Annotated in this window: 57 protein-coding genes (1 of these 57 running past the window's edge); 23 read left to right on the forward strand and 34 right to left on the reverse strand. The window is 60.7% G+C overall.

Annotated features, from left to right (window positions below; translation table 11 throughout):
• The first annotated feature begins 88 nt into the window (after positions 1-88).
• On the forward strand, positions 89-769 hold the full coding sequence (locus tag NVB75_RS05890; protein ID WP_258346416.1) for a class I SAM-dependent methyltransferase: 681 nt from the start codon (positions 89-91) through the stop codon (positions 767-769).
• 14 nt (positions 770-783) lie between these two features.
• On the opposite strand, the gene NVB75_RS05895 is transcribed toward NVB75_RS05890, so the two are convergent.
• On the reverse strand, positions 784-1,989 hold the full coding sequence (locus NVB75_RS05895) for a YgcG family protein (protein ID WP_258346417.1): 1,206 nt from the start codon (positions 1,987-1,989) through the stop codon (positions 784-786).
• A gap of 127 nt (positions 1,990-2,116) precedes the next feature.
• On the opposite strand from NVB75_RS05895, the gene NVB75_RS05900 reads away from it, so the two are divergent.
• Positions 2,117-2,935, forward strand: coding sequence for an alpha/beta fold hydrolase (locus NVB75_RS05900; protein ID WP_258346418.1), 819 nt, complete (start codon positions 2,117-2,119; stop codon positions 2,933-2,935).
• Positions 2,922-4,097, forward strand: coding sequence for a PAS domain-containing sensor histidine kinase (locus NVB75_RS05905; protein ID WP_258346419.1), 1,176 nt, complete (start codon positions 2,922-2,924; stop codon positions 4,095-4,097). The genes NVB75_RS05900 and NVB75_RS05905 overlap by 14 nt, the downstream gene beginning before the upstream one ends.
• Here the strand turns inward: NVB75_RS05905 and dapF are convergent.
• Entirely contained in the window at positions 4,066-4,899 is an 834-nt protein-coding gene (dapF, locus tag NVB75_RS05910; RefSeq protein WP_258346420.1) for a diaminopimelate epimerase, read from the reverse strand. The two genes, NVB75_RS05905 and dapF, sit on opposite strands and share 32 nt — an antisense overlap.
• A gap of 130 nt (positions 4,900-5,029) precedes the next feature.
• Between dapF and NVB75_RS05915 the strand changes: the two genes are divergently transcribed.
• The gene (locus NVB75_RS05915) at positions 5,030-6,088 is read left to right on the forward strand and encodes an alginate lyase family protein (RefSeq protein ID WP_258346422.1); all 1,059 of its coding nucleotides are present in this window, start codon (positions 5,030-5,032) and stop codon (positions 6,086-6,088) included.
• Positions 6,089-6,131: 43 nt separating this feature from the next.
• A complete protein-coding gene (locus NVB75_RS05920) occupies positions 6,132-6,632 on the forward strand; it encodes an AAA family ATPase (protein ID WP_258346423.1) in 501 nt (166 codons plus the stop codon).
• Here NVB75_RS05920 and NVB75_RS05925 read toward each other — a convergent pair.
• The gene (locus NVB75_RS05925) at positions 6,629-8,194 is read right to left on the reverse strand and encodes a murein L,D-transpeptidase (RefSeq protein WP_258346424.1); all 1,566 of its coding nucleotides are present in this window, start codon (positions 8,192-8,194) and stop codon (positions 6,629-6,631) included. The genes NVB75_RS05920 and NVB75_RS05925 overlap by 4 nt on opposite strands.
• A gap of 37 nt (positions 8,195-8,231) precedes the next feature.
• Between NVB75_RS05925 and NVB75_RS05930 the strand changes: the two genes are divergently transcribed.
• Both NVB75_RS05930 and NVB75_RS05935 read left to right on the forward strand, forming a co-directional pair.
• Entirely contained in the window at positions 8,232-8,945 is a 714-nt protein-coding gene (locus tag NVB75_RS05930) for a murein L,D-transpeptidase catalytic domain family protein (protein ID WP_023658766.1), read from the forward strand.
• 86 nt (positions 8,946-9,031) lie between these two features.
• Entirely contained in the window at positions 9,032-9,781 is a 750-nt protein-coding gene (locus NVB75_RS05935; protein ID WP_258346425.1) for a creatininase family protein, read from the forward strand.
• 90 nt (positions 9,782-9,871) lie between these two features.
• Here NVB75_RS05935 and NVB75_RS05940 read toward each other — a convergent pair whose 3' ends face one another.
• Positions 9,872-10,213: a hypothetical protein gene (locus NVB75_RS05940; RefSeq protein ID WP_258346426.1), complete on the reverse strand. Its 342-nt coding sequence runs from the start codon at positions 10,211-10,213 to the stop codon at positions 9,872-9,874.
• A gap of 31 nt (positions 10,214-10,244) precedes the next feature.
• Positions 10,245-10,883, reverse strand: coding sequence for an ATPase (locus NVB75_RS05945; RefSeq protein ID WP_258346427.1), 639 nt, complete (start codon positions 10,881-10,883; stop codon positions 10,245-10,247).
• A gap of 143 nt (positions 10,884-11,026) precedes the next feature.
• Between NVB75_RS05945 and NVB75_RS05950 the strand changes: the two genes are divergently transcribed.
• Entirely contained in the window at positions 11,027-11,290 is a 264-nt protein-coding gene (locus NVB75_RS05950) for a hypothetical protein (RefSeq protein WP_258346428.1), read from the forward strand.
• 15 nt (positions 11,291-11,305) lie between these two features.
• Here NVB75_RS05950 and NVB75_RS05955 read toward each other — a convergent pair whose 3' ends face one another.
• Together NVB75_RS05955 and yfcF are read right to left on the reverse strand one after the other, a co-directional pair.
• Positions 11,306-12,037: a GntR family transcriptional regulator gene (locus NVB75_RS05955; protein ID WP_076017067.1), complete on the reverse strand. Its 732-nt coding sequence runs from the start codon at positions 12,035-12,037 to the stop codon at positions 11,306-11,308.
• 33 nt (positions 12,038-12,070) lie between these two features.
• On the reverse strand, positions 12,071-12,703 hold the full coding sequence (gene yfcF, locus NVB75_RS05960) for a glutathione transferase (protein ID WP_258346429.1): 633 nt from the start codon (positions 12,701-12,703) through the stop codon (positions 12,071-12,073).
• Between the two features lie 171 nt (positions 12,704-12,874).
• Between yfcF and NVB75_RS05965 the strand changes: the two genes are divergently transcribed.
• On the forward strand, positions 12,875-14,305 hold the full coding sequence (locus NVB75_RS05965; protein ID WP_258346430.1) for a lipase family protein: 1,431 nt from the start codon (positions 12,875-12,877) through the stop codon (positions 14,303-14,305).
• Here the strand turns inward: NVB75_RS05965 and NVB75_RS05970 are convergent.
• The 5 genes from NVB75_RS05970 to metE all read right to left on the reverse strand — a co-directional run bounded on the left by NVB75_RS05970 (position 14,302) and on the right by metE (position 21,744).
• Entirely contained in the window at positions 14,302-14,850 is a 549-nt protein-coding gene (locus NVB75_RS05970; protein ID WP_258346431.1) for a DUF924 family protein, read from the reverse strand. The genes NVB75_RS05965 and NVB75_RS05970 overlap by 4 nt on opposite strands.
• 384 nt (positions 14,851-15,234) lie before the next feature.
• On the reverse strand, positions 15,235-17,676 hold the full coding sequence (locus tag NVB75_RS05975; protein WP_258346432.1) for a TonB-dependent receptor: 2,442 nt from the start codon (positions 17,674-17,676) through the stop codon (positions 15,235-15,237).
• A gap of 89 nt (positions 17,677-17,765) precedes the next feature.
• Positions 17,766-18,713 (reverse strand): FecR domain-containing protein, encoded by a 948-nt coding sequence (locus tag NVB75_RS05980; protein WP_258346433.1) that lies wholly within the window; start codon positions 18,711-18,713, stop codon positions 17,766-17,768.
• Positions 18,710-19,207, reverse strand: a complete 498-nt coding sequence (locus NVB75_RS05985; protein WP_258346434.1) for a sigma-70 family RNA polymerase sigma factor — start codon at positions 19,205-19,207, stop codon at positions 18,710-18,712. Before NVB75_RS05985 ends, NVB75_RS05980 begins: the two co-directional genes overlap by 4 nt.
• A gap of 248 nt (positions 19,208-19,455) precedes the next feature.
• Positions 19,456-21,744 carry a 5-methyltetrahydropteroyltriglutamate--homocysteine S-methyltransferase gene (metE, locus tag NVB75_RS05990; protein ID WP_258346436.1) on the reverse strand — a complete coding sequence of 763 codons (2,289 nt, stop codon included), beginning with the start codon at positions 21,742-21,744 and terminating at the stop codon, positions 19,456-19,458.
• 494 nt (positions 21,745-22,238) lie between these two features.
• Here metE and NVB75_RS05995 point away from each other — a divergent pair, with 494 nt between their 5' ends.
• The gene (locus tag NVB75_RS05995) at positions 22,239-22,631 is read left to right on the forward strand and encodes a GFA family protein (RefSeq protein WP_258346437.1); all 393 of its coding nucleotides are present in this window, start codon (positions 22,239-22,241) and stop codon (positions 22,629-22,631) included.
• Complete coding sequence (locus NVB75_RS06000) at positions 22,624-23,073, forward strand: GNAT family N-acetyltransferase (RefSeq protein WP_258346438.1); 450 nt, start codon at positions 22,624-22,626, stop codon at positions 23,071-23,073. The genes NVB75_RS05995 and NVB75_RS06000 overlap by 8 nt, the downstream gene beginning before the upstream one ends.
• A gap of 45 nt (positions 23,074-23,118) precedes the next feature.
• On the opposite strand, the gene NVB75_RS06005 is transcribed toward NVB75_RS06000, so the two are convergent.
• From NVB75_RS06005 to NVB75_RS06040, 8 genes are all read right to left on the reverse strand, one after another.
• On the reverse strand, positions 23,119-24,438 hold the full coding sequence (locus tag NVB75_RS06005) for an OprD family porin (RefSeq protein ID WP_258346439.1): 1,320 nt from the start codon (positions 24,436-24,438) through the stop codon (positions 23,119-23,121).
• Positions 24,439-24,586: 148 nt separating this feature from the next.
• Positions 24,587-25,420: a phosphodiesterase gene (locus NVB75_RS06010; RefSeq protein WP_258346440.1), complete on the reverse strand. Its 834-nt coding sequence runs from the start codon at positions 25,418-25,420 to the stop codon at positions 24,587-24,589.
• Positions 25,421-25,436: 16 nt separating this feature from the next.
• Positions 25,437-26,468 (reverse strand): ABC transporter ATP-binding protein, encoded by a 1,032-nt coding sequence (locus NVB75_RS06015; RefSeq protein WP_258346441.1) that lies wholly within the window; start codon positions 26,466-26,468, stop codon positions 25,437-25,439.
• Positions 26,465-27,259, reverse strand: coding sequence for an ABC transporter permease (locus NVB75_RS06020; RefSeq protein ID WP_258346442.1), 795 nt, complete (start codon positions 27,257-27,259; stop codon positions 26,465-26,467). The genes NVB75_RS06015 and NVB75_RS06020 overlap by 4 nt, the downstream gene beginning before the upstream one ends.
• Positions 27,256-28,077: an iron ABC transporter permease gene (locus tag NVB75_RS06025; RefSeq protein ID WP_258346443.1), complete on the reverse strand. Its 822-nt coding sequence runs from the start codon at positions 28,075-28,077 to the stop codon at positions 27,256-27,258. The genes NVB75_RS06020 and NVB75_RS06025 overlap by 4 nt, the downstream gene beginning before the upstream one ends.
• Positions 28,078-29,082, reverse strand: coding sequence for an ABC transporter substrate-binding protein (locus tag NVB75_RS06030; protein ID WP_258346444.1), 1,005 nt, complete (start codon positions 29,080-29,082; stop codon positions 28,078-28,080).
• Positions 29,082-30,086: a LacI family DNA-binding transcriptional regulator gene (locus NVB75_RS06035; protein WP_258346445.1), complete on the reverse strand. Its 1,005-nt coding sequence runs from the start codon at positions 30,084-30,086 to the stop codon at positions 29,082-29,084. Before NVB75_RS06035 ends, NVB75_RS06030 begins: the two co-directional genes overlap by 1 nt.
• 386 nt (positions 30,087-30,472) lie before the next feature.
• A complete protein-coding gene (locus NVB75_RS06040) occupies positions 30,473-31,135 on the reverse strand; it encodes a DUF2268 domain-containing protein (RefSeq protein WP_258346446.1) in 663 nt (220 codons plus the stop codon).
• Between the two features lie 184 nt (positions 31,136-31,319).
• On the opposite strand from NVB75_RS06040, the gene NVB75_RS06045 reads away from it, so the two are divergent.
• Both NVB75_RS06045 and NVB75_RS06050 read left to right on the forward strand, forming a co-directional pair.
• Positions 31,320-32,417, forward strand: coding sequence for a carboxynorspermidine decarboxylase (locus NVB75_RS06045; protein ID WP_003211413.1), 1,098 nt, complete (start codon positions 31,320-31,322; stop codon positions 32,415-32,417).
• A 29-nt stretch (positions 32,418-32,446) separates the two neighbouring features.
• Positions 32,447-33,691 (forward strand): saccharopine dehydrogenase family protein, encoded by a 1,245-nt coding sequence (locus NVB75_RS06050; RefSeq protein ID WP_258346448.1) that lies wholly within the window; start codon positions 32,447-32,449, stop codon positions 33,689-33,691.
• A 211-nt stretch (positions 33,692-33,902) separates the two neighbouring features.
• Here the strand turns inward: NVB75_RS06050 and NVB75_RS06055 are convergent, their stop codons facing one another.
• The gene (locus tag NVB75_RS06055; RefSeq protein WP_076017050.1) at positions 33,903-34,682 is read right to left on the reverse strand and encodes an IclR family transcriptional regulator; all 780 of its coding nucleotides are present in this window, start codon (positions 34,680-34,682) and stop codon (positions 33,903-33,905) included.
• A gap of 215 nt (positions 34,683-34,897) precedes the next feature.
• Between NVB75_RS06055 and NVB75_RS06060 the strand changes: the two genes are divergently transcribed.
• From NVB75_RS06060 to NVB75_RS06075, 4 genes are read left to right on the forward strand one after another with little or no spacing between them, the layout of a single operon-like run.
• Positions 34,898-35,680 (forward strand): ABC transporter substrate-binding protein, encoded by a 783-nt coding sequence (locus NVB75_RS06060; protein WP_258346449.1) that lies wholly within the window; start codon positions 34,898-34,900, stop codon positions 35,678-35,680.
• A complete protein-coding gene (gene ehuD / locus NVB75_RS06065; protein WP_017475082.1) occupies positions 35,677-36,345 on the forward strand; it encodes an ectoine/hydroxyectoine ABC transporter permease subunit EhuD in 669 nt (222 codons plus the stop codon). The genes NVB75_RS06060 and ehuD overlap by 4 nt, the downstream gene beginning before the upstream one ends.
• Positions 36,342-37,094, forward strand: a complete 753-nt coding sequence (locus NVB75_RS06070) for an amino acid ABC transporter ATP-binding protein (protein ID WP_063030951.1) — start codon at positions 36,342-36,344, stop codon at positions 37,092-37,094. Before ehuD ends, NVB75_RS06070 begins: the two co-directional genes overlap by 4 nt.
• The gene (locus tag NVB75_RS06075; RefSeq protein ID WP_258346450.1) at positions 37,091-38,356 is read left to right on the forward strand and encodes an FAD-binding oxidoreductase; all 1,266 of its coding nucleotides are present in this window, start codon (positions 37,091-37,093) and stop codon (positions 38,354-38,356) included. Before NVB75_RS06070 ends, NVB75_RS06075 begins: the two co-directional genes overlap by 4 nt.
• 62 nt (positions 38,357-38,418) lie before the next feature.
• Here NVB75_RS06075 and NVB75_RS06080 read toward each other — a convergent pair whose 3' ends face one another.
• Together NVB75_RS06080 and glsB are read right to left on the reverse strand one after the other, a co-directional pair.
• Positions 38,419-39,105: a M24 family metallopeptidase gene (locus NVB75_RS06080; RefSeq protein WP_258346451.1), complete on the reverse strand. Its 687-nt coding sequence runs from the start codon at positions 39,103-39,105 to the stop codon at positions 38,419-38,421.
• An 816-nt stretch (positions 39,106-39,921) separates the two neighbouring features.
• Positions 39,922-40,830: a glutaminase B gene (gene glsB, locus NVB75_RS06085; RefSeq protein WP_258346452.1), complete on the reverse strand. Its 909-nt coding sequence runs from the start codon at positions 40,828-40,830 to the stop codon at positions 39,922-39,924.
• Between the two features lie 171 nt (positions 40,831-41,001).
• Between glsB and NVB75_RS06090 the strand changes: the two genes are divergently transcribed.
• The gene (locus NVB75_RS06090; RefSeq protein ID WP_063033995.1) at positions 41,002-41,499 is read left to right on the forward strand and encodes a signal peptidase II; all 498 of its coding nucleotides are present in this window, start codon (positions 41,002-41,004) and stop codon (positions 41,497-41,499) included.
• Positions 41,500-41,733: 234 nt separating this feature from the next.
• Here NVB75_RS06090 and NVB75_RS06095 read toward each other — a convergent pair whose 3' ends face one another.
• Positions 41,734-42,144: a hypothetical protein gene (locus NVB75_RS06095; RefSeq protein ID WP_258346453.1), complete on the reverse strand. Its 411-nt coding sequence runs from the start codon at positions 42,142-42,144 to the stop codon at positions 41,734-41,736.
• A gap of 108 nt (positions 42,145-42,252) precedes the next feature.
• On the opposite strand from NVB75_RS06095, the gene NVB75_RS06100 reads away from it, so the two are divergent.
• From NVB75_RS06100 to NVB75_RS06120, 5 genes are all read left to right on the forward strand, one after another.
• The gene (locus NVB75_RS06100; protein WP_258346454.1) at positions 42,253-43,104 is read left to right on the forward strand and encodes a helix-turn-helix domain-containing protein; all 852 of its coding nucleotides are present in this window, start codon (positions 42,253-42,255) and stop codon (positions 43,102-43,104) included.
• 291 nt (positions 43,105-43,395) lie between these two features.
• Positions 43,396-44,124 (forward strand): winged helix-turn-helix domain-containing protein, encoded by a 729-nt coding sequence (locus NVB75_RS06105; protein WP_258346455.1) that lies wholly within the window; start codon positions 43,396-43,398, stop codon positions 44,122-44,124.
• Positions 44,117-44,872, forward strand: a complete 756-nt coding sequence (locus NVB75_RS06110) for an EAL domain-containing protein (RefSeq protein WP_258346456.1) — start codon at positions 44,117-44,119, stop codon at positions 44,870-44,872. Before NVB75_RS06105 ends, NVB75_RS06110 begins: the two co-directional genes overlap by 8 nt.
• A gap of 32 nt (positions 44,873-44,904) precedes the next feature.
• The gene (locus NVB75_RS06115; RefSeq protein ID WP_258346457.1) at positions 44,905-45,594 is read left to right on the forward strand and encodes a winged helix-turn-helix domain-containing protein; all 690 of its coding nucleotides are present in this window, start codon (positions 44,905-44,907) and stop codon (positions 45,592-45,594) included.
• 220 nt (positions 45,595-45,814) lie between these two features.
• Entirely contained in the window at positions 45,815-47,209 is a 1,395-nt protein-coding gene (locus NVB75_RS06120) for an undecaprenyl-phosphate glucose phosphotransferase (RefSeq protein WP_063030963.1), read from the forward strand.
• Between the two features lie 282 nt (positions 47,210-47,491).
• Here NVB75_RS06120 and NVB75_RS06125 read toward each other — a convergent pair whose 3' ends face one another.
• The 10 genes from NVB75_RS06125 to NVB75_RS06170 all read right to left on the reverse strand — a co-directional run.
• A complete protein-coding gene (locus NVB75_RS06125; protein ID WP_258346459.1) occupies positions 47,492-49,582 on the reverse strand; it encodes a YjbH domain-containing protein in 2,091 nt (696 codons plus the stop codon).
• Positions 49,579-50,346, reverse strand: coding sequence for a capsule biosynthesis GfcC family protein (locus NVB75_RS06130; protein ID WP_258346460.1), 768 nt, complete (start codon positions 50,344-50,346; stop codon positions 49,579-49,581). The genes NVB75_RS06125 and NVB75_RS06130 overlap by 4 nt, the downstream gene beginning before the upstream one ends.
• Entirely contained in the window at positions 50,343-51,002 is a 660-nt protein-coding gene (locus tag NVB75_RS06135; RefSeq protein ID WP_275712193.1) for a YjbF family lipoprotein, read from the reverse strand. The genes NVB75_RS06130 and NVB75_RS06135 overlap by 4 nt, the downstream gene beginning before the upstream one ends.
• A 14-nt stretch (positions 51,003-51,016) precedes the next feature.
• Positions 51,017-52,129, reverse strand: coding sequence for a polysaccharide export protein (locus tag NVB75_RS06140; protein ID WP_258346462.1), 1,113 nt, complete (start codon positions 52,127-52,129; stop codon positions 51,017-51,019).
• An 86-nt stretch (positions 52,130-52,215) separates the two neighbouring features.
• A complete protein-coding gene (locus NVB75_RS06145) occupies positions 52,216-52,500 on the reverse strand; it encodes a hypothetical protein (protein ID WP_063030974.1) in 285 nt (94 codons plus the stop codon).
• A gap of 180 nt (positions 52,501-52,680) precedes the next feature.
• On the reverse strand, positions 52,681-54,024 hold the full coding sequence (locus NVB75_RS06150) for a UDP-glucose/GDP-mannose dehydrogenase family protein (RefSeq protein ID WP_017475064.1): 1,344 nt from the start codon (positions 54,022-54,024) through the stop codon (positions 52,681-52,683).
• Between the two features lie 12 nt (positions 54,025-54,036).
• Entirely contained in the window at positions 54,037-55,464 is a 1,428-nt protein-coding gene (locus tag NVB75_RS06155) for a mannose-1-phosphate guanylyltransferase/mannose-6-phosphate isomerase (RefSeq protein ID WP_258346464.1), read from the reverse strand.
• 54 nt (positions 55,465-55,518) lie between these two features.
• Positions 55,519-55,893 carry a glycosyltransferase gene (locus tag NVB75_RS06160; RefSeq protein ID WP_258346465.1) on the reverse strand — a complete coding sequence of 125 codons (375 nt, stop codon included), beginning with the start codon at positions 55,891-55,893 and terminating at the stop codon, positions 55,519-55,521.
• Positions 55,894-55,995: 102 nt separating this feature from the next.
• Entirely contained in the window at positions 55,996-56,451 is a 456-nt protein-coding gene (locus NVB75_RS06165) for a polysaccharide biosynthesis protein (RefSeq protein ID WP_235616430.1), read from the reverse strand.
• Positions 56,452-56,486: 35 nt separating this feature from the next.
• Positions 56,487-56,898, reverse strand: partial view of a glycosyltransferase family 1 protein gene (locus NVB75_RS06170; protein WP_309149019.1) — the final stretch only. 551 nt of this gene lie beyond the right edge of the window; only the last 412 of its 963 coding nucleotides appear in the window; its start codon lies off the right edge, out of view; the stop codon is at positions 56,487-56,489.

Raw genomic sequence — 56,898 nt, forward strand, 5'->3', positions numbered from 1 at the left:
CGTTTTAACACAACTGCACATCTCTGCAATTGCCAGCCTGAATTCGCCCCAGTAGGGTTATCGCTTCCCCCGCCAACAGGAGCCAGCAATGACCTGGTTTTCAGACCCCGACGCTGTTGCCCGTTACGCCGAAGGCCCGGTGAGGCTGGTGCCGGGTTTCGAGTCCCTGCAGCGCATGACCACGCTGCTGCTGCGCGAAACTGTCCCAGCCACCGGCAAGGTATTGGTACTCGGCGCAGGCGGCGGCCTGGAGTTGAAGAAGTTTGCCGACAGTCAGCCCGAGTGGCAGTTTGTGGGGGTGGACCCGTCTGCCGAGATGCTGAAGCTGGCCGAGACCACCTTGGGTCCGCTGATGGCCCGGGTGCAGTTGCATGAAGGCTATATCGATACCGCGCCCGAGGGGCCGTTTGATGCTGCGACGTCCTTGCTGACCTTGCACTTCATCCCGGCCGAAGAGCGTCTGCAAACCCTGAAAGAACTGTGGCGGCGCTTGTCGCCAGGCGCGCCTTTGATTGCGGCGCATCACAGCTTCCCCCAATCCTCGCCAGAGGAAAAAGCACGCTGGCTGAAGCGTTATGCCGCCTATGCGGTGGATTCCGGCGTGCCGCCTGAAGATGCGCAGCGGGCGATTGCCGCCATCAGCAGCCACTTGCCGGTGCTGTCGCCCGAAGACGATGAAGCGCTGCTACGGGAGGCAGGCTTTGAAGGTGTGGAACTGTTCTACGCGGGCTTCAGTTTCAAGGGTTGGATTGCCTACAAGCCCGCCTAGCTTCCGGGGGAGTCTTACCAACTCCCCGACGCCCCACCCCCACCGCTGGAGCCGCCACCCCCCGAAGAGCTGCTGCTGGAACTGGAACTCGAACCGGAGGAGCTGGAGCCCCCACCAGACCCCGACCCCGACCCGCCGCTGATACCATGGGCAAAGATGAACAGCGCCGCGAACGAAGCGAAGGGAAACGCCAGCAGCCACCCCGTGGCGCTCTTATCAATCAATGCCCCAGCGACTCCGTACACCACCAGCACCGCCACCAGCCGCACGATAAAGCCAACCTGGCTCTCTTGCCACATGCTCTTCATCACCAGGAACAGGCCGAGATACAGGCCCAGGACCAGCAACCCTGCGAATGGATAAGCCAGCCAGTGGATCAAGGATATCTCGCGTACGAAGTTATCGGTCAGCAGCACGCCGGCGATGTAGCCCAACAGCACCAGCACCGTGTAAAACGCCGCCCTCGCCTGCCACAACGCGCCGAAAGTAGCCCCACCGATCAACATGCACAGGGGCAGCAACAGCAAATAGACCGGCCAGTCCTTGCCGCCCGCCACCGCGACCAGCACCACGGTGACACCGACCACCGCCATCAGGGCCCGGCGCCAAGGGAGTTTTTCGGCGCCCATCAATACCCCGACCACCCCGCCAAACATGAATGCCAGGAGCACCGCATACGCTTCAGGCGGAAAGCCGGCCTTGGCCACCTCGGGCAAGTTGCCGCCGTCCACCAACAGCGTCAGGTCGTCCACCGCCTGTTGCACGCCGCCGGCGTAATCGCCCTGGCGAAAGGCCGGGGTGATGTGTTCTTCGATAATGCGGTGGGCCAGCAGGTCGGTGACCACGCCCTCCAGGCCGTAACCGACTTCGATACGCACCTTACGATCGTCCTTCGCCACCAGCAGCAGGATGCCGTCGTTGACGTCCTTGCGCCCCAGTTTCCAGGCACGGAACAGTTGGTTGGCGAAGTCCTCAATGCCCACGCCCTGGGTGCTTGGCAGCAGCATCACTGCCACCTGGGCGCCCTTGCGTTGTTCCAGGCCGGCAAGTTGCGTGGTCATGCGCGATTGAGTGGCCGCGTCGAGGGTGTGGGTCAGGTCGATCACGCGCTGGTCCAGCGCAACCGTGACCGGCGCCGGGGGAACGGTATCGGCCCACACCTGCGTACCGGAAACGATCAGCAGCAAGCCCAAGACACATTGCCGTAGGAACACCATCATGTTTTGTTACCTGAAGTTTCATCCTGAATCGGCCGACTTTACCCTATCGACGCTATAAACAGGTGACCCAACGCCACCGACTATTTAGACTCACATCACCCCCACACACGCCCTACACGAGAACGCCATGGACCTTCAGCAGCGCAACAACGTCAGGGTGTATGGCAGCGGTCCCACGACCCTGGTTTTTTCCCATGGTTTCGGGTGTGATCAAACCATGTGGAATTACCTGTTTCCTCACTTCACCGGGCGCTTCCGTGTGGTGCTGTATGACCTGGTGGGAGCTGGCCAGTCTGACCTGAGCGCGTACGACAGCGAAAAATACAGCTCACTGGCCGGCTACGCCCATGATCTGGGTGAGGTCATTGATGAATACGCCGTGGGCCCGGTGGTGCTGGTGGGGCACTCCGTCAGCGCCATGATCGGCGCCCTGGCCGATCGCCAGGCCCCCGGAAAAATCGCCGCCCATGTGATGATCGGCCCTTCGCCCTGCTATATCGATTCCGGTGCCTACACGGGCGGGTTCACCCTCGAGGATATCCATTCATTGCTCGATACCCTCGACAGCAATTACCTCGGCTGGTCCAGCACCATGGCCCCGGTGATCATGGGCGCGCCCGGGCAACCGGCCCTCGGCGAAGAACTGACCAACAGCTTCTGCCGCACCGAGCCCGACATCGCCAAGCGCTTCGCACGGGTGACGTTCCTGTCGGACAATCGCCAGGACATCGCCGGCCTGATGACCCCCACCCTGATTCTGCAATCCACCGACGACTTGATCGCACCGGTCTGCGTGGGTGAATACCTGCACGCGGCGTTGCCCGCCAGCACGTATTGCCTGGTCGATAACGTGGGGCATTGCCCGCACATGAGTGCACCTGGGGCCTGCTCAGCGGCCATGGACAGTTTCCTGTTGCCATGGGTAGGTGCCGATGCCAGTCGATAACCTGTCGTTGCCGGATCCTCAACGTTTGTTCGACGGCGCGCCCTGCGCCTTGGTGGTTACCCGGGAAGACGGCACCATCGTGCAGGCCAACCAGTGCTTCAGCGACTGGACCGGCTTCAGCGTCGATGAGTTGAAAGAACGGCGGTTTCAGAACTTGCTGACGATGGGCGGGCGGATCTTCCATCAGACGCACCTGGGGCCGCTGATGAAAATGCAGGGCTCCATCGCTGAAGTAAAACTCGACCTGCTGCACCGTGACCGACGCACCGTCACGGTATTGCTCAACGGCGTCAGGTACGAACATGCCGGCATTGCCTATAACGAACTGGCCCTCTTCGGCACCACCGACCGCGACAAGTACGAGCGTGAACTGCTCAATGCCCGCAAACTGGCTGAAGCCTTGTTGCAGGAAAAGACCGCCACTGAAGTCGCGCTGCAGCAGGCCCAGGCCGAACTGAGCAGCGCCTATGAAATCGCCCAGCGCCGGGCGCTGTTTGCCGAGCAGATGGTCGCGATTGTCAGCCATGACCTGAAGAACCCGCTTACCGCGATCAAGATGGCCTCGGAGTTCCTCGCCCGTGGCGAGCGAAGCCCCAAGGAGCGCCAACTCCTGGGGCATATCGGCCTGTCCACCGAACGGGCGCAGCGGATGATCGCCGACTTGCTGGACTTCACTCAGGCCCGAGTCGGCCAGGGCATTGGCATCAACCCCGTAGCACTCGACCTGCACACCGTCACCCGTGACAGTCTCGACGAGTTGCGGGTGGCCTTCCCCAAGGCGATCCTCGAACATCACGCCACGGGCAGCGCCCGCACGTTCCTGGATGCCGACCGCATCCAACAGATCATCGGCAACCTGGTGGCCAACAGCGTGGCGTACGGCGATCTGCAACAGCCGATTACCGTCACCTCGCACCAGGACGCGCAAGAGAGCCGGCTCTCGGTGCATAACCACGGCCCGGCCATTCCCGAAGCGTTGATGGCTGGCTTGTTTGAACCCATGACGCGAGGCACGGAGCAGGACAGTGAGGTGCGTAGCGTTGGCCTGGGGCTGTTTATCGTGCGGGAAATCGCCAAGGCCCATGATGGAGGCGTTTCGGTGAGCTCAAGCCCGGACCAGGGCACCACCTTCAGTGTGCACTTTCCATTGCGCCACCCATGAGTGCGGCAGCCACCGTGCCGTGAACAACGGTTTGCACAGCCCCCGTCAACACCACGCCGCCGTGCCCGTCCCACTGCACCGTCACGGTACCGCCATCGCATTGCACGTCGACGGTGTCATCCAGCAGCCCACGACGAATCCCGTTGACCACCGCACCACAACAGCACGAGCCCGAGCCCTGCGGGATGCCGCCGCCCCGTTCCCAGATGCGCAGACGGATATGGCTGCGGTCCAGCACTTGCACGAAATGCACGTTGGTCTTGCTGGGGAACAGCGGGTGGGTTTCCAGCGACGGCCCAAGCGTCGCGATATCGACCGCCGCAAGGTCGTCGACGAAGAAGGTGCAATGCGGGTTGCCCATGCTGCAGGCCGCCGGGGCGCCCTCCAGCGGCAAGCGTTCGGTGTCCATCGCTTGCGCCAGCGGAATGTCTTCCCAGCCCAGTGAAGGCCGCCCCATGTCCACCGACACCCGTTGCCCCGATTCGCGCACGCAGGTCAGCAGCCCCCGGTTGGTTCGCAGCACGATGGTGGCGGTGCCGGCTTCGCGCATCAGCATGTCCGCCACTCCACGGGTGGCGCTGCCGCAGGTGTCGAGCGGGGTGCCGTTGGGGTTCCAGAATGTGATGCGGGCAGCGGCGTCGGCGCAATCGAGCACCACGGCCAATTGATTGAAACCGATGCCGCGATGACGGTCCCCCAGGCGGCGGGCGATGTGTGCGGTGATCGGGTCATCCTGGCCGCGTCGGTCGATCACGATGAAGTCATCACCGTGGGCGTGCATCTTCACGAACTGCAAGGTCATGGGGCGTCCTTTTCTAGACCGGGCAAGCCCTGCAAGGATAGAGGGCTGGCGGGTATTTCATCAAATACCCATCACGGGCATGGTAGCGTGACTTTGCCCCACCCGGGTCAACCCATCCCTGAGGAACAGCATGCTACAACGCCCTCTGAAAAACGTGGCCCTGGCCGCGCTGCTCGCCTCGTTCGCCCAAGCCGCCTTTGCCGCGCCCACGGTGCTGATTGCCTGCCAGCCCGCCACCTCAAATCCGACCTCCAAATCGCTCCTGGCCGCCGCCCAGCGCCACCTCGGTGACCAGCCCGACGCCCTGCCCCATCTGCACACCGAAGGCACGCTGCCCAACCACGGCATTCGCGAGCAAAGCATCGCCGCCGAGAAGGATTGGCCAGTGATGCGCCAGGCTGCCCTGGCCTGGCGCCTGAGCCGCGACACGCGCTATCTCAAGCAAGTGGATGACTACCTCAGCGCGTGGGCCAGCACCTATCAGCCGGACTTCAACCCGATCGACGAAACCAACCTCGATATGCTGATGAACGCCTACGCCCTCACCGCCAGCGATCTGCGCCCCCAGACCCGCGACGCCACCCGCGCGTTGCTGACCAACCTGGGCAATGGCTATATCGAACGCATCAAGCAGTTCCACGGCGCCAAGAAGGCCACCAACACCAATAACTGGCAGAGTCATCGCGTGAAGCTGGTGACAGTAGCCGCCGCCGCATTGGGCGACCGCGAGATGCTGGAAGAGGCCTTCAAGCTGTTCCAGCAACAGATCACCGACAACGTGCTGCCCGACGGTTCGGTGACCGACTTCCACGACCGTGACGCCCTGCACTACGTGGTCTACGACCTGGAGCCGCTGGTGCAGGCGGCGCTGGCGGCCAAGCCCTACGGCATTGGCGGCAACTGGCTGGACTTCACCGCGCCCCACGGCGGCTCGCTGAGCGAAGCACTGGACTGGCTCGCACCGTATGCCAAAGGCCAGCGCAGCCACGAAGAATTCGTGAACACCCACGTGCAGTTCGACAGGGACCGCGTCCGCATCGGCGAACCGGGCTACAGCGGCGAGTGGAACCCCAAGAGCAGCAATACCCTGTACTGGCTGGCAGCGCAGTTGGACGCGCGGTATTTGCCGGTGGCCGAACAGCTCTCGCCCAAACCTTCGGACTGGATCAGCGCCTGTTATTTGAAGTGAGTCACCCGTTAGACTGGCCTGCCACTCATTCGAAGGATCGACGATGCTTATTGTGTTCAGCGGCCTGCCCGGCACCGGGAAGACCACGATTGCCAAGGCCCTTGCTGCCCAGACCGGTGCCGTTTACCTGCGCATCGATACCATCGAGCAGGCCATCCGGGATGCCGGGGTACTGGAGCAAGGCGTGGGCAGCAGCGGCTATCAGGTGGCCAATGCGCTGGCGTTGAGCAACCTTCTGCTGGGCCACACGGTTGTCGCTGACTGCGTGAACCCGGTGGCTGAAAGTCGTCAGGCGTGGCGCGACACCGCTCTGCGCGCGGGTAAGCCGCTGGTGAATATTCAGGTGATTTGCTCCGATACGCCGGAACATCAACGCCGCGTGGAATCACGCACCAGCGACATTCCAGGGCTTGCGCCACCCAGTTGGCAGTCTGTCCTGGCCCATGAATATGAGCCATGGGCCGAGCCGCCCTTTACTGTCGATACCGCGCACTTGTCGCCCGATCAGGTGCTGACGATGATCAACCCGCAGCTAAGGGCTTAGAGCGCACTCTCCATCGCTTTCATCAACACCGGATCCCGCCCGTAAATATCCGGCGCGTACAGCAACGCGCCCTGGCCATCGACCTGCACCGTCCAGTACCCCAACAACACGGGTACTGGCGTCGCGAGCCGGAACTCATGGGTGATGTCCGTCGCCAGCAGTTCTTCGGTGCGGATCTTCTCTGCCGGGCTCACCAGCAAGTCCCGCAGCAGCAGTGGCTGCTCAACCCTCACACACCCCGAACTGAAGGCCCGCGGGCCCTTGGAGAACAGCGGTTGGCTCGGTGTGTCGTGCAGGTACACCGAATACGGGTTGGGAAAACGCAGCACGATCCGGCCCAGCGGGTTGCGCGGGCCGGCGCCCTGGCGCAGCAGGATGTTGCCGGGGTGCGACCAGTCGACCTGCTCCGGCGCCAGTGGGTTGCCCTGGCTGTCGAGCACTTGCAGGTTCTGTTGGCGCAGGTATTCGGGGTTCAGGCGGATCGCCGGCAGCTTGTCCTCGCGCATGATGGTGGGCGGGATAGTCCAGGTGGGGTTCAGGGTCAGCCGGGTAATGCGCGACTTCAGCAACGGCGTCTGGCGGTCGGCGCGGCCGACTTGCAGGCGGGTTTGCCACACGGGCACACCGCCTTGGTAGAAGCTCAGTTGCGCCGCCGCAACGTTTACCAGCACACCGTCGGGCTCCATGTCCCGGGACAACCAGCGAAACCGCTCAAGGTTGATGCGCAGTTGTTCGCGGCGAATCGCCGGGCTGATGTTCAGTTCGGTGACGGTGCCGGGGCCGATCACGCCGTCGGCTTGCAGGGAATGGCTTTGCTGGAAGGTCTTGACCGCGTTAACCAACTCGCCCCGGTACTGCGTCCCCGAAGAAGGGCTGGCCAGGTAGCCGCCATTGACCATCCGCCGCGCCAGTTGCGGCACCCGCGAATCGTCCATGCCCGGACGTAACAGCGGGCCGCTGGCCACCGCGTCCCAATGCTGCAACGGCTGTTGGCGCAAGGCGGCATAGGCGCTGCGCAGGCTGAGGTACAACGGCGCGCTTGGGCGGGCCTGGTCGAAGGCTTGGGCGATGTCCTGCAAACCGGGCCCGGCCAGCGCCAGCAGTTGGGTGTCGGGGTCAAGGGCCGGCGGTTGCGAATGCCAGACAGGCTCGAAGCTCGACTGCTGCAAGCGACCGAAATGCAGGTCCTGCAGGGCTTGCAAGTACTGCTGGCTGGTGCCGATGTCGCTGCACAGCACGTTATCCGTGGCTTCGACCGGCGGCAGTCTATAGTGATCGGGGTCGAGGCCGTCATCGGCCAGCATCAGCAGTTGGGCTTGCAACGCGCTGCGGCGTTCGCCCTCGGACCAGAGCACCACGTCGCCCTGCTGCTGATAAAAAGCCTGCAGGCGCGCCTGGGAAGGCGCATCGATTTGCCCGGCAAGGCCTGGGCAAACCGTCGACAATTGCGAGAGCGCCAGTTGCACCGGGGCCGGCGAGACCACCAACAGGTCTTCGGCTGTCGCGACCAGCGGTGCAACGAGCAGGCAAATGCTCAAGAAACATGCGTGTTTTTTGAACAATCGCTTAGCTCCCATCCACGGCGGAGATGCTTTATACATGCTGACCTTTTGCTGCCGACTCGGCCTGATCATCTCTACCTTTGCCTCGCTGAGCACCGTTGCGCTCGCAGACACGGGTAAACCTCTTACTCTGTATAGCAGCCTCGCCCACGCCGCTCCAGAACTCAACCCCGACGTATTGAAAAGAGCCTTGAGCGCCATGCAATGCGCGGTGGGCAATGGCATCGAACAGTCCGACCGGCTGGCCGTTATCGACTATTCCCAACCTTCGACCGCTCGTCGTCTATGGATCTTCGACCTGCGCAAGAAGACATTAGTGCTGCGGGATTTGGTGGCCCACGGGCAAAAATCCGGAGAAAACTTCGCCACCCAGTTCTCCAACCGTGAAGGCAGCTACCAATCGAGTATCGGGCTGTTCCGCACCCAGGAGAGCTACGAAGGCGCCCATGGCTACTCGTTGCGCATGGACGGCCTGGAACCGGGTTTCAATGACCGTGCGCGGGACCGTGCCATCGTGATTCATGCCGCCGACTACGTGAGCCCCTTGTGGAGCAAGCGTGAAGGCCGCATCGGCCGCAGCCAGGGTTGCCCGGCCGTGCGCCCGCAAGTGGCGCGCCAGGTGGTGGATAAACTCAAGGATGGCCAGTTCATGTTTTCCTGGTACCCCGACCAGCGCTGGCTGAAGTCCTCGGCGTACCTGAACTGCAAGCCACGCCAGATGGCGAGTGCCGGCACGGTCAAAGGCGGTTGATGGGCTGGCCGTTGCCGTGCACCATGCGGCACACGCCACCAGGAACTCCACCGTGTTCCTGGGCTTGATGAGAGAGAGAACCTGAGATGCTTTTACATCAATCCACCTGGATCGAGATTGGCCAGTTTCTGGAACGCAGCCGCAGCATCGTGATTCCCATCGGCTCCAATGAGCAACACGGCCCCACCGGCCTGCTGGGCACCGACTGGATGTGCCCGGAAATCATCGCCCATGAAGCGCAAAAGAACGCCGACATCCTGATCGGCCCGACCTTCAATATCGGCATGGCGCAACACCACCTGGGTTTCCCCGGCACCATCTCCCTGCGCCCCTCGACCTTTATCGCGGCGATTGGCGATTGGGTGCGTTCGTTGGCGGGTCATGGCTTCGAGAAAATCCTGTTCCTCAACGGCCACGGCGGCAATATCGCCTCGATCGAAGCGGCGTTCTCCGAGCTGTATGCCGAAGCCAGCTTCAGCGGGCGCCCGTCAGGCTATGCGCTGAAACTGTGCAACTGGTGGGACCTGGAAGGCGTGAGTGAGCTGGCGCACCAGCAGTTCCCGGTGGGCCATGGCAGCCATGCCACGCCGTCGGAGATTGCAGTGACCCAATGGGCCTACCCGGATTCGATCAAGTCGGCTGACTACTCGCCGCAAATCGCCAACACCGGCCCGATCCGCGAAGCCCGCGACTTCCGCGCACGTTTCCCGGATGGGCGCATGGGTTCGGACCCGGCGCTGGCGACTCCGCAAAAAGGCGGTGAGTTGGTGGCGTTGGCGGCCAAGGGCTTGGTGAAGGCGGTCGATACCTTCAGCAGTGAGCCAAAACCAAGCTGACTGACTCGCTCAAACCAATAAAGATCAACTGTTGGGGCTCGACAGCTCCAACATTAAATCCCCGCCAGCCGACAGACCGGCGCCAGTCGGTTACAGGCAATCCTGCGCCGCATGCTCGAACCGCGACGGCTTGAACGCCGACGCCAACGGTTTGCGCTCATACAAAAACACCTTGCCGCCATCCTGGGATTTGTAGACTTCCAGAATGTTGTCGGCGGCGATCTTGCTGCTCACCACGATCCGCGCATGCCGAGAGTTCTGCGTGACCGTGGAGGTCATGCCGTTCTTCTCGAACTTGGGCACCACGCACTCAACATACGCATCGGGAGACTTGCTGGTTTGCAGCGTCAGGGTCGGTGCGTTGGGGGCAGACGCGCAGCCCGTCATCAATAAAGCAGCAGAAGCCATCGCTGGCACGAACAACAAGCGCATAGAAATTCCTGAAAAATAAACGAAGTGGGCGTTAGCCTGCGGCGACGAGCGCTTTGAGCGAGGCATCGAACTGTTTCAACGCATTCAGCTGAACGTCGCGCTGCTGCCCAATCTGTGCAGCGATCTGGGGCGCCGTTTTGTCATGTACCCACACATTAGGCAAGTGCATTTGCATCGAGCCCTCGGCTTTAGCGATGTATTGCAGGTCAAGGTCATAGAATTTGGCCACGAACCGCGCCTCCACCAGGTCATTGTGCTGAGTCAGCAACTGGTTGTAGGTGTCGAGCATCACCACCACATCCGGGTGGGCCTGCAACAGCGCATCCAGGTTGTCGTAACGGGTGACTGAAGCAAAGGTGTGCCGCAACGACGTCATCAGCCAGTCAATCGCCAGGTCCGGGTCGGAGCTGTCGACGAAGGCCTGGCGGATCTGCTCGTCCAGTTGGCCCTTGGCACCATTGAGCGCCATGTCGTGATAGCGCCCCAGGTACTGCAGGTTGTCGAGGGTGTTGTCGCTGTAAAGTACGCCGACCGTCTGCGAATGCTGCAAACCCACCGGGCTGGCGACGATTGGCGCCAGGTGGCTGGCTTGAAGGCCCCCGGCCGACGCAGAGCCAACCATTGAGCTCATCAGCAGCGCCATCAGCGCCCATCCGGTAAAAGTCCTCATCGCAGCGTCCTTACACATCATGTTCAATGATGGCAATTGTCCTCCTTTTTCAGAAAAACAGAACTCGCAATACTTGATGGTGACTATTATCTAGAGCAATAGTGTCGTGCAGGCCGCCTCACACAAAACGATAAGGAACGCCTATGAAGCCCCACCAGAAAACCTTCGATCGCATCCGTGAAGCCGTGCTGCCGGAGTTTCGCGAGCGGGTTGCCGATTACCTGGTCGATTATGAGGACGTGCTGCTGGATAACGCCGCAGAACCTGAAGTGATCCACGCCATCGCCCAGCAACTACGCGGTTACTTGCGCGGTTTGAACACCACCCGGGTGCTGGGCATGGCCGACTGGGAAGACCTTGACCGCCGGGTGGTACAAACCTGGTTGGTGCTGCTGGAAGCCGAATAGCGCCGCGCTACCCGTTCAGCGAATATCCACGCGGTAACGGAAATGTTCGGCGTGGCCACGACCGCGTCGCAACTCCAGGGGTTGGCCGGCGTAATCCCGGGCCAGCCGTTCGATCACCATCACCGGGCTGCCCACCGGCACCTGCAGCCAGCGCGCCCATACGTCATCGATGGACTCGGCGGTGAGGGCCTCTTCGGCAGACGCCACCACTTGCCCGCAGACTTCTTCGTAGGTCGGGTACAGCAACAAGCCCTGCCGGGTCAGGTCCACGTCCAGCAGTGCCTGGAAACGCGCGCGGGGCAACCAGATTTCCTCGGCCAGCACTGGCCCCGTGTCGAGTACGTGCACCCGCACAATACAAATCACCGGCGCATCCGGCGCCAACCCCAGCACCTCACTCACCGACAACGGCGCCTTTACCGGCTTGACCGACAGGATCCGGCTCTGGGGCAACTGGCATTCGCCGCCCGGGCCCTGGAAGCGGAAACACCGGAACAACGACGACTGAAACTTCGGACGGCGCACAAACGTACCCCGGCCTTGCTGACGCTCCAGAATGCCTTCACCGACCAATGCCTCGATCGCTTTACGCACGGTGCCGGTGGACAGTTGGTACTGGGTGGACAGCACCGCTTCGGGAGGAATGGCCGCACCGGCACGCCAGTGATTGTTGGCAATCTGCTCAATCAGATGATCCCGAAAACGTTGATACAACGGCAGGCGGGAGTCACTCGACAGTATATTCATGGACCAGGATTCACTTAGTAATTGAGAAGGTGACTACAACGACGGTCGTGCCTGCTTGACCCATTCCTGGACCGAAGGCCGTTGCCATTGGTGCTGGGCGTAGGCCACCAGGTTGGCGGGCACGCTGTCACCGTTGAGGATCAGCCGGTTGAGCATCACCGCCAGGTCCACGTCGGCAATCGACCACGCGCCGAACAGGTACTCGCGGCCGTCGGCCAACAGCGCCTGTGCCGCGCTGATCAGCTTGTGGGCCGCCGCTTCGGCAACTGGTGACAGCGTTTCGCCCTTGAGCCCGTAGAACACCACCAGGGTCGAACGCTCCTGCCGAATCGGCATCAAGTCACTGCGCAACCACGCCTGCACCTGCCGCGCCCTCGCCCGCTGGCGGGGTTCGGCCGGGTACACCGGTACCTGCGGGAACACATCCTCCAGGTACTCGGTAATCGCCGACGACTCGGACAGCGCAAACTCACCCTGCACCAGGGTCGGTACGCGCCCAGTCAGTGACAACTGAGCGAACGCTTCGGTCTGGTTCTCGGCCGTGTCGAGGTTCAGGGTGAGCAGTTCAAATTCAAGGCCCTTTTCCCGCAGGGTCACGAACGCCGACATCGCGTAGGGACTGGTGAAGTGGGCGTCAACGTACAGGCTCAGGGGGCGATGGTTCACGGCGACATCTCCTTGGTGGGAGCACCACACTACGAGATCGCGCCGCGCAAATAAAATGCGCGGTTTTTATGGGGGCATTCCTGGCTGGAATACCATCGATAATGGCAATACTATGGCCCCTTGCACCCCGCCCGTAACGCCCCCGAAAACAGATCAAGGAACGATCAACAGATGAAACAAGCGGTAGTCGTCATCCACGGAATCGGCGAGCAGCGCCCGATGGATACCCTGCGCGGCTTCGTGGAAGCGGTGATCCCGACGGACACCCCCGAAGCGACGCCTTTCTACTGGAGCAAACCCGACCGGTTTTCGCGCAACTTCGACTTGCGCGTGTTGAAGTCGGCGGGCCGCAACAGCACCGATTTCTATGAGTACTACTGGGCCCACAAGATGCAGGGCACCAAGGTCGGGCATCTGCTCGGTTGGCTCTGGGACATTTTCAAACGCCCGCGCCGAGATATTCCCACGGCCATCGTGCCGATCTGGCGCGCCACCCGCTGGACCTTGCTGATCCTGCTTGGGCTGCTGGTCAGCGGCACCCTGGCGACGCTGTATGGCCGGTTTCCCCACAGCGACAACCCCTTTGCCCTGATCCCGGTGCTGCTGGCGGTGATCGGCCTGGCCCTGAAGTACTCGGCGCTGTCGTACCTTGGCGACGCCGCCCGCTACCTGAGCCCCAACCCGCAGAACGTGGTGGTGCGCGAACAGATCCGCGCCGACGGCGTCGACCTGCTGCGCGCCCTGCACGACAAGGGCGATTACGACCGCATCATCGTCGTCGGCCACAGCCTGGGCAGCGTGATTGCCTACGACATCGTCGGCTACCTGTGGCATGAACATCACGACCAGTTGCACCCCAACAACCCGGAACTCGCCGCCCGCTACGCCAACCACGAGCGCCTGCAACCGGTGGTGCAGGACACGTTGCCAAAGGCCGGGAACGCCCTCGATGGCCGCCTTCAAAGCCTTCTCAGGTTTCGCGAGCAGCAGGCCCAAGCCTTTATCGAACAACGCAACCTCGGCAACCCGTGGCGCATCACCGACCTGGTCACCCTCGGCAGCCCGATGGCCCACGCCAGCCTGTTGCTGGGCCGCAGCGTAAGCGACTTCCAGCGCCGCATCGAACGCCGCGAAGTCCCTGCGTGCCCGCCGACACTCGACGAAAAGGGCTACGGCTACAGTGGTCGGCTTCCGTTCACCGTGGGCGGTCGCCCATTTTCACCCCTGTACTTGCACCATGCCGCGGCCTTCGCCGTGACCCGCTGGACCAACCTCTACTTCCCCGCGCCCCTGGGCCTGTTTGGCGACATCGTCGGCGGCCCGGTCAGCCCGGTGATGGGCCCCGGCGTGCTGGACCTGCCGGTCACCGTGGGCAAATGGAAAGGCTGGCTCGCCAGGTCCTGGCTCAGCCACACCCACTACTGGAGCGAACGCGGCGGCAAGCAGGGCTACCTTGGCAGACTGACCACCGATGAGACAGCGATTACTCAAGGCGAACGTCCGTCGGCGACTGAAGCGCTGCGTTGGGCGATTGACCTCAAGGGCGTTCGACGTTTTCGTCAGGCGGGCGTCAGAGACTTTGTTGCTGAACCCGAGGCCTAGCCCGAAAAGCCACCGTCCTCCAGGAACGCCCGCTCTTCCTCTGTCGTGACCCTGGCCAACACCTCATTACGATGAGGAAAGCGCCCGAACCGCTCGATGATGCGGGCGTGCTCCTTGGCCCAGCGATAGGTATTGGCATCGAGGTCCTTGTTCAGGGCCAGCGACCGCTGTTGATCCTCGGGGTCTTCAGAATGCTCGAAAGGCAAATAACAAAACGCCCGCAACGGGGTTTCGATCAACATGTCCATCCCCGCCTCTACCATCTGCCGCGCATACAGGCGCGCGAGCGGGTCGGTGGCGAACATATGCGCCGTGCCCCGGAAGGTATTGCGCGGGAACTGGTCCAGCAGCAACAGCAACGCCAGCGCGCCTTCAGGTGATTGCATCCAGCTCTCCAGTTCGCGCCGGGCCGCCTGCAAATGCACGGTGTAGAAAGCCTCGCGAAAACGCCGGTCAAATGCCTCGTCCTTGGCAAACCAGAGCTTGGGCCCCGCTTGCTTCCAGAACTCGATAACCGCCAGCGCTCCATTTTCGATAGTCGTCACAAGCCTCTCCTCGCTCACGCCACACAGTTCATCATCACTTTAAACAACACCTATAAAGTTTCGGAAGGTGTCTGAGTGTTTGCACCGTACACAGGTAGTGTGGGTGATCCTACGCCTTGCCCAGGTTTAAGGGGGTGATCTCGGTGATGCTGTAACGCCTCAGGGGCTTTGACCGGATTGAGGTGACTGCGGGTTGCCCACGGGGCATTTGAGCTTGTTGTGGCGAGGGAGCTTGCTCCCGCTGGGTCGCGAAGCGGCCCCAATAAGGCAATCGAGATCCACCTGAAAGAACACCGTGTCCTTTTTTTGGGGCTGCTTCGCAGCCCAGCGGGAGCAAGCTCCCTCGCCACAGGTTGTTCATTGAACCGATAGGTTTTCCCAGGCTCAGAAATCCACCGTCGCCGACAATTTCACGGTCCGCGGCTCACCCTGGGTCAGGTAGTTATTCGCCGTCGACGCCGACGACCAATACGCCTTGTTCGCCACGTTCTCGACGTTGGCGCGCAGGGTGATGTATTTGTCATCCGCTTTGAAACCATACCGCGCGCCCAGGTCGACACGGGTCCAGGCCGGGATGCTCAGGCTGTTGGCGGCGTTGACGTATTCGCCACCCGTGCGCAGCATCCGTGCGCTGACCGCCGCCCCCTGGATGCCCGGCACATCCCAATCCGCACCCACGTTGTACTGAAAGCGCGGCACACCGGCAGCGCGGTTGCCGTCGGTGGCGCCGTTGGAGGTGCTCTTCTGTTCGGTGTCCATCCAGGTGGCACCGGCCAGCAGACGCAGGCCGTCGATGGGTTCGCCGAACACGTTGAGTTCTACGCCTTTGTTGATCTGTTCGCCGTCGACGGTGAAGGTATCGAGCCTCTGGCCCGGGAATCGGGTGGTCGCGTTGTTCGGCTGTTCGATGCGGTACACGCCCAGCGTAGCGCCATAGTTTTCCCAGTCCAGCTTGACCCCGGCTTCCGTCTGTTTGCTGCGCTTGGGCGGGAAGACTTCGCCGGGGTTGGTGACGTTAGTGAGTGGCGCCGTCGGGCCTTGAGCCAGACCTTCGATGCGGTTGGCGTAGAACGACACGTGCTCCCACGGCTTGATCACCAGGCCATAGACGGGCGTGGTAATGGACTCGGAGTACGGGGTACCGCGCGCGCCCGTGGCGGTGTTCCAGCTGTCCACCTCGATCGTCTGGCGCCGTACACCCAGGGTCAACAGCACCCGATCATCCAAAAAGCCCAGGGTGTCGGACACCGCCGCACTCTTGATGCGGTTCTTGCCGACGACACGCGGGTCGTGGATATCGCTGCCGAAATAGGTGTTGGTCGGCCGCGGTGTCTGCGTCGGGTTATACAGGTTGCCGGGTTGACGGTTGGCCTGCAGGATCGCCTCGTAAGACGAGCGCTGCTCGCCCCAGATCCCCGACAGCCCGAAGTTCATCTGATGGGTCACCGGGCCCGTCGCGAAGTGCCCGTTCAAGCCGGCCATGGCGCTTTTGTTGTCTTCGTCATGGGGCGAATACAGGAAGCCCACCTTGGCGCTGCCATCGTTGCCGACATACAGCGACGAATACTGGCCGTTCTCCCGGGTGTGCTTGGCGCCACCCGCGGCGTAGGCGGTCCAGTTATCGTTCAAGTCATATTCGGCGTTGACCATGCCATAGGTGTCTTCCAGCTCCGACCAGCTCCAGTCCTGGGCGTAGTTGTCCTTGGCCGACGGCGGGCTGGGCACTTTGGTGCCGGTCAGGTAAACCACCGAGCGGCCGTTATTGATACGCTCTTTCTGGTAGCCAAAATCGGTGGAGACCCGCAAACGATCGCCGCGATAATCCAGGGCAACGGCGATCAACTGCGAACTTTTGTTTTCGTCATCCACGGCGGTTTCGCCGCCGTGCCGGGCCAGGTTGACCCGGGCGCCGAAGCGATTGTCTTCACCGAAGCGCTGGCCGAGGTCGATGTGGCCGCCGGTCTGGCTGTCGCTGGCGTAGTCGAGCGTCACGCTGCGGGTCGGCGTGTCTTCGGCGCGCTTGGGCACCAGGTTGACGCTGCCGCCAATCCCGCTGCCCGAAGGCGATACGCCGTTGACGAAGGCGTTGGGGCCCTTGAACAGCTCCACCCGCTCCAGGGCTTCAGTGGTGATGATCTGCCGGGGCAGCACGCCGTACAGGCCGTTGAATGCAATGTCATCGGTGCTCAGCGGCAGGCCGCGAATGGTGAACACCTGGGAGAAGTTGCCGAACCCGGACGACTGGCGCACCGATGCGTCGTTGAGCAACACATCGCCCACGGTCCGCGCCTGTTGGTCGGCGATGGTTTTCGAGGTGTAGCTGACTACGCTGAATGGCACGTCACTGATGGACCGGTTGCCCAATACGCCCAGGCGCGCCGAGCGTGCCACCTGGCCGCCCGCATAGGTGTCCGCCTGGGCGCCGCTCGCCTCGCCGCTAATGGTGGTGGCGCCCAGTTCCAACGTATCGCCGCTGGCCTGGGGCACCACGGTGTAGCCATTGGCGCTGGTGCCTTGCAGGGTATAGCCACTGCCTTGCAGCAACTGGGCAAAGCCCGATTGCGCGCTGTAACTGCCTTGCAACCCCGGGCTTTGTTGATCGTTGAGCAACGTGGAATCGAACGACAACGGCACCCCGGACAACGCCGCAAACTGTGCCAGCACATTCCCCAACGGCCCCGGCGCGAGGGTATAGCTTCGCGCCGCACTGCTTGGCGCAGCTTCTTCTGCCTGGGCGTTCTGCAATGGCGCGATGGCAGCAAGGGCGACCGCCAGGCTCAGTGCCTTCAACGGACGGGGGCAGTACGGGAGCGGTCTGGCGGTCATGGGCATTCCTGTCGGCGCGGAGCAAGGTTGAGGGTTCTCCCCTACACCGGGCGACAACGAAAAAGGTATCAGCGAATGTTGAAAAAAATTCAGCGCGGTTCGACCGTCACCCAATACCCGGTGAGGCTGCTGACCTTGACCGGCAGGGTTTCCTGCAACAGATGCAGGCTGGCATCGGTATCCCGCAGGGAAAACGCGCCCGATACCGTGAGGTTGGCCACCGAGTCGTGACAACGCAACACGCCGGCGCGATAACGCCCCAGCTCATCCAGCAAATCCGCCAGGCGCATGTGCTGGGCCAGCAGCATGCCGTTTTCCCAGGTCAGGGCGCTGACATCCAAGGGCTCGACAGCCGCCACACGGTCCGCACTGAAGGCGCCCTGCTCCCCCGCCTTGACGATCACACCCTGGCGGGCATGCTCCGCCAGCAATTCCACCGCGCCTTCGGTCACGGCCACTCGACTTGCCTGCTCACCCACCCGCACGCTGAACCGCGTGCCCAAGGCGCGGGCGGTGCCGTGGCGGGTCTGGACGATAAACGGACGTTGGGCCGAGTCCTTGGCGGTGGTGATCAACACTTCGCCCTTGAGCAACTCGATGCGCCGCACCTGATCGGAGAACGCGATATTCAGCGAGCTGCCGGTGTTGATCAGCAGGCGTGTGCCGTCGGGCAAGGTGAGGTTCTTTTGTTCGCCGATGGCCGTGTGCTGGTCGGCGGTCCACTGCTGCCACGGCACCTGCCGATACGCCAGCCAGGCCGCCGGGCCCGCCGCCAGCAACAACCCGAGCGCCTGGCGTCGGCCAAGGGATTTTTTGCGCCCGATGCGTTTTAAGGTATCGCCGGCAATCGCCGCAGGCACGCTGTTGAAGTCCCCCAGAACGGCCTGCGCCCGTTGCCAGGCCTGGGCGTGCTGGGCGCTGCGGCCCTGCCATTGGGCGATGGCGCGGCGGTCTTCATCGGTGGCGCTGCCGGACTGCAACTGCACCATCCAGTCGGCGGCTTCACCGAGGATCAGCGGATCAATCGCCTGGCTCATGCCACGCTCAGGCAGGCCAGGAAGGCATCGCGCATGTAGCGTTTGACTGAAATCAGCGACACACCCAAAGCATCGGCAATCTGTTGATAGGTCAGGCCGTCGATCTGCGACATCAGGAAGGCCTGGCGGGTTTTTTCCGGCAGATCCCGCAGCATTGCCTCAATGCGGTACAGCGCTTCGAGGATCAGCCAGCGGGTTTCCGGTGAAGGCACCTGTTGCTCGGGCAGGTGGGCGATGGTTTCCAGGTAGGCGCGTTCCACTTCCTGGCGGCGCCAGCTGTCGATCATCAGGCCCTTGGCGATATGGGTCAGCAATGCCCGTGGTTCGGTGCCCAGGTGGGTGCTGGTTTGCCGGGTGAGCAGGCGCATGAACGTGTCATGGGCCAGGTCTGCGGCATCGCTGGCATTGCCCAGCTTGCGGTCCAGCCAACGGTGCAACCATCCATGGTGTTCGCAGTACAGGTCCTGGATATGCAGATTGAGGGGAGACGACATGCCGATCACCGGGGCGCGCCGGGCGGTGGGGCTCCGGCGTAATTAAGAATTGATCGCATTCTAGTCTGCGCGGGGTGATGCTGGCAATTTCATGATTTTGATAACGCCGCAGAGCCAATGTGGGAGCGGGCTTGCTCGCGAATGCGGTGGGTCAGTCAACATCTTCAGTGACTGACACCCCGTATTCGCGAGCAAGCCCGCTCCCACATTTTTGATCTTCACCCGGCGTGTGATTCCGGGTGTTTGGATCAGGCCAGTTCGGCCCGCAGTTGACGCGCCGCAGTCACCATGTGAATCAGCGCCGCTTCCGTCTCCGGCCAGCCACGGGTTTTCAAACCGCAATCCGGGTTGACCCACAGGCGCTCCGCCGGGATACGCTTGGCCGCCTTGCGCAGCAGGTTGGCCATTTCCGAGGCATCCGGCACCCGTGGCGAGTGGATGTCGTACACGCCCGGGCCGATGTCGTTCGGGTAAGCGAAGGCTTCGAATGCTTCCAGCAGTTCCATGTCCGAGCGCGAGGTTTCGATGGTGATCACGTCGGCATCCATCGCCGCGATGGACTCGATCACATCGTTGAACTCGCTGTAGCACATGTGGGTGTGAATCTGGGTTTCGTCACGCACGCCGGAGGCGCACAGGCGGAACACTTCAGTGGCCCAATCCAGGTATTCCTTCCACTGCGCCCGGCGCAACGGCAGGCCTTCACGGAATGCGGCTTCGTCGATCTGGACGATCTTGATGCCGGCGGCTTCCAGGTCCACCACTTCGTCACGAATCGCCAGGGCCAGTTGGCGCGCCTGTTCTTCGCGGCTCACGTCTTCACGGGGGAACGACCACATCAGCATGGTCACCGGGCCGGTCAGCATGCCCTTCATCACCTTGTTGGTCAGGCCTTGGGCGTAGCGGATCCACTCCACGGTCATGGCTTTTGGACGGCTCAGGTCACCGAAAATCACCGCCGGTTTCACGCAACGGGAACCGTAGCTCTGCACCCAGCCAAAACGGGTAAATACATAACCGTCCAACTGCTCGGCGAAGTATTCGACCATGTCGTTGCGTTCGGCCTCACCGTGCACCAGTACGTCCAGGCCAAGGTTTTCCTGCACTTCCACCGCGTGACGGATCTCGCTGTGCATGGCTTCGACGTATTCGGCTTCGCTCAACTTGCCGGCCTTGTACGACTGTCGGGCCAGGCGGATCGAGGCGGTTTGCGGGAACGAACCGATGGTGGTGGTCGGGAACAGCGGCAGGTTGAGGCCGGCCCGTTGTTTCTCGATACGCTGGGCAAACAGCGAGTGACGCTGGCTGTCCTTGGCGGTGATCGCCGCCACGCGGGCTTGCACTGCGGGCTTGTGGATACGCGGGGAAGCGGCACGGGCAGCTTGCACGGCGCGGCTTTCAGCCAGGGCGGCGATCACGTTTGGCGCTTCAGGTTGATTCACGGCCTGAGCCAGCACCGCCACTTCTTCGCACTTCTGTACGGCAAACGCCAGCCAGCTTTTCAGCTCGGCATCCAGCTTGTCTTCACGCCCCAGGTCCACCGGGCTGTGCAGCAGGGAGCAAGACGGCGCCACCCACAGGCGATCACCCAGACGCTCATGAGCATGCTGCAAGGTGGCCAGGGCTTTTTCCAGGTCGCAGCGCCACACGTTACGGCCGTTGACCACACCCAGGGACAGCACCTTATAGGCAGGCAGGCGATCAAGGATGGTCGGGTACTGATCCGGTGCACGCACCAGGTCGATGTGCAGGCCGTCCACCGGCAGGTTGGCTGCCAGGCCGAGGTTCTCTTCCAGGCCGCCAAAGTAGGTGGCCACCAGCTTCTTCAGCGGGTCACGCTGGATCAGGTTGTAGGCACGCTCAAAGGCATTTTTCCACTCCTGCGGCAGGTCCAGCACCAGGATCGGCTCGTCGATCTGCACCCACTCCACGCCCAGGTCCGCCAGGCGCTGGAAGATCTGGCCGTACAGCGGCAGCAGGCGGTCCAGCAGGTCGAGCTTGTCGAAATCGCCGCCCTTGGCCTTGCCCAGCCACAGGTAAGTCAGGGGGCCGATGACCACCGGCTTGACGGTGTGGCCGAGGTCACGGGCTTCCTTGACCTCGTCGAACAGTTGATCCCAACCCAGCTGGAACTGCTGGTCGGCGCTGAATTCAGGGACCAGGTAGTGATAGTTGGTGTCGAACCACTTGGTCATTTCCTGGGCGTGGGCACCGCCGCAGCAGTTGTCGCTGACGCCACGGGCCATGCCGAACAGGGTGTGCAGGGTGGCTTTGCCATCGGCCGGGCGGAAACGCTCAGGGATCACGCCGAACATCAGCGAGTGAGTCAGTACCTGGTCGTACCAGGCGAAGTCACCGGCGGGCAGCAACTCGATGCCGGCTTTCTTTTGCAGGTCCCAGTGCGTCTTGCGCAGCTCACGACCTACGGCGCGCAGGCCGGCCTCATCGAGTTCACCCTTCCAAAACGCTTCCTGCGCTTTTTTCAGTTCACGATCGCGACCAATGCGCGGGAATCCAAGGGAATGGGCAACAGCCATGACGTAAAGCTCCAATGTGTGTGTATGGGAGCTATTGTCGGGACCGAGTGATAGTGAGACAAACTCATTTTATTCCAGATGATCACAAGTTCCATTCATGATGAAATGCACCGCCCCGGCTTGAATGATCGCGCGGCGCTCACGCTCCACACTCCAAGCTCCAAGAGCTCCACGCGCGTATGCACGTATGCACGTAGCACGTTGCACGTAGCAGCTGTCGAGCCCCAGCGAGGCTGCGTTGGGCGCGACTCGATACGATGCCTGGCACGAAAGCGCAGGTGCTGCCGACGCAGCCTCGCGGGGGCTCGACAGCTGCTACGGGCGGGAGTGGGTGGGTGGGCCTTCGTTTTGCTTTTCACTGAAATAGCTGGCGGCGTCTGTTTCGGTGCGCGGTGGCTACCCATACTAGTGAAGACCAATACGTGATACCGGACTTGCTCAAGGCTCATGGGAGGGCGGTATAGTCACTCCATTGCGCTTGGGATTGAATCAACATGGAAGGACTTCACCAGGGTAGCTGCCTGTGCGGCGCGGTCAGCTACCGAGTATCAACACCGCTGAAAGCCGTGACGCATTGCCACTGCAAAAAATGCCAGAAGAGTCATGGCGCCGCATTTGCGACATACGCGAGTGCTCCGAAATCGTCGGTGCACATCGAGTCTTCGCTGCAAACGCTCAAGGCTTACGAATCGTCCGAGGGCGTGTTTCGTGAGTTTTGTTCACGCTGCGGCTCGTCGCTGTTCTGGTCAGATGCCAATGGGGTTTACCCAGACTGGGTCTCGATAGCGATCGCCACACTCGATACGCCGCTCTTGCCTGGCAAGCAGAAACATTCCTGCGTTGACTCCAAGGCCGCTTGGCTGGGTCTGGAGAATCGCAGTGGCTGAATCAGAGGACGGTTTGTCGATACGCACCCTCTCGGCGTTGCCCGAAGAGATCCTGATACTGGAAGCAGAAGCCGTCGCCGAAGGATTCAGGTTTCTCACGCGACTCGTCGCAGAGTGGCACAGCGGCTCCAACCGGTTCGACCAGCCAGGCGAATGTCTTTTGGGCGTTTTCAATAGCGGGCAATTGATCGCCGTTGGCGGTTTGTCCCGTGACCCTTACGCCGGGCCCGACGTTGGCAGGCTACGCCGGGTGTACGTCGCACGGGCTTCGAGGGAACGGCATGTAGGCAAGGCGTTAGTGGGCCAATTGCTGGAACGCGCTGCGCAGCAGTTCCGTGTTGTGCGCCTGTCTACCGACACCCACGAGGGCGCCGCCTTTTATTTGCGCTGCGGTTTTGAGTCGATACAGGATGAGCATGCAACGCACATGAAGTCGCTATAAACGCACCAGCCCTCGCCGCAAGGGCTGGTGCATGGACTTCAGGATTTACATCAACGGAATCGAGTAGTTCACAAACACCCGGTTCTGGTCCTGGTCCCGTGCCACGTCGCTGCGGGACATGCCGTTGCGCCAGCCGAACCCGACGTTCTTGAACGTGCCGCTCTGCACCACATAATCCAGCGAAATATCCCGCTCCCACTCGCTGCCATCGCTACCGCTGGTGGTGAGGATATGGTCGCCCTTGAGGTACATCACCGAGGCCTTCAAGCCGGGTACGCCCAACGCCGCAAAGTCGTAGGCGTATTGGGCAAAAGCGGTACGCTCACCGGCCTGGATGAAGGTCTGGATGGTTCGGTCGGTGTACAGGTATAGACTCGGGCCCGCCTCGCCCTTGCCCACCAGGCCGCCCTGGTTGAGTTGGGCGAAGTTGCTGTCGTCGGACACGCGTTGGTAGCCCGCCGTGATCGCATGGGGCCCCAGGGAATAGATGAACGCGGCGCTCCAGGTGTCGTTATCGATCTCCCCGGTTCCACCTTTGGTATAGCCGCCAAACTTATAGCCATCGGCACGCCCGGCGGCACTTGCGTTCTTGCCGTCGGAGGTGGTCTTGAAGTAACGCAAGTCGGTTTTCAGCGAGCCGTAGTCGCCCATCGGCAATACGTGCACCAGGCCGGCGAAGTGCTGTTGGTAATAGTCTTCAAGGTTGGCGTAGTAGTACTGCACCAAGAGGTTCTTGGTCAGGTTGTAGTCGGCGCCGCCGTAGGTGAACTTGTTGCTTTCCTGGGTCGCGCCGGCCACCGCCAGGCCGCTGGCGTCGCTGGAACCGCGGCCCGTCGTATGCTCAAGCTGGCCGCCAATCAGGGTCAGGTTGTCGATGTCGTTGCTGGTGACTTGCCCGCCTTCAAACGACTGCGGCAACAGCCGGCCGTCGTTGCTCACCAGGATCGGCAGGTTCGGCCGCAGGTAACCGTAGCGCAGTTCGGTCTTGGCAAAGCGCGCCTTCGCGGTCACCCCGCCACGGGCCCAATCGTCCGCGGCCTTGCCATCATCGGTGGGGATCATCGAGCTGCCGACATGCTTCGCCGCGCTGCTGTCGAGGGTCACGCCGAGCATGCCGATGGCGTCCAGGCCAAAGCCGAGGGTGCCGTCGGTGAAGCCCGACTGGTAGTTGAGGATGAACGCCTGGCCCCACTCTTCGGTCTTCGACGGTGCAGCGGCGCCGTCGCGGTTGTCGTTGTTGAAGTAGAAGTTACGCATGCTCAAGTTGGCTTTGCTGTCCCCCAGGAAATCAGCAGAGGCCAAGGGGCTCAGGGCCATGCCCAGGCCGCCGGTCAATACGCTTAGTACATGTAGTGTGGCTTTCATCAGGACGAACTCCGGCGCGCAATCACTGTTGCGGGCGCATAAAAAAGGCAGCAGGAAGCACTCGGCCAAACTTCGGTTGGCCGGTGCGTTAATAACTGTTCAGAAGTGCTCGGGTATTAAGTTGGGCGAGATGGACCTCCGGGAAACTTCAGTCAATCAATCCATGAGCGTCATAAAACGGATACGGCCCCGGGTAGTCCCCGAATACGCCGTTGTGGCTGATCAACCCTTGCTGTTCATCCCAGCGGTGCAAAAGGTAACCCGCCGGTTCCAGGTTGAAATGCGCCGGAGCAGCCTCCTGTAGATCCAGCACGATTTGATGGGACGTGCCCGGGCATACGCAGCTCACACTGCCGCCGAAACGGCGTTGCATCGGCCGGTGCAAATGCCCGCACAACAGGCGTTCCACCTGGGGGTGACGGGCAATGACCTTTTCCAGCGCGGCAGCATTACGGAACGGCTCACGGTCCATATGGCCGATGCCGCTGATAAACGGCGGGTGATGCAAGATCAACAGAGTCGGCACGTGCGGCTGCAGCGCCAGTTGCTCATCAAGCCACTGCAATTGGCTGTCCAGCAGCTGGCCGCCATGGGCATCGGGGATCGTCGAATCCAGGCCGATCAGTCGCACCGGGTAGTCGTCCACCACCCAGTCCAGCGGGCCGTCGGCGCTCGCCGGCAAATAGCGGTGATCACCAAAGGCGTCGAGCAAATGCTGGCGGTTATCGTGATTGCCCGGCACCAGGTAGCAAGGCATCTGCAAACGGGCCAGCTCGGGGTGCAGCACGGCGTATTCATCGGCGCGACCAAAGTCCACCAGGTCGCCGCTGATCACCACGATATCGGGCCGTGGGTAACTGGCATTCAGGTGGTCGACGGCACGGCGCAATGCACCGAGGGTATCGACCACGCCGTAGGTCAGGCGCTGGCCGGCTTTAAGGTGCAGATCGCTGATCTGCGCAACAAGAAACGGACGGTTCAAAATAGGCTCTCTGAAGTCAGGCATGCAGGGTGAACAGCTTGTGTGGGGCGATGGCCAGGGCAATCGGCGCGCCGACGGCATGAAGCTGGTTGTCGCTGCTGTCCACCAGCAACGGTTGCGGGCCGCCGACATCCACCAGCAGGCGGCTTTGCGCGCCCTGGAAAAACTGCGCCAGCAAATGCCCGTGCAGGTGCCCTTCGCTCTCCATCACCCGCAGGTGCTCGGGGCGGCAATACACGGTGGCCGGCAGATGAGGCTCGTGCCACGGCAGTTCGCCGCCGCACACTTTCAAGCCATGGGCCGTGCGATCCACCACCGAAAAGGCATTCAGGTTGCCCACAAAGCCTGCAACAAACGCGTTGGCCGGCTGCTGGTAGATCTCCCGCGGGCTGGCCAGTTGCGCGATACGCCCCTGCTCCATCACGAGGATGCGATCTCCCAGGGCCATGGCTTCGCCCTGATCGTGGGTGACGAACACCGAGGTGATGCCAAGGCCGCGCAATAGCTGATCCAGCTCACTGCGCAGGCGCTCACGCAACTGTGCATCGAGGGCGGCCAACGGTTCATCCAGCAACAGCACTTTGGGCCGAGGCGCCAACGCGCGCGCCAAAGCCACACGCTGGCGCTGGCCGCCCGACAGTTCATGGATGCTGCGCTTGCCATGGTTCTGCAGGCCCACCAGCTCCAGCAGTTCGTCACAGCGCTTGTTGCGCTCTGCCGGCGCGACGCCACGGATTTTCAGGCCGTAGACGATATTGCCGGCCACATCCAGGTTGGGAAACAACGCGTAATTCTGGAACACCATGCCCACATCACGGCGCTCGATGGGCAGGCGCGTGACGTCGGTGTCACCGAAAAAAACCTGACCTGCATCGGGACGCTCAAGGCCGGCGATCAAACGCAAGGTAGTGGTTTTTCCGCAACCGGACGGGCCGAGAATGGCCAGGGTTTCGCCGCCCTCGATGGTCAGGTCGAGGTTCTGCACGGCAACGGTGCCGTCGGCGAATGCCTTGCGGCAACCCTTCAGGCGAATGGTGATAGCGGTCATCGACGCTCTCCACGGGACAGACGAGCGCTGATGGCCTGCAACGCAATCAGCAGCGGCACGATCATCAGCAAAAAGATAAGGGTGTAGGCGCTGGCGATTTCCAGGCGGGCCGAGGCATAGCTGTCAGCGAGGCCGACGGGCAAGGTCTTGGTCATCGGCGTGTGGAGCATCCAGGTCAGGTTGAACTCGCCCAGGGACAGGGTGACGACCATCAGCACCCCGGCGAGAATCCCCGCCCGGCAATTAGGCACTACCACACTGAAAAAGCGCCGAACGGGGCCTGCGCCCAAACTGGCGGCGGCCTCTTCCAGAACCGGCAGTTGCTGGCGTTGCATCACCGCCATCACCGGGCGCACTAGGAACGGCAAGGTGAACAACACATGCCCCACCAGGATGAACAACCAACTGCTGCGAAACCCGCCGAACTGGCCGTAGGTCAGCAACAACGCCAGGGCACTGGCCAGGCCGGGCATGGCCACCGGCAGCACCATCAATTCCTCGAAGGCGCGACTGAAGCGGTTGTTCATCCGCACCAAGGCGTACGCCGCCGGCACGCCGATCACACAGACACACACCGCACAGGCCAGGGCCAGTTGCAGCGAGAGCCAGACCGTCGGCGAGTAGGCCTGCCATACCTGAATCAACCAGTCGAACGTCAGGCCGCTGGACAGGCCGACGAAGAAATTACGCGTCAGCCCCGCCAGCAATGACATCAATACCGGCACCAACATGAAGGCGCAGACCAGCAAGGTAAACAGCAACTGGATGACAAACAGCGATGAGCGCTTCACAGGACCGTCCCCGCGTTTTTCACCAGGCGCCGCGTCAACAACAGCACGGCCCAGGTCACCGCGCCGAGCACCACCGAGAGTGCTGCGGCTACCGCAAAGTTGGCGTAGTTGGTGAACACGTTATAGATAGCGACGGGCGTCACGTTCAGCCGCGTGCCCAGGGTGAACGCCGTGCCGAAGGCGCCCATGGACGTGGCAAAACAGATCGCCCCGCAGGATGCCAGGGCCGGCGCCAGGCCCGGCACGATCACGTCGCACACCACCCGCCAATGCCCGGCCCCCAGTGAATGGGCGGCTTCCTCGAGGCTGCGGTCGAGGCTTTCACACGCCGCCATCACCGTGAGGATCACCCGTGGAATCGAGAAGTACAGGTAGCCGACAAACAACCCTGCCAATGAATAGGCAAAGATCCAGCGCTCGCCGGCCAACTGAAGCCCGAGTGCGGCGAACAAGCCTTGTCGGCCCGCCAGCAGGATCACCAGGAAGCCCACCACCACACCGGGGAACGCCAGGGGAAACGTCAACAACGCCACCAGCGCCGAACGCCCGAAAAATTGCTGGCGGGCGAGAAACACACCGGCGATGCCGCCCACCAGCAGCGCCACCAACGTCACCAGCACCGCGAGCACGCAGGTTTGCGCCAGGCTGCCCAGGTATTGCGCGCTGCTCAGCACTTGCCAGTAACCGCTGCCGTGGCTGTCGCGGCTTTCACCGCCCAGTACCATCAGGTGCGCCAGCGGCAACAACCAGAACGCGAGCAGCACCGCAAACGCCGGGGCCAGTGCCCAGGCGGGATTTGGCCGCAAGAGTGCCTTCACTTACTTGACCTCACTCAGGTAACGCGCGGCGAAGGCTTCCTGCACGGCGGCCATTTTTTGGTAATCCACCACGCCGGCCCGGGCGTAGTCGCTGTCCGGCAGAAACTGCGCGGCGACGTCCGCCGGCATCTGCACGGGCCGGACCGGGCGCAGGTAGGCCTTGGCCCAGAGCGCCTGGCCCGCATCGGACAGAACGAAGTCCAGGACCTTTTCACCGTTGGCGCGATGCGGTGCGTTCGCCACCAGGCTCATCACGTACGGCACGCTGATGCTGCCTTCCTTGGGAATCACGAAGGCGACATTGGCGTTGTCCTTGTAGCGGGCGCGGTAGGCGTTGAAGTCGTAGTCCACCAGGATCGGCAACTCGCCGGAGAGCACCCGCGCATAGGCAGTTTGCTTGGGCACGATGGGGGCGTTTTTCGCCAGCTTCTGGAAGTAGTCGATGGCCGGCGCGAAGTTATCGAGGTCACCGCCCATGGCGCGGTTGATCGCCACCGCCGAGACGTAGCCGACGAAAGCGCTGGACGGGTCGAGGTAGCCGACCATGCCTTTGTACTCAGGCTTGAGCAGGTCGGCCCAGCTTTGCGGCACCGGCAGCCCGCCCAGGGCATCGACGTTGACCATGATGCCCAGGGTGCCGGAGTGAATCGCGAACCACTGGCCGTCCGGGTCTTTCAGGCCGGCGGGAATCTGCTCCCAGCCTTTGGGTTTATAGCCCTCCACCACGTCGGCCTTCTGCGCTTGCAGGCCGAACGTCACGCCGTAGTAGACAACATCGGCCACCGGCGCGGCTTTCTCGGCCACCAACTGCGCCAGGGACTGGCCGGAGTTCTTGTTATCCAGCGGCACCTGCACGCCGGTGGTCGCCGCGATGGCCTTGAGTTGCGTGCCCCAGTCCGCCCAGTCTGGCGGGCAGTTGTAGCAAATCGCGGTGTCCGCGGCCTGGGCCAGGCTGGCCGTGCCGCACAGCAGCAATGCCGCCAGGGTTTTACTGAGCATGCTCATCAAGCGTCTCCTTTATGGGGTTGAGTACTTTCGCCCGGCCGGACATGGCACGGCAGGCAGTGGGAAGTCGGAGCGTTGCCGGCGATTTGCGCCAGCAGTTGGTCGATCACGGTGCTGGCCAACAGCGCGATGGGCTGCACCACGCTGCACAGCGTCGGGTGCATCTGGGTGCCCAGGGAAATACCGTCAAACCCCATCACCGAGAGTTGCTCGGGCACGTTCCAGCCGTGGCGGCGCAGTTCGGCGATCAGGCTGATGGCGAGAAAATCGTTGGAACACACCAACGCTGTGGGGGCCTGCGGGCCTTGCAGGAAGGGTTCGATGGCGGCGAATTCAGCTTGGGTGTGGGCCGGCATTTCGATCACCGGTTGGCTATCGAGGCCGTACTCGCCCATGGCATCGCAATACCCGGCGTAGCGCAGGCGGGCGCGGTCGGACTGCAACGCGGGGCCGGCGACCATGGCGATCCGGCGATGGCCCGCTTCCAGCAGATAACGGGTCGCGAGGGCCATGCCGGCGCGGTTGTCCACGGAGACGGCGCTGTAGTTGGGGTTGTCGGGTTGGTGGTAGGCCAGCACGAACGGCGTTTCTTCCGTGGCCAGGCTGTGGAGCACGCTGTTGCTTTCGGCGTCGGTAACGGTCAGCACCAGGCCATCGACGCGCTGGCGCAGCAGTTCTTCCACCACGCTGCTTTCGCGCTCGGCGCTGTAGTCGGTGGTCGCCAGCAACAGGTTATAGCCACGCAGACGTGCCGCGCGCTCCATGGCCTGGAACTGCTCGGCGAACACCGGGTTAAGCAGGTTGGGCACCACCACGCCGATCAGGTTGGTGGTTTGCAGGCGCAATTGGCGGCCCAGCAGGTTCGGCCTGAAACCCAGCTCGCGGGCGGCGGCGAATACCTGCTCACGGGTGGCCGGGCGCACTTGTTCCGGGGAGGCAAAGGTGCGGGCGGCGGTGGCGCGGGAAACGCCGGCCAACCGCGCTACGTCTTTCAAATCAGTCATTGCCACTCGCTTGAGATCGATCTCATTGGCGAGGACAGTAACGGGGGAATGTGGCAGTCAGGCGATGGGGAGATGACGGTTTGATGTCAGTGTGGATGCGTTTTTGTTCCCACGCTGATCGTTCCCACGCTCTGCGTGGGAATGCATCCCGTGACGCTCCGCGTCACCACTGCGCAAGACTTGAACCTTGCATCGCCCGATGGACGCAGAGCGTCCGAGGCGGCATTCCCACGCAGAGCGTGGGAACGATCACCGCTTTGGCGAAGCTGCGATAGCGGGGTCTCAGGCAATCTGGTTATCGGCTGTGCCGCCGCCTTCGCGGCCTCGCTGAAGCTCGACGGCTCCCACAGGGGATGGGGGTTGTTTGGTGGTTTTGTGTTTCAGCGTCAGGCCACCAGCCCCTCTTTGGCGGCGTTGGCGAGTATGTCCTGGGCGGGCACGTTGACCCATGTGGCAGCGTCCACGTCGCCCTGTTTTGCCAGCCAGGCTTCCACCATCTGGTAGCCCAGCGTGTACCCCAGCCACTTTGGCCGCGCGCCGGTACCAAAGAACCATTCGCTGTGATCGTAATACGTGGCTTCGAGAAGCTGGCGGTCTACCGGGGCACTCAGCAGTTCCTGGGGGGCAAGCGCCCGCTCCCACAACTCCGGCTCACTGCCCAGCACCCGTCGCACAAACTGCCCGGCCAGGCCTTCACTGATCATCGCCTCCCCCAGCGTCCAGCCATAACCCGGGCCCGCCATGCGCAGGCAATGGTGCACTTCATGCACCACGTGCCGGCGCAATGCACCCCTTTGCAGGCTGGCGAGGAAATTCGGGTTGTCGGGGTCAAGGGTCATGCTGAACAGGGTGCCGCGATAAGCACGGCCCACCAGGCCCAGCTCGGGAAGTGTCTCCCCCGGCAATCGCTGGATCAGAATGTCCAGGCGCGGCGGCGGCATCATCTGCGCAATGGCCTCGTAGGCGACTTCACATTCACGGATCAGCTCAGCGCGAAATTGCGCCAGGCCCCCCGAAGCTTCCAGCCAGTGCAGCGTCCATGCGTCCATTCTCACCTCTCGTCGCCAAAGCCGGGATGCGTTATCAAAGCGGCTCATCATACCTACGGGCTGTCATATTCACAGGCCAGCTTATAACCGGGCCAGCAAATTCCGCTGACTAACCTTTCGATCTGTCCCAAGTGCGGGCACAATGCGTGTCCTTTTTTGGCAGGCACCGCCGCAGGCTCTGAAAATGATCAAAACGCCGTACTACCTCATCGACAAACAGAAGCTTCTGGTCAACATGCAGAAGATCGCCTACGTGCGCGAACAGTCCGGCGCCAAGGCTCTGCTGGCCCTCAAGTGTTTCGCCACCTGGTCGGTGTTCGACCTGATGCAGGAATACATGGACGGCACCACCTCGTCGTCGCTGTACGAGCTGAAGCTGGGTCGCCAGAAGTTCGAAGGTGAAGCCCACGCCTACAGCGTGGCCTGGGCCGACGATGAAATCGAAGAGATGCTGGATAACTGCGACAAGATCATCTTCAACTCCATCAGCCAGCTGCAGCGCTTTGCCGAACGCAGCGAAGGCAAGACCCGCGGCCTGCGCGTCAACCCGCAGGTGAGCAGCTCCGACTACCTGCTGGCCGACCCGGCGCGCCCGTTCAGCCGTTTGGGCGAGTGGGACCCGGTGAAGATCGAAGGTGTGATCGAGCAGATCTCCGGTTTCATGTTCCACAACAACTGCGAGAACGGTGACTTCAACCTGTTCGACCAGATGCTCAACACCATCGAAGAACGCTTCGGCGCGCTGCTGCACAAGGTCAACTGGGTCAGCCTCGGCGGCGGCATCCACTTCACCGGTGAAGGCTATGCCATCGACGCCTTCTGCCAGCGCCTCAAGGCGTTCTCGCAGAAGTATGACGTGCAGGTGTACCTGGAACCCGGCGAAGCCGCGATCACCAACAGCGCCTCCCTGGAAGTGACCGTGCTCGACACCCTCTACAACGGCAAGAACCTCGCCGTGGTAGACAGCTCCATCGAGGCCCACCTGCTGGACCTGCTGATCTATCGCCTAAACGCCAAACTGGCGCCGAGCAATGGCGAACACACCTACATGGTGTGCGGCAAGTCGTGCCTGGCCGGGGACATCTTCGGTGAGTATCAATTTGATCAGCCGCTGGCCATCGGCGATCGACTGTCGTTCATCGACACGGCAGGCTACACCATGGTCAAGAAAAACTGGTTCAACGGCCTGAAAATGCCGTCCATCGTAGTGAAACAACTCGACGGTACAGTCGAAGTGGTTCGTGAATTTGGTTACGACGACTACCTGTCCAGCCTTTCGTAAAGCGGACAGATAAAGGAGAGATAAAGCAATTGAAAAAGAACGTTCTTATCATTGGTGCAGGAGGTGTCGCCAAGGTGGTGGCCCACAAGTGCGCGCAGCACAACGACGAACTCGGTCGTATTGCTATCGCGTCGCGCAACATCTCCAAATGCCAGGCCATCATCGACAGCGTCAAGGCCAAGGGTAGCCTTAAGGTACCCGCCGAGATTCAAGCCTTTGCGCTGAACGCTTTGGACGTGGAAGCGACCAAGGCACTGATCCGCGAAACCGAATCGCAGATCGTCATCAACGTCGGTTCCGCGTTCCTCAACATGTCGGTACTGCGTGCCTGCATCGACACGGGCGTGGCGTACCTCGACACCGCCATCCACGAAGAGCCGGGCAAGGTCTGCGAGACCCCGCCGTGGTACGGCAACTACGAGTGGAACCACCTGGAAGAGTGCAAACAGAAGAACATCACGGCCATTCTTGGCGTGGGCTTCGACCCGGGTGTCGTCAACGCGTATGCCGCGCTGGCGCAGCAAAAGCATTTCGACCGCATTGATTCGATCGACATTCTCGACGTCAATGCCGGCTCCCACGGCAAATATTTCGCCACCAATTTCGACCCGGAAATCAACTTCCGCGAATTCACCGGACAGGTGTGGAGCTGGCAGAACAGCCAGTGGACCAGCAACACCATGTTCGAAGTCAAACGTACCGACGACCTGCCTGTGGTCGGTTCGCAGAACCTGTACCTGACCGGCCACGATGAAGTGCACTCGCTGTCGAAAAACCTCGACGTGCCCAATGTGCGTTTCTGGATGAGCTTCGGCGAACACTACATCAACGTGTTCACCGTGCTGAAAAACCTCGGCCTGCTCTCCGAAAAACCGGTCACCACCGCCGAAGGCCTGGAAGTCGTGCCGCTGAAACTGGTCAAGGCCGTGCTGCCTGACCCGTCGTCGCTGGCACCGGGCTACACCGGCAAGACCTGCATCGGCGACCTGGTCAAGGGCACCAAGGATGGCCAGCCACGCGAGCTGTTCATCTACAACGTGGCCTGCCACGAAGAAGCCTTCGCCGAGACCGACAGCCAGGGCATCTCCTATACCGCTGGCGTACCGCCTGTAGCCGCAGCGCTGCTGGTTGCCCGTGGCGAGTGGGATGTGAAGCACATGGCCAACGTCGAGGAACTGCCGGCTGAGCCGTTCCTGAAAGCGCTGGACGTGATGGGCTTGCCGACTCGGATCAAAGACGAGAACGGTGACCGTGCCTGGGATGCGATTGCCTGATAGGCGATAGTTGACCGAACAAAAAAATGCGCCCGAAGGGGCGCATTTTTTGTTGGGGCTCACACCAATCTCAAAGAATGATGAAGATCAAAATGTGGGAGCGGGCTTGCTCGCGAATGCGGTGTGCCAGTCACTGCATCTGGCGACTGATACACCGCATTCGCGAGCAAGCCCGCTCCCACATTGGATTTGCTGTGTTCTTGAGAGCGGGTTACTCCAGATTGCGCGCCGAATTGCTCAACGCCCTTGAACACTGCAACAACGCCGGCGCCAACTGCTTCTCCGCATCCGCCCTGCTCCACCGACTGGTGGGCGCCACCACATGCACCGCCGCTACCGGCCGGCCATTCGCCCCCAACACCGGCGCGCCGATGGTCATGTCGCCCAGGAACAGCTCCTGGCCATTCACCGCATAGCCCTGTTCGCGCACCTGCTGCAACGACGCCATGATCCTGTCGACCTCGGTCAACGTCTGGCTGGTATGCGCCACCCGCTGGCTGTTCTCAATCAGCACCAACGCCTCATCCTGCGGCAACGCACTCAAATACGCCCGGCCCGACGCCGTGCAGTACATCGGCACCCGCGAGCCAATCGGCATGTGTACCGGCACAAAGCCTGAGCTGACAAACCGCGCGATATAGGTCATGTCGTAACCCGCAGGCTCGGTCAGGCACGAGGTTTCTCCGGTCAGCCGGGTCAATTCCGAGAGGAACGGGTTGGCCACCTCAATCAACGAATGCGCATCCAGATAACTGAAGCCCAACTCCAGCACCCGCGGTGTGAGTTGGTAATGGCGCGTGCGCGAGTGTTTCCGAAGGTAACCCAGGCTCTCCAGGGTAAACACCATGCGCTGGGCCGAGCTTTTGGTCATGCCGGCGGCCTCGGCCACCTCTGCAAGGCTCATGCTGCGGCGCTGTGCGCTGAATGCCTTGAGCACCGACAGGCCTTTTTCCAGGGATTGGTTGTGCAAGCTGTTGCGTTCTTCAGACATGGCGAACTCGCGGTCAGGTCGATCAAGCGTAGCGATATTTCTACACCAAACTGCCAAATTCGACTACTTAAAATCGCATACCGATACGAATGGTTCATTTTGTCGATTTTCTATACCGCTTAACGATTTTATTGAATCGAAATGGCATAGAGCTTGCGGTTTGCTTTCCAACCGCTTGCGGTACTGACGATCCGTTTTCCTTCTGGAGTAACCCGATGAACAGTCTTTCGCCCTTGTTTCGCCGCCTCGCCTTCGGTATTTGCGCCACCTTTTGCGTAGCAACCGTGCACGCCGCCGGTGCGGCCTCGTACAAAGTCGGTGCAACGGCCAGCGGTTCGCCGTTCACCTTCCTCGACATCAAGAGCAACAGCATCCAGGGCGTGATGGTCGATGTCGCCAATGCCGTGGGCAAGGCCGGTGGCTTCACCAGTGAAATTGAGCAGACCAACTTTGCCGCACTGATTCCGTCCCTGACTTCCGGCAAGCTCGACTTCATCGCCGCCGGCATGCTCAAGACCCCGGAGCGTGCCCAGGTGGTGGACTTCAGCGCGCCGGTGTACGCCTACGGCGAGGGCCTGATCGTGAGTGCCGACGACAACGCGACCTATACCGACCTCAGTTCCTTGAAGGACCAAGTGGTCGGCGTACAAGCCGGCACGATCTTCTACGACATGCTCAACAAGCTGGGGATCTTCAAGGAAATCCGCACCTACGATTCCATCGGCGAAATGGTCCGCGACCTGAGCCTCGGCCGCATCAAGGCCGCCGTGGGTGACCAGCCGGTGGTGGCCTACCAGATCCGCCAGAAACTGTTCAAAGGCGTGAAACTCGCCGCCGACTACAAGCCGGTCAACGTCGGTGAGGTGTGCCTGGTGGTGCGCAAGGGCGACAGCGAAACCCTCGCGCGCCTGAACCAGGCCATCGCCAGCATCAAGGCTGACGGCACCCTGGACGCGATCCTCAAGAAGTGGGGACTTGATGCCCAGGTGCAACCATGAACCCGGCTGAATTCCTGCAAAACGCCCGTGACTTCCTGCCGATCCTGCTTCAAGGCGCCTGGGTAACGATCCAGATCACAGTGTTGTCGTTCCTGCTCAGCAGCGCCATCGGCCTGGTGTTGGCGTTGCTCAAGCTGTCGCCGATCCGTGCGCTGTCGTGGGCGGCGAGCACCGTGATCAACGTGATTCGCGGCCTGCCGATCATCGTGCAACTGTTCTATATCTACTTCGTGTTGCCGGACATGGGCGTGCACCTCAGCGCGTTCCAGGCGGGCGTGATCGGCATGGGCATCGCCTACTCGGCGTACCAGGCGGAGAACTTCCGTACCGGCATCATCGCCGTCGAACAGGGCCAGCGTGAAGCCGCCGAAGCCCTGGGGATGCGCTCGGTGCTGATGATGCGCCGGGTGATCCTGCCCCAGGCCTTTCGCATCGCCTTGCCGCCCTACGGCAACACCCTGGTGATGATGCTCAAGGACTCGTCGCTGGTGTCCACCATCACCGTCGCCGAGATGACGCGCCAGGGCCAACTGATCGCCTCGTCCACCTTCCAGAACATGACTGTCTACACCCTGGTCGCCTTGCTCTACCTGCTGATGAGCCTGCCGCTGGTGTATGGCCTGCGCCGCATGGAACAGCACCTGGGCCGGAGGAAAAAAGCATGATCGAGATTCGCCAACTGCAAAAACACTACGGCACCCATCGCGTGCTGCACGGCGTCGACCTGGACGTGGCCAAGGGCGAAGTGGTGTGCCTGATCGGCCCGTCCGGCTCGGGCAAATCCACCCTGCTGCGCTGCATCAACGCCCTGGAAGCCTACGACGGCGGCACCATCCGCGTATTCGGTGAAACCGTGCAACGCAGCAGCAAGACCGTGCATGCCCTGCGCAGCCGCATGGGCATGGTGTTCCAGCGCTTCAACCTGTTCCCCCATCGCACCGTGCTGGAAAACGTGATGGAAGGCCCGGTGTACGTCAAAGGCGAACCACTGAAACAGGCCCGGGAGGAAGCCCTGGCGCTGCTGGATAAAGTCGGCCTGTCGGCCAAGGCCGATGCCTACCCGGAACAACTCTCCGGCGGCCAGCAACAGCGGGTGGCCATCGCCCGCGCACTGGCGATGAAACCCGACGCCATGCTGTTCGACGAACCCACCTCGGCCCTCGACCCGGAACTGGTGGGCGATGTGCTGGAGGTGATGCGCACCCTGGCCGATGAAGGCATGACCATGATCGTGGTGACCCACGAAATGGGCTTTGCCCGGGAAGTGGCCGACCGCGTGTGCTTCCTGCACGGCGGCTACATCGTAGAGAGCGGGCCGGCCGAGCAGGTGCTGGGCAACCCGCAACAGCCGCGCACCCAGGACTTCCTGCGCCGCGTGCTGCATCCAACCGCCAACACCCGGAGCCTGTCATGAAGTCACTCTGGGCCGCGACCGCGCCCGCTGCACCGCCGACACCCGCGCTGGCTGAGTCACTGAAGGTGGACGTGGCCATCGTCGGCGCTGGGTATACCGGTTTGTCCACGGCCCTGCACCTGGCGGAGCGCGGCGTGAGCGTGTGCGTGCTGGAGGCCAACGAGCCCGGCTGGGGCGCGTCCGGGCGCAATGGCGGGCAAGTCAACCCGACGCTCAAATACGACCCGGATCAACTGGTGCAGAGATACGGTGCCGAGCGCGCCGAACCGCTGATCCATACCGTGTCCCACTCGGCGGACCTGGTGTTCAACCTGATCGAGCGCCATGGCATCGACTGCGCCCCCACACGCAAAGGCTGGATGCAAGTTTCCTATTCCGAAAAAGGCGTGGCGGGCCTGCATGCCCGGGCCGAACAATGGGAGCGCCGCGGGGTACCGGTGCAGCGCCTCGATGCCCGCGCGGTGTCCACCCGCATGGGCAGCCAGGCGTTTGCCGGCGGCTGGCTGGACGGCCGCGCTGGCGCCATCCAACCCCTGGCCTATGCGCGCGGCCTGGTGCGTGCAGCCCAGGCGGCGGGCGTACGCATCCACGGGCAAAGCGCCGTGACCGCGATGCAACAGGCGGGGGCTGGCTGGAAGTTGCAAACCGCCAGCGGCGCGCAGGTGTCTGCCGGCCAAGTGGTGCTGGTCACCAACGGCTACAGCGGCGACTTGTGGCCCGGCATGGCCCAGAGTGTGCTCGCGGCCAACAGCTTTATCGTCGCTACCCGGCCATTGAGCGGGCCTGCCGCCGAGAGCATTTTGCCCGGGCAGGAAACCGTCTCCACCGCCCAACGCCTGCTGCTGTACTTCCGCAAGGATGCCCATGGCCGCCTGCTGATGGGCGGGCGCGGGTTGTTCGAAGATCCCACCGGGCCAACGGATTTTGCGCACCTGGAACGCTCCCTGGCGTTGTTGTTTCCGCAGTTGGGCAAGCTGGATTTCGAGTACCGCTGGGCAGGACGGATCGCGATCACCCGGGACTTTATGCCCCACGTCCACGAACCCGCACCCGGCTTGACCCTGGCGCTGGGTTGCAACGGGCGCGGGATTGCGTTGTGTACCAGCCTGGGCCAGCAACTGGCGGGGCGCTTGTGTGACAGCCGTTCAGCATTTGCGTACCCGGTGACACCTTTGCAACGGTTGCCGATGCATGGCTTGCAACGCTTCTACATCGGCGCGGGCGTGGCGTGGTACAGCCTGCTGGATCGCCTCTCCCTGTAGGAGCGAGCTTGCTCGCGAAAAACTCAAAGGCGCCGCGCTTCGTCAGGAGACCGGCGCCCTCGTCAAAGCTCGCAAACCTCACCCTCGTCGCCGAAGAAATAGATATTTTCGTGCTTATAACCCCAACGACCGCGCCGCTCGCGAATATGCGGCTCGAAGGTAAAGCACGCCACTTCCTCAAGACGCCGGTGATTTCCCGCCTCAATGTAGAGCCGCTGGTCACGCTGTTCGCAGATGCTGTGACCAACGTTGCCAGCGAAATCGAGGTTCTCGAAACCCTCGGATGCGATCAGGTCATTGGCGAACGCGTGGAGATCGTTGAACGTGGTTTCAGGCCGGACGAATGTGCGCATCATCGCGTGCAGCAGGTGCTCGACTTCATAACCCCTGCTGAACTCGGCCCCCACCGGCACCGCCCGGCACACGCCCTCCTCCACATAGAAAGAGCGGGCACAGTCGCCCCACACATTGCCTGCTCTCGGGCTCAAATCCACCGTGATCAGATTGTGTAAACCAACCGCTTCGTCACTGGGCCGATAGTCGCGTCCCGACACCGAAACCACACTGCGCGAACCCAGCAACACGAAGGCCGGGCAGTCGTAATACCAGGTCTCCGGATAGCCGGAATCCGCAAGCATCTGCGTCGCCATTTCGGCAATGGACGCTTCAGTTGACTGTGGCGTGATTCGCGTAACGAGCTGCTGCAGCACCGACTTGGCGGCGGCCTGGACCACGCGATTAGCCAACATGGATTGTCTCTGACTGATGGGGGATTGCGTCGATAGTATCAGCACCCTCCTCGACAGGGAGACGTGCTCGGATTTTAAGCTCGTTCCCACGCTCCGCGTGGGAATGCCTACGGTGACGCTCCGCGTCACAAAGGCAGACGCAGAGCGTCCAGGGCTGCTCTCCCACGCAGAGCGTGGGAGCGATCAATAAACAATTCGAAGGCGCCGCGTTTCGTCAGGAGACCGGCGCCCTCATCTGGGCAACATGGACCGTCTCTGACTGAGGGAGACGTGCTCGGATTTTTCCGACAACTGTTTCAGGTTGTCGGTCGGACCCGGGCTGACTAACCTCCCGCAGCCGCTGCCAATTCAGCGACCGGATTTGACCGTCCGACCAATCGACGACTGCAACGCCCACACCTATTCCAGGCGTTTTTTTAATGCCTGAGGTATCGTGTCGCGGCGGCTGTACGCGGGATACCTTCGGGTATGCCGGGTTCGTTGATAACCGGTCGGTCAACCCGCGTACAGCTGCCACCCTCCTCGTTTGACCGCGAACGGTGGTGGCTCCACTTATCGACGGAGTTTCACCATGATTAAAGACAGCCCCCAATCCCCCAAATCATGCCGACCGGCTTCAAGAAGCCGCTTACCGCGCCATCCACGACTATCTGAAACCTGACGCCCAACCCCAAACACCGGAACCCGCCGAGCTACCGTTAGCTCGTTCCCACGCTCCGCGTGGGAATGCAGACTGTGACGCTCCGCGTCACAAAGGCAGACGCAGAGCGTCCAGGGCAGCGCTCCCACGCAGAGCGTGGGAGCGACCAAGTCTCTTCAAAAAACCGACCATCCGATACGCTCGCTCAACAACTCCAACGCCTTCATCCCCGCCAGGGAATTGCCCGCCGCATTCAGCTCCGGTGACCACACGCACACCGTAAACTGCCCCGGCACCACCGCGAGAATTCCGCCGCCTACCCCGCTCTTGCCCGGCAAGCCAACGCGATAAGCAAAGTTTCCCGCCTCGTCATACAGCCCGCTGGTGGCCATGATCGAGTTCACTTGCTTGGTCTGGCGCGCCGTCAGAATCTGCTCGCCGCTGTGGGTGCACACGCCTTCATTCGCCAGGAAGCAAAACGCCTTGGCCAGATCCAGGCAGCTCATCTGCAACGCGCAGTAGTTGAAGTAGCTGTGCAGCACCGCATCCACATCGTTGTGGAAGTTGCCGAACGACTTCATCAGGTACGCCATCGCCGCATTGCGCGCACCGTGCTGAGCTTCGGATTCAGCCACGACACTGTTGACCAGAATCTGCGGATTGCCCGACAGCCGCCGCACGAAGTCGCGCATGGACAGGATCGGCACGGCAAAGCGCGACTGGTTGATGTCGCAGATCACCAGCGCACCGGCATTGATAAACGGGTTGCGTGGCCGGCCGCGCTCAAACTCCAGCTGCACCATGGAATTGAACGGCTGCCCCGACGGTTCGTGGCCCAGGCGCTCCCAGATGCTTTCGCCGCCATGGTCGATGGCCTGCACCAGGCTGAACACCTTGGAGATGCTCTGTATGGAGAACAAGGTGTGAGCATCACCCGCGCAGTAGAACGAGCCGTCATTGCCATACACGGCAATGCCCAGTTGCTGCGCCGGTACGTCGGCCAATGCGGGGATGTAATCGGCGACCTTGCCGAGGCCGATCAGTGGACGAACTTCCTCGAGGATCGACTCCAGGAGGGCCTGCATGTTGTGTTCTGGCATGGTTTGGGAATAGTTGTTGAGCGGGGCGCGGAGGATACCTGAAACGCCGGGGCCAGGCAGGCTGCTGGTGTAAAGATGGACGCTGCGCAGGCCGTGCGATATCTTCTGGCCGCCGCCGGTTCAGGCGAAAACACACGAAGGAGTGGAACGTTGAAGATGCAGGACGCTTTGAGAGGACGAAGCTTTGCTGTGCTGATGGGCATTGCCTTTATCGCCCTGGACCAGTTGATCAAACTGCTGGCGCTATTTTCGCTGCAAGCCACGACGTTCCGATTCGGTTCAAGCCCGGTGAACATGGCGTTGGAACTGAGCCTGAACCCGGGCGCATTCCTCAGCCTCGGCGCTGGTTTGCCAACCCGGGTCAAGCAACTGATCTTTATCGTCGGTGTGGCCGCCGTAGTGTGTTGGGCCGGTTATTGGGCCTGGAAGAATTGGAACCATTCCCTGCCCAAAGCCGCGCCGCTTTTTTTGATTGCCCTGGGCGGCGCCGGGAATTTGATCGACCGGGTCTTTCGTGACGGCCATGTCGTCGATTACATGGTGGTGAATGTCGGCTCGCTGCATACAGGCGTATTCAATCTTGCGGATATCGCGATCACTTTGGGTGCGTTGTTGCTGATGGTTGATCTGTTCAAGAAGCCGGGTAACGTCTGAGGTTTGTCCAGTCAACCCGAATGGCTGCCGGAAAACCCTGGACACTTGTGGGAGCTGTCGAGCTTTAGCGAGGCTGCGATGGCGTCAGTTCTGCGACATTGAGGTCGGCTGACCCACCGCTTTCGCAGCCTCGCTGAAGCTCGACAGCTCCTACGTTTGATGTTTTTCCAGCCCGCCATGCGCGCCCTTGAACGCCACCGAAAACAAAAAAAGCTCTGCAACACCCCCCTCCACTCAAAAGTGCGCCACGTCCGACACCTGGGTGTCCAGCACGTCTCGCGCCAATGCCCAGGCCTGATCCGTGGATTCGACTACCAGCAACGGGTAGCCCCACGCCTTGCCAAACATCACCGCAAACGGCTTGAGCGCCAGGCGTTTGGCCGCACTGGGCTCTACCTGAATCATGCCTTTGACGAAAGCACGCAGGGCCACCTTGTTCTTCTTCATCCAGATAGACGCTTGTTTGCGCTCTTCGTGGGAGTGCTCGTGGGTGCTTTCGTCCACGGCTTTTTCATGCAGCAGTACGAAGGGTTCTTCGCGCTGCAACAAGGCCTCGAACGCCACGAAGGTGTCTTGCGGTGGCGTGTCGCTGGGGGCGTCGAAAACAATTTTCACCACGGGAAATGTAGAACTGTCGAGTTGCATGGGAAGCACCTTTAACGAGAATGTTTCTCATAATAGCCACGCCATCACTGGACGCCATTGCACAGAATGGCCAGAATGTTTCGCAATCCAGCCACGACGCACACAACCATGTACAACCACCGCCTCGAAACCCGTGACCCATTGCGTCCAGCCCTTGCCGATGCGATTCCCCGCGCCGTGGTCGCGGTGAGCGCCTCCAGCACCTCCGCCAACTGGGAGCACGCGCCGCACCAGCACCGCAAAGGCCAGTTGATGTACACGTTGCGCGGGGTGATTCATTGCGTCATCGAACAAGGTATCTGGATCGTGCCACCCCAGTGCGCACTATGGATTCCCGGCGGACTTTCCCACGCCGCGCGCGGTTCCGGGGCTGCAGATGTGTACTGCCTGCTGGTCGACCCAGACGCTGCCGGCGCCCTGCCACAGCAATGCTGCACGCTGGCGGTATCGCCGCTGTTACACGAATTGATCAGCAAAGCTGTCAGCTTCCCGCCGCTGTACGACACCGAGGGTGCACAGGGCCGATTGGTGGCCACGTTGCTGGACGAACTGGCGCTGGCACCGATTGAAGCCCTGCACTTGCCCATGCCACGGGACATTCGGCTACGGCGCCTGGCCGACAGTTTGCTGGCCAACCCCAGCGACAAGGCCACCCTGGGCGAATGGGCGGTGCGCATCGGCATGAGCGAACGCAGCATGACGCGGTTGTTGCTGGAGGAGATTGGCCTGAGTTTCGGCCGCTGGCGCCGGCAGCTGCATGTGATCCTGTCACTGCAGCGCCTGGCGAAAGGCGAAAGCGTGCAGACCGTAGCGCTGGACCTCGGCTATGAAAACGCCAGCGGCTTTATCACCATGTTCCGCAAGGCCATCGGCCAACCCCCGGCGCGCTACCTCGCCGACCGCGCGAGCATCTCCCAGCACACAACCCCCGCTATCGCCTTGCTGGATTATTATAAATAGTCACGTATAAGCATTTTTAGAGCTTAAGGACTAGAAGGGTTAAATCATTCCAGCCAAAAAATATCAACCTGCCTAAAATACTTATCGCACACTAAAAAATTTGCACTAGCATATGAGTACTCCCGCCCAGAAACCCGCGTTCAACACCCGCCTGAAATCCGCCTTATCCCCTGCAAATAACGTGGCGAATGTTAAAATTTGTCACGTTTTGGCGTATTCAATTCGATTAACATCTAAACGCCTGCAGCGATTGAATTGACGGCCTCGCATGCCGGAAAAGGGAGCAACGTGATGCATTTTTCCAACGTCCTCGCTATTGCACGGACCCCATCGAAATCCGAGGACTTCAGCGAGCTTATAGTTCGTACTGTACCGAAAAATCTAAAAGTCGATACACGCTCCTACGGCCAACTAATTGGTCCCTGTGAAAGCCATGGACATTACCGTGCCATCATCATAGAGATCGACACCCCCTCTGCCAGCACCCAAACGCTGGACATCATTAAAAAAACCAGATCCGAAAATCCTGGCAGCACGATTTTCCTGGTTGTCACCTTCGCCACCACACTAAGCAAAACCAAATATTATCTCGCAGGCGCCGACTACTGCATAAAGGTCGTCGAGAGCTCGCCCGAGAAAAAACTTGCCCTGTTCGCCGCGTTCCTCAGCGAGACATACTGGCTAAGTAATACTGATTTGCTACTCGACCAGGACCGCATGTGCATCTACGGAGGAGGCAAAAAACTCGAAATCTCCTTCGTTGAAATGAAAGTCCTCGAAGCGCTCATTCATAATCGATTGCTCAGCCATGATGAAATTGCCGTGGTAATGGGGCTTAATGCCCGATTTTATGATTCCAGGGCACTCGAAAAATCAATCAGCCGTTTGCGCGGCAAAATAAAGTCGCACTATGGAAGTAATATTATTCAAAGCATCCGGGGTTACGGCTACAAACTAAGCAGAGGCCTGGCTTCGGTTAATCACATTCAACCCGCCAGGGAGCGGCCAAACCGTGAATAGCGGAAATTTATTGCTTGTGGAGTCAGTCGACTTTACATTTTCGCGACAAGCGATACTTGAACGAAGTTGCACACTATGGGGCAGCGAGATCCGGGTTCACGCCGGGTATGTTCTCGATAATTTGCCCGCTGATGCGCGCCCCTTTTATTCCGAACAACTTAAAGGCGCCTACCGTGAAGCCCTGCAATACACCAAGCCGAGTTCGTTCGTTCAAGAAAGAAAACGTTTGCATGTGGATAAAAGTGCGGGGCTCCATAAGTTTCTCCGAATCGAGCAGTCATTATTGATGAATGAGGACCTGCTCAAGGAGATTGTCAGCACGTCCAACACCTTGGAAAAACACAAACAACAACTCATCGTCAGCGTCGAAAACACGCTGGATACTCTACCGGGTCCGGTGGAGCGCCGTAACATGATCCGCCAGCTCTATAGCCTGAAAGACCGAAGCAGCCTGAAACTTGCCTATAACAATTACACACTCGATACAAAAAAAGCGGACCTGCTGCTCGACTTGAGTCTTTATGACTATATAAAAATGCCTTTTCCAGACTCGGCCCTCAGGCTCAGTCTGAACACCCGTTCGGGCCTGTTCGACCGGCTTTACGACCAGATGCTGGAGGTGATGAGCACGTCCCGGGTCTCGTTCATCGCCGACAACGTCGAGCACGCCGACAGCGCACTTCTCGCCAGACGCTTGCCTTTTGACTATTTTCAGGGCCCCTACTTCTCCCCTGCTGATAGTTTATGAACCCCCGTACTTTCCTGGAATCGGTGAATGCCATGAGTTCTCTCAAGAAACACACATTTACATCGACATACCCGTCAATCGCACTGCACGATTTCACGCCGAATGTGGCATTTTTACATTACGACGTCGACAGCGGCCCGCTGATCGAAACGGCAGAAAAAACATCGGACGCTTCGACCAGTTCTTATGCCGTCACCAGTGAGCAGAACTTTAATCTCTGGCTCAGCAACTATGTGGCTGCCAAAAGACTCTACGAGGCCAGCAACCGACTGACCCGAAAACTTTACGACGCCTCAAAAAATCCGAACATCACTGCACTAAAATCAGACATCCCACACCCGAGCCTTAATAACACTCCGACCGAAACTGTTAACGCAACACCCACATTACGCACGCCTGATGTATGGCTACTTACCCAGCAAGACCGAGCACTGGTCAAAGGCGGGCTACGAATTTCGTTGACCACCATTGAGTCGGCGCTGATTAAAAAAATGCTGCACCATGAAGAACGTGTGGTGAGCAAGGAAGAACTTATTCGCAACATCGGGCGCGAGCCGGACCTTTATCGCGGGCTTGAAATGTGCCTTAGCCGGCTGCAGGACAAGTTCAAACGTGTCAACGATGGCGAGCGCTTGTTCCGGGCGGTGCGCAATCGCGGTTATTGCCTCACACAAAAAATAAAAAGCCCGTTGAGCAACCGCAATAACGTCGCCGAACAATAATTATTTCATAAAAACTACAATTCACCCTGCCTATTAAAACCTCGTTATATCTGCCATTTTATAACAACATGACCGCGTTATAAGTCGTCAGCCATTGCTCCCTGCCATTTATTACTATCAATACGCACGCCTACGCGTGCGCCTGCCATTTGATAGTCATTAAAACCACGCCTCGCTTTAACCTGCCAGTACGTGAGTGGATACCACAGGGAGCAGAAGTATGCTTAATAACAGAAGAATGCATCGTAACCTTACACCCAAGGGTCTGACCTTTTGGGGGCAGTGGGCAATTGCCTTGAGTGTGGTCGTTGTACTTTTGTTTTCACTGGTACTGTTCAAGACCGGACAATTGGAATCCCACTACCGGATATTGGCGGCCATTACAATACTGGCCTCTATCCCCGCTTACATGTTATGTGACGTCTATAGCAAAAAAGATGATTTTTTTGTAGGGCTCGGACGGTTATTCACCGGCTGGTTATTGACCTTGGGCATATTATCGGCGGTTGGCATTGCCTGTAATGCCAGCTCGCTGTTTCCCTTGGAGATCCTGCTACTCTGGGCAGCAGTGAGCTATCCAATACTAGCACTCTGCTACATTCCGATTCACAGTCTGTCCAGGTACTACCATCGGCAACTTCACGAGCGCCAGAAATCACTGATTATTGGCACGGGTAAACTAGCGACCGACTTGGCCAATACGCTTGCCAGGCAAAAACGCTCACCCTTAGTCGGCCTTGTCGGGCCCAACACCGCGTCCCCCCAGGGCAGCACTCAACCGCAGATTCTCGGCGACTTGCCGGACCTTCCCTCATTGATCCGAGCGCACGGTATACGCCGGCTGTACATCACCCACTCCCTCCAGGAAGCCACGCACATCGAGGCGCTGTACCTCAACCTGCTGGAGATCAGCGTGGACGTGATTTGGGTGCCCGACCTCAACAACATGCTGCTGCTCAATCACAGCGTGGCCGAGGTAGACGGCCTACCTGCGATCTTCCTCAATGAAAGCCCGCTGACCAGTCGCCCCACGGCGGCACTGAGCAAGTCACTGCTGGACAAGAGCCTGGCGCTGTTGGCGATTGTGCTGCTCAGCCCTTTGTTGTTGCTGTTCGCCCTGCTGATCAAGCTGACCTCCCCCGGCCCGGTGATTTTCAAGCAGGATCGGCATGGCTGGAATGGCGAGGTGATCAAGGTCTGGAAGTTTCGCTCAATGCGCGTGCATGACGACCAGGAAGTGCGCCAGGCCAGCCGCAACGACTCCCGCATAACCCCCGTAGGGCGCTTTATCCGCCGTACCTCCATCGACGAATTGCCGCAGCTGTTCAACGTGCTGCAAGGGCACATGGCACTGGTGGGGCCACGCCCCCATGCGGTGGCCCACAACGACTATTACTCGGGCAAGATTCGCGCGTACATGGCGCGGCATCGCATCAAGCCCGGCATCACCGGCCTAGCCCAGGTCAATGGCTGCCGGGGCGAAACCGAGACCCTGGAGAAGATGCAGCAACGGGTCGATATCGACCTGCGCTATATCAACAACTGGTCGCTGTGGCTGGACATCAAGATCCTGTTCAAGACGCCGTTTACCCTGCTCTCGAAAGACATCTACTGAACCCTCCCTTCCCCGCACCGCCCCACCGGCGGCGCGGGGCACCAGGCGCCCTTAGGGGCGCTATCGGCCCCTCCCCCTCATCTTCCCCGCCCCACGCAAAGCTACCGCCCACAGCAACGCCTGGGCATCCAGGCCCAAGCCAGTCGTATTGAAATCAGAGAGGAATATCAGGGAAAAGTCGCGCGCCGGCATTGCACCTGGCGCTTTACTGTTGCGGTTTGCTCACCGCCCGGCGCATTGAGCACCGGGCCGTGAGTTACCGTGTCGGGAGACGCCGCTGCATCACTCAGTGATCTTCTCGAAGTTGTTGTAGAACAGCTCGCTGTCACGCCCATCGGTCATGGTTTGCAGTGAATACCCGCGGTTCAGGCGTGCGCCGCCATCCCGGGTCAGGGGTGCCCATACGACATTGGCGCGACGCATGGTCGAGGTGCTCATCAACTCGTCGAACGGGACGGAAATGTAGATGCCCTTGTCGAAGCTGCCCTCGCCGTATTCTTCCTTCGAAGCCGTGGTCAGCGTGACCCAGCCACCAAACTTCACGCCGTTCTTGAACTGCCGCGAGATGTCGACGGTGGTGCCCCAGTCCCGTGCCAGGTAACGCCCCACACTGACGGCGGCCAAGGTGTCATACGGCAGCTGCGTGTAGCTGGTGACATGCCCGGTGATGGTCTGGTAATCCCGCAGGCCGAACCCCTGGTTGAAATCACGCTGGCGCACGAAGTTCAGGTCCGCCCCCACCGACCAGTGTTTGCCCGCCGGCCGGAACAGCATCTCGCCGCCCACCCCGGCGTACATCGACTCCAGGTAACCGCCGTAGACCATGCCATACAGGTCGCGATCCAGCCGCGCCGCATGGTTGAACTGGAACGTCGGCATCGTCACATCGGACGTCGTCATGTACTGGCGCAGGTCGGTGCGCACCCGCGGCAACCCGCTTGGCGCGTCGTAGGTGAACTTGTCGTAGTTGTTCAGCAGGTTGGCGCTGACCAAGCCGCTCCACCAGGTGTTGCGGGTAAACCGGTACTCCGCGTCGGCGTCGGCGGTGAACTGATAGAGCAACCCGTCGGGGCCGCCGATGTTCTGTTTATAACCCAGGCCAAGCCCGTAGCTGAACGGCTGACGTTTACCGGTGTAGAGCGTGGTTTCCCGGTGGGCAATCGCCGGGTTGACCTCGGTGGTACGGTGCAGGTCCTTCAACGGCTGGTCGTTGTTGACCACCGCGCGGAAGGTGTCACGGGGCACGCTGGTTTCTTCGATGGGCATGTCGTACCGCTTGTTCACCAGGGTGAACCAATCGATATCCTGATTGACGCTGTTGTCGAGAATCCGACTGGCGCGCCCCACGGCCTTGGCTGAATAGAAGTAGCGTTGTTGCTCGCCATACACCATCAGCTCGGAACCGCGCTGGGCGATGCGTACCACTTTGTAGCCGGCATTCTGCTGCAAGCGATCGGATACATTGGCCCAGTCAACCTGGTCGGTTGAGGTCGTCGGCATGCGCGTCGGCAATGGTTCGGCGGGAGGGTCGTACGTCTTCACCGGTGCCTTGCGGCTGACAAAGTTGGTGTGCAGGGTGATGCCAAACATCGCGGTATTCCCGCGCTCCCAGGCCGCGCTCAGATCGACGCTGTCGGCCAGCTTGTAGACCACGCCGATATTCACCGGCGAATCCTGTTTGATCGGGTTGTCCAACGGCTCGTGCTTGTAGTCGTTGCCTTCGTATTCGAGCTTCAGGCTCAGGGGTTCCCAGGGCGTTTGATAGGCGATCCCGCCAAACAACGAAGGACGCCCCCTGAAGTAGGCATTGGAGTTCACATCCCCTGCCCTGGCGACGACCGCAGTGCTCTTAGGCCGGTCGTTGAACTTGCTGCCGAACACCGACAGCGGGTTACCGAAATCGCCCCGATTACCCAGGTAGCCCCAGGCGATGCCGAGGCTGAAGTCCAGGTTGCCGTAACGCTTGTTGGCGACGAAGTATTCGCTGGAAAACAAGCCGGTACCCCCGATGTCTCGGGCGCCGAAGGCCAGTTGGGGCGCCCAGTGGCTTTCCTCCCAAAGCCGCGCCTTGAAGTCGATGGCCTTGTCTTTGAAGCTCTGGCTTCCGCTCAACGCCTCGGCGCCGTACCTGCGGTTGCTGATGGCGGTGTAACGAAACGAGCCTTCCAGCCAGTCGAACGGCTGCAAGGAAAAACTGTAGCGCGAGTAAGGATCGGTGCGGTTGGCGTTGGCGCTCAACTCGCCCGCCGGGGCCATGCGTGCGGTGGGGGTCTGGAGCAGGCCCACGCCGCCAAAGTCATTTTGGGTGTAACGGGGTTCTCCGTGAACCAGTCCGCAGGGCAGAAGCAATACGGCAGCAAAACGTAAATTCAAGGGTTCACCTCAGCCAACGGTTGAGTGGCAAAAAACTCGGCCAGTTGTTGGTTGAGATCAGGGGTCGGCGTCTCAAGGTCATCGCTGCGCACCGGCACCAGGATCCGGCTGCCGGGCGCGGCCACGATGCCGTCCTCCCGATTCCACGCTGCCACGCCCACCCGTCGTACCTGGCCGTCGGGCTGGATCAACCACAGGCCATCGCGCTCGGCGTCGTCGAGGACGGTGCAATCGCGAACATAATCCCCGACCTCCCGCATGGGGCGGTACGGCAGATCACAGGCCTGCGAAACGGCCCCGAGCACTTCCACCGTGGACGGTCTTACGGGGTAAACAAGCTGGTCGCCATCATTCAGCAATGCGTTGCGCGCGAAGCCCGCCTCCACGGCGATCGGGTCCAGCAGCGCCACCTGGCGGCCGGTGACCGGCAACTGCTCGACCTGCCGATACAGACGCGCACTCAAGTCCGCTCGCGAGCGCCGGTCGTCCAGCAAGGCTCCCCGTTGCAGCAGTTTCAAATCGAACAAAACCCCGGCCTTCAAACGCGCCTGCGGCTCCATCAACGACTGGTGCAACCACGCGGCACCCAACCAGTAGCTTTCGGCATTCGGTTGCGCCACGCGAATCACGTCCAGCAAGCGCGCCCCCGGTTTGACGGCATAGGCGCCAGGGCTGCGTACATCGCCGCTGACCGTGACAGCTGCCTGGCCCGCGCCGGGGCCGATCAACAACAGGCCCAGCCATAAAAAATTCAAACGCTTCACCGGGCAGCCTCCCGATCAGGACGCAATTGCACGATGTTCAGGGACAACCGAGGCGTCAAATGCTGCTCGCTGCGCAGGATGAAACCATCCTGCGGGTCGACCCAATAATGGTTGGTGGCGCGGAAATTCAAGGTGGGAACATCCACCTGCTCGTCGATGCGCAGCACGGCATGATCCTTGTCCAGAATGCGGAGGGTCTCGACGTCGTGGGTGCTGAAACGGCTGTTGACCGCGACGCCGATTCGGTTGCCGTCGTAGACGTCGATCCAGCGTGTGCTGGTGTAGCCATCGGGCAGATGCTGGAGGCCGCGCTTGAACGGTGACTCGCCACTGAAGCGAGTGCCGTCCAGGGAAACCCCCAGCCCGACGGTGCGTACCACCAGGCCGTCACGCATCATCACCACTTGCTTGCCGGAAGCGACCCAGAATTCCAGGTCGCCCCGACGCCGTGCCCTGGCCATCACCCCCTCACTGACAGCGGTGGTGACCAGGATCTGCGGGTACGGCACGGCGTCGACCTGGGCACGGGTCACATTGATGGGGGCCGGGCCGCTGACGGAGGTTTCGAGGGTGTACCAGGACGCCCTCATCAACGGGTTACACCCGCTCAACAAGAGCGCCATCGACAGACAGGCGCAGGTAGGCAAAATGTTCACGGGGGGCTTGAGCCTTATCTGCTGTTGGCTTCGCTGAGGTCATTAAACGAACGGGCACCGAGCCCGATGGCACTGGCGGTTGGCAGCAGTTGGCTGATCAGGCGGTTCCAGCGCGTCACGCCAGCCGGCCCGACGTACACGACGTCTTGGGGCTGCAAGTCGAACCGGGTGGCCAGTACCAGCGCGGACGGTGATTGGGCATCGAGCTGAAACACCTTGGCCGGCTCGGCTTCCAGGTTGTCCACACCGCGAATCACGTAGACCGCATTGCCATTGGAGGTGGTCTGGTTCAAGCCACCCACCGTGCCCAGGGCATCGGTCAGGTTGATCGCCTTGCCCTTGAAACTCAGGGCCCGGGGCTGATTGACTTCGCCCATGAGGTACACACGTTTCTGGTCGTTATAGGGCAAATAGAGCCGGTCGCCGCCCTTGAGGTAAAGGCCCTGCAGTTGCGAGCCCTGGCGATTCAGGCTGTCCAGGTCCAGCCTGTATTCACGCCCGTCGCGGGTGAGTGTCAGGCCCGACAGGTCGGCATTTGTCGGGTCGATGCCGGCGGCGCCAATGGCTTCAACGGCACTCAAGGGCGTGGTAGTGATCGGCTGTTGGCCGGCTTTGATCACCGCACCGGTCACCACCACGGTCTGGCTGGCAAACCGCAGGACGCTGACGTCGACCTGAGGGCTTTCAATAAACTGCGACAGTCGCCCGGCGATAAAGGCGCGTAATTCTTCGATGGTTTTACCGGCCACCGGCACGTTGCCGATATACGGATAAAACAGCGTGCCGTCGGGACGAACCAAGCGACCGTTGGCGTCGATCTGCTGTTGCGGCCCGGACGGTGCCGTCAACTCGGGGTGATCCCAGACCGTGATAAACAACAGGTCGTTGGCGCCGACCCGATAGCCACCCGGAACATACGCCAGCAACTCAGCAGGTACCGATTCACGAACGTGCGTGGCGGCATCCATGGCGATCAACTTCGGCGTGATCGGAATCAACTCCACCCGGGTACTTTCAGGAGAGCCCTCACTGGACATTTGACTGGTGTCCATGTGTTGACCAGGCGAAAACATGCAGCCGTGCAAGCTGATACTTGCCAGCAAAAGAACAGGTAACCTAGAAATCATAATGGCACTACGCTAGTCGAGGACGAGTCTAAAAAAGATCACCCAGAAAGTTCTGAGTGATCTTGTACAACAGGGTTTACGAGGGATTAGTTGGTACCGGTAGTACCGCCTGTGCCGGTGGTACCGCCGGTGCCGGCTGTACCGCCATTGGAACTGCCACCCGAGTTGGAAGCGGCTGCCGCAGCGCCGACAACCGCCGTGCCGACCCCAACCCCTTCACCGAGGGTCACGCCGCCCACGAGCGGGGTGCTCAACGACAGGGACTCACCTGCGCCGGCGGCCTCGCTCACCGCAGCGCCAGCGACTTCACCCGCCGCCAGTGCCGCAGTACTTGTGAAAGCCAGCAAGCCGGCCAACAGTAATTTCCTCATATCAGACTCCTTCTCGATATTTACCCCTTATCAAACTTTGCAAATAAGGGCGTAGTGATGGAACGGAGATAAACAGGCTATGCAAACTGTACAAAGATCCTGTTGGATCACGCACTTAGCCTCCTCGAAATCATCTCACTTGTGGATAGCTCAAACCACCCATGTTAATAATCGTCAGGTTTAAACGACTGGCCGTACTGATAACCCGCGACCAATACCGTAATAGTCAAAACCGTTGGCTTTCATCCGCTGCGGATCGAATATATTGCGGCCATCAAAGATCACAGGCGTGCTCAGTTTTTCTTTAATCAAGTCCAGGTCCGGGGCTTTGAACTCACGCCACTCCGTCACAATCACCAAGGCATCGGCACCTTGCAGCGCGGCCTCTTTGGTCCCCATGAGCAGCAAGTCTTCGTTCATGCCGTAAATGCGCTGAGTCTCGGCCATCGCTTCCGGGTCGAAGGCTTGAACCCTGGCGCCCACGCTGCGCAATTGTTCGATCAGCACGCGGCTGGAAGCTTCGCGCATGTCGTCGGTATTGGGTTTGAAGGCCAGGCCCCAGATCGCAAAGGTCTTGCCCTCCAGTTGCCCACCGAAGTGATGGTGGATATGCCCGAACAGGTGCTGCTTCTGGCGCTTGTTGACTTCCTCGACGGCCGACAACAGCGTTGCCTGATAGCCAATCGACGACGCGGTGCGCTCCAGGGCCTGTACGTCTTTCGGGAAGCACGAGCCGCCATAACCGCAGCCAGGGTAGATAAAGTCGTAGCCGATCCGAGGGTCAGAGCCAATGCCTTTACGAACGGCTTCAATGTCTGCGCCCAATCGTTCGGCGAAGTTGGCCATTTCATTCATGAAGGAAATCTTGGTGGCCAGCAGGCAGTTGGCTGCGTACTTGGTCAGCTCGGCACTGCGGATGTCCATCGTGATGATTTTTTCGTGGTTGCGGTTGAACGGTTCATACAGTTCCCGCATGCGCTCCACGGCGTAGCTGCTGTCACTGCCGATGATGATTCGGTCGGGACGAGTGCAGTCGGCGACTGCCGAACCTTCCTTCAGGAACTCAGGATTCGAGATCACCTGAAACGCCACCTCAAGCCCCCGGGACGCCAACACCTCGGACACCTTCGCCTGGACTTTATCCGCGGTCCCCACCGGTACCGTGGACTTGTTCACGATAATCTTCGGCTCGGTCATGTTGAGCGCGATGGTCGCGGCAACGGAGAGCACGTACTTGATGTCAGCGCTGCCATCGTCATCCGGCGGCGTGCCCACGGCGATGAATTGCACCTCACCATGCCGCACGCCTTGCGCCGCGTCGGTGGTGAACTGCAAGCGCCCGGCATCATGGTTCTTCTGCACCAGCGCACTCAGCCCCGGCTCATAGATCGGAATGATCCCGCTCTTGAGGTTCTCGACTTTGGTGGCGTCAATGTCGACACAGCAGACTTCATGCCCCGCATCAGCCAGCACCGCCGCTTGCACCAGGCCCACATAGCCGATTCCAAATACAGTTACGTTCATTTCAATAGTCCTTTAAACAAGCTCGAGGCGGCCATAGCGGTCTTCAAAGCGGATGATGTCGTCTTCACCCAGGTAGGAGCCGGACTGCACTTCAATCAGCTCCAGCGGGATGCGTCCCGGGTTTTCCAGGGAGTGCACAACGCCAATGGGGATGTAGGTGGATTGGTTCTCGGTGAGCAGCACCTGCTTGTCGGCGATCTGCACATTCGCCGTGCCGGACACCACGATCCAGTGCTCGGCCCGATGGTGGTGGAGCTGCACCGACAGCTTGTGGCCCGGCTTAACCGTGATCCGCTTCACCTGGTAGCGATAGCCCTGGTCCACCGAGTCATATTTGCCCCACGGCCGATAGACTTCGCGGTGACTGGCGCTCTCGATCCGGTGGTTTTTTGTGAGCTGGGTGACGATTTTCTTGACGTCTTGCGCATGGTCCTTGGTGGTCACCAGGATCGCGTCGGCGGTCTCGACCACCACCACATCATTGATCCCGGCAACGGTGACCAGGCGGTGGCTGGCGTGCACATAACTGTTGGTCACGTCTTGCAGCAGCACATCGCCTTGGGTGCAGTTCTGGTTCTGGTCCTTGAGGCCCGCTTCCCACACGGAATCCCAGGCACCCAGGTCGCTCCATGGAGAGTTGAGGATGACCACCGACGCGATGTCGGTTTTTTCCATCACCGCGTAGTCAATCGACACGTTGGGCGCGTTCACGAAATCCACCTGGTTGAGCCGGGTGAAATCCTGGTCGTAGGCCGCATTGGAGAGGGACAGTTCCGCGGCCACCATGATCTCCGGGCTCAAGCGCTCCAGCTCAGCCTTCATCACGGAAGCGCGGAACATGAACATGCCGCTGTTCCAGAAGTAGTTGCCTTGGGCCAGGTAGCTTTGTGCGGTCTCAAGATCGGGCTTTTCGACAAAGGCCTCGACATGTGCGGCGCCGTCGAGCGCAGCGGTGTGAGTACGAATGTAGCCGTAGCCGGTCTCGGGCTTGGTGGGCACCACGCCGAACGTGACGATCTTGCCCTTGTTGACCTCCACCGTGGCCAGCGTCAAGGCCGCATTAAAGGCGCCGGTATCGCCGATCACATGGTCTGCCGCCAACACCAGCAGGATCGGATCATCGCCGTCTTGCAGGGCTGACAACGTCGCGGCGGCAATCGCCGGAGCGGTATTCCGGGCCGTGGGTTCAAGAAGGATTTTCTGGGGTATCAAGTCCAGCGATCGACTTTGCTCGGCCACGATGAAACGGTGTTCTTCGTTGCACACAATGATCGGTGGGCTGACGTTCTCGCCCTCTATCGACAGGTGCTTGATGCGGTCCAACGTGGCTTGAAACAAACTCAAGTCACCGTGCAGCGCTATAAACTGCTTTGGCTTAAGTGCTCTAGATAGCGGCCACAGGCGCGTGCCTGAGCCGCCAGACAATATCACTGGAATCATAGCGATTACTCGATGATTAAACGTAATGGGGGCGTGTCGACCAACAGCCGAAACTTAGGAGGTGAATGACTTCACATAACTGATCAAACGGTCTCTTTCGGTAAAGTCCAATGGACTTTCCGAGCTGCTGTAGTTAAGTGCCGAATCAATCGCCGAAAAGAAGCCGTCTTTATCGTGGGCGATAAACACCGACGGAATATCTGAAAAGTTCTCGGCGGTGTCGTACTGGTGATTATTGATGTGTTCACCCCGTCGGCTGTCGCGCGGGACGATAACGATGGGTTTCCCCAACTCAAGGGAGCGAATGATATTGCCCATGCCCGCATGGGAAACGATCACCTTGGATGCATTGAAGTTCTTGGAAAACAGCGGCTCGGCGATGGTCTTGTACGCCGTGATACCGCCCAGGTCATTTTCGTTATTGCCCACTTGGGCAACAATCGGAACCTGCGGGTTTGCATGACTCCACTCATGTAAGTAGCCGAGCATTCTTTCAAAGGGTGCTTGAGTGCCAACGCTGCAAAATATCATTTATACAATCCTCCCTTTATATTGGGCGCGGCTGTTTTGCGAAAGCGAGGGCCACTGGGTCAGTAACTCATCGACAAAATACACAGCGATGCGGCCGGACAACGAGAGCTTCTTGGGGTTGGCGATGCTGTCAATCCACAGGGTCTTTTTCCCCATGAGTTTTCCAGCGACCAATCCCAGCAAACCTGGAGCGGCGCCGGTGGAGATCACGTACCTGGCCTTGCTGCGGTAGACGATCGCAAAAATCTGGCAAAAGCCCTTGATGATCTTCATCGGCTCACTGCGATTAAAGTCCGGGACTTGCGCAAAGGCATGGGCTGGATACTGCGAGCCAATGCTGATATCCACGGTGGCGATGGTAACTTTCTGACCGTCGAAGGCCGGCAGCAACTTGCTCATTTGCACCCAGTGCCCACCTCCAGAACAAATCAATAAAACATCACTTGATTGACTCATGACGGTTCCCTTCCTGTCAGGTGTAATAGACATCATTAAATAGTGGCGGCAGTTCTTAACTGTTGTGCCTGGCCTTTCCAGCGGGCTATTCGCTTGGCTTTGAGCAAGGCTGATTTCTCTTTATAGATTTCTTGATTGGCGATGAGCTGCGCGACGCCGGCCTTTATCGACAGCGGGTTCAGGGTGTCTACGAACACTGCGGCTTCGGAAAACAGCGAGCGCAGTACCGTGGTATTCGAGAGCGCCATCGGCCTGCCGGCGCTGACCGCTTCGTTGGCCACGCTCAACTGCACGTTGTCGCGGGTGGTCAGGCCGAGCACCACATTCGCGTTGCACAGCAACTGTTCGAACGTCGCTTTGCTGAGGAAACCGGTCAGCTTGATGTTCGCGGGAAGTGACACCACGAGTTCTTCGGACAACTTGCCCTGGTGCTTGCCAGTGATCAGG

The sequence above is a fragment of the Pseudomonas sp. CBS genome (assembly GCF_024734645.1).
In the GTDB taxonomy this organism is placed as follows: Bacteria; Pseudomonadota; Gammaproteobacteria; order Pseudomonadales; family Pseudomonadaceae; genus Aquipseudomonas.

Coding starts and splice junctions, on each gene's coding strand:
- NVB75_RS05930 (WP_023658766.1), top strand. CDS start 8,232: ATGCTGACCTTTTGCTGCCGACTCGGCCTGATCATCTCTACCTTTGCC.
- NVB75_RS05975 (WP_258346432.1), bottom strand. CDS start 17,676: ATGACCGCCAGACCGCTCCCGTACTGCCCCCGTCCGTTGAAGGCACTG.
- NVB75_RS05945 (WP_258346427.1), bottom strand. CDS start 10,883: ATGAGGACTTTTACCGGATGGGCGCTGATGGCGCTGCTGATGAGCTCA.
- glsB (WP_258346452.1), bottom strand. CDS start 40,830: ATGCAGGCCCTCCTGGAGTCGATCCTCGAGGAAGTTCGTCCACTGATC.
- NVB75_RS06105 (WP_258346455.1), top strand. CDS start 43,396: ATGCATTTTTCCAACGTCCTCGCTATTGCACGGACCCCATCGAAATCC.
- NVB75_RS05985 (WP_258346434.1), bottom strand. CDS start 19,207: ATGTCGTCTCCCCTCAATCTGCATATCCAGGACCTGTACTGCGAACAC.
- NVB75_RS05980 (WP_258346433.1), bottom strand. CDS start 18,713: ATGAGCCAGGCGATTGATCCGCTGATCCTCGGTGAAGCCGCCGACTGG.
- NVB75_RS06155 (WP_258346464.1), bottom strand. CDS start 55,464: ATGATTCCAGTGATATTGTCTGGCGGCTCAGGCACGCGCCTGTGGCCG.
- NVB75_RS06045 (WP_003211413.1), top strand. CDS start 31,320: ATGATCAAAACGCCGTACTACCTCATCGACAAACAGAAGCTTCTGGTC.
- NVB75_RS06090 (WP_063033995.1), top strand. CDS start 41,002: ATGCAGGACGCTTTGAGAGGACGAAGCTTTGCTGTGCTGATGGGCATT.
- NVB75_RS06145 (WP_063030974.1), bottom strand. CDS start 52,500: ATGAGGAAATTACTGTTGGCCGGCTTGCTGGCTTTCACAAGTACTGCG.
- NVB75_RS06015 (WP_258346441.1), bottom strand. CDS start 26,468: ATGACCGCTATCACCATTCGCCTGAAGGGTTGCCGCAAGGCATTCGCC.
- NVB75_RS05890 (WP_258346416.1), top strand. CDS start 89: ATGACCTGGTTTTCAGACCCCGACGCTGTTGCCCGTTACGCCGAAGGC.
- NVB75_RS06005 (WP_258346439.1), bottom strand. CDS start 24,438: ATGAAAGCCACACTACATGTACTAAGCGTATTGACCGGCGGCCTGGGC.
- NVB75_RS06115 (WP_258346457.1), top strand. CDS start 44,905: ATGAGTTCTCTCAAGAAACACACATTTACATCGACATACCCGTCAATC.
- dapF (WP_258346420.1), bottom strand. CDS start 4,899: ATGACCTTGCAGTTCGTGAAGATGCACGCCCACGGTGATGACTTCATC.
- NVB75_RS05940 (WP_258346426.1), bottom strand. CDS start 10,213: ATGCGCTTGTTGTTCGTGCCAGCGATGGCTTCTGCTGCTTTATTGATG.
- NVB75_RS05920 (WP_258346423.1), top strand. CDS start 6,132: ATGCTTATTGTGTTCAGCGGCCTGCCCGGCACCGGGAAGACCACGATT.
- NVB75_RS06165 (WP_235616430.1), bottom strand. CDS start 56,451: ATGAGTCAATCAAGTGATGTTTTATTGATTTGTTCTGGAGGTGGGCAC.
- NVB75_RS05935 (WP_258346425.1), top strand. CDS start 9,032: ATGCTTTTACATCAATCCACCTGGATCGAGATTGGCCAGTTTCTGGAA.
- NVB75_RS06055 (WP_076017050.1), bottom strand. CDS start 34,682: ATGTCTGAAGAACGCAACAGCTTGCACAACCAATCCCTGGAAAAAGGC.
- NVB75_RS06070 (WP_063030951.1), top strand. CDS start 36,342: ATGATCGAGATTCGCCAACTGCAAAAACACTACGGCACCCATCGCGTG.
- NVB75_RS05905 (WP_258346419.1), top strand. CDS start 2,922: ATGCCAGTCGATAACCTGTCGTTGCCGGATCCTCAACGTTTGTTCGAC.
- NVB75_RS05950 (WP_258346428.1), top strand. CDS start 11,027: ATGAAGCCCCACCAGAAAACCTTCGATCGCATCCGTGAAGCCGTGCTG.
- NVB75_RS05995 (WP_258346437.1), top strand. CDS start 22,239: ATGGAAGGACTTCACCAGGGTAGCTGCCTGTGCGGCGCGGTCAGCTAC.
- NVB75_RS06040 (WP_258346446.1), bottom strand. CDS start 31,135: ATGGACGCATGGACGCTGCACTGGCTGGAAGCTTCGGGGGGCCTGGCG.
- NVB75_RS05955 (WP_076017067.1), bottom strand. CDS start 12,037: ATGAATATACTGTCGAGTGACTCCCGCCTGCCGTTGTATCAACGTTTT.
- NVB75_RS06100 (WP_258346454.1), top strand. CDS start 42,253: ATGTACAACCACCGCCTCGAAACCCGTGACCCATTGCGTCCAGCCCTT.
- NVB75_RS05965 (WP_258346430.1), top strand. CDS start 12,875: ATGAAACAAGCGGTAGTCGTCATCCACGGAATCGGCGAGCAGCGCCCG.
- NVB75_RS05915 (WP_258346422.1), top strand. CDS start 5,030: ATGCTACAACGCCCTCTGAAAAACGTGGCCCTGGCCGCGCTGCTCGCC.
- NVB75_RS06080 (WP_258346451.1), bottom strand. CDS start 39,105: ATGTTGGCTAATCGCGTGGTCCAGGCCGCCGCCAAGTCGGTGCTGCAG.
- NVB75_RS06075 (WP_258346450.1), top strand. CDS start 37,091: ATGAAGTCACTCTGGGCCGCGACCGCGCCCGCTGCACCGCCGACACCC.
- NVB75_RS06035 (WP_258346445.1), bottom strand. CDS start 30,086: ATGACTGATTTGAAAGACGTAGCGCGGTTGGCCGGCGTTTCCCGCGCC.
- NVB75_RS06095 (WP_258346453.1), bottom strand. CDS start 42,144: ATGCAACTCGACAGTTCTACATTTCCCGTGGTGAAAATTGTTTTCGAC.
- NVB75_RS06150 (WP_017475064.1), bottom strand. CDS start 54,024: ATGAACGTAACTGTATTTGGAATCGGCTATGTGGGCCTGGTGCAAGCG.
- NVB75_RS06030 (WP_258346444.1), bottom strand. CDS start 29,082: ATGAGCATGCTCAGTAAAACCCTGGCGGCATTGCTGCTGTGCGGCACG.
- NVB75_RS06060 (WP_258346449.1), top strand. CDS start 34,898: ATGAACAGTCTTTCGCCCTTGTTTCGCCGCCTCGCCTTCGGTATTTGC.
- NVB75_RS06120 (WP_063030963.1), top strand. CDS start 45,815: ATGCTTAATAACAGAAGAATGCATCGTAACCTTACACCCAAGGGTCTG.
- ehuD (WP_017475082.1), top strand. CDS start 35,677: ATGAACCCGGCTGAATTCCTGCAAAACGCCCGTGACTTCCTGCCGATC.
- NVB75_RS06140 (WP_258346462.1), bottom strand. CDS start 52,129: ATGATTTCTAGGTTACCTGTTCTTTTGCTGGCAAGTATCAGCTTGCAC.
- metE (WP_258346436.1), bottom strand. CDS start 21,744: ATGGCTGTTGCCCATTCCCTTGGATTCCCGCGCATTGGTCGCGATCGT.
- NVB75_RS05900 (WP_258346418.1), top strand. CDS start 2,117: ATGGACCTTCAGCAGCGCAACAACGTCAGGGTGTATGGCAGCGGTCCC.
- NVB75_RS05895 (WP_258346417.1), bottom strand. CDS start 1,989: ATGATGGTGTTCCTACGGCAATGTGTCTTGGGCTTGCTGCTGATCGTT.